Raw genomic sequence first — 42,242 nt, forward strand, 5'->3', positions numbered from 1 at the left:
CGGACGCCGCCGCCGGCCCGATCCGCGCAGCAGGATCGTCGTTCGCGCCGCACCGAAACCGCCACGAGGCTTGCGCAGGCCGAAGCGCCGGCCCGCAACGCGCCGGCGCCAGGCCAGCCCGTTCCCACCTCCACCATTCCACAGACCCAGACCCAGACGCCGCCTCCGCCGCAGCGCGCGCCGCAAGCTGCCGCCTCCGCCGCCGCTCCCGCCACCTCCAATGTGCAGGGCCCGCCGGCGCCCGGCTTCGAATCCGTCCCGGCGCAAGGCCCGGCGCCCGCCAGCCCGCCGCCGAGCCAGCTCAACGCGATCACGCTGGCGCAGGCATCGGCGCCCCCCCCGTCCAGCCCGCCACAGGGCGGGGTGGACGCGCCGTCGGCTCAGCCGGCCGCTCCGCCACCAACCGCAACGCCTGCGCCGCAGCAGCAGATCGATCCGGCCGTCACCCATTCGCTGGCGGACATCATCCACGCCATCGATGTGCCGGAATCCGAACGCCAGTCGAGCGTCGTCGCGGTCGACCTGTCGGAGGTCGCCCGGATCCAGGCCGCCCGCCGCGCCGAGCGGGAGGCATCCGCCGCCGCTGCCGCGGAAAAGGCGAAGAAGGCCGCCGCCGCCAAGGCGAAGGCCGAAGCGGATGCCAAGGCCAGGCAACTGGCCGAGGAAAAGAAGAAGGCGGCCGAGGAAAAGGCCCGCCTTGCCGCCAATCCCTCGCGCAACTGGCTTCAGGTCGGTACGGGTGCGAACAAGGGCGCACTGGCCTTCACCATGAAGGGATTGCGCAAGAAATATGACTCGCTCGAACCGCAGGACGCCTGGGTGGCGAGCTGGGGCCGCACCAATCGCCTGCTTGTCGGGCCGTTCAGCAGCTTCACGCGGGCCAGGGCGCTGGAGGACAAGCTGAAGGCGGCGGGCGCGGACGTGTTCGCCTGGAAAAGCGATGCCGGGGAAGTGGTTGAGCGGCTTCCGGCGAAATAGGGCGATTTCCCATCGGTCGGAACATCGAACGACTCGGCAATGGTCGAAAACGGCATTAAAGGGCGCGGCATGACGCTGCTTGCATCCTATGCCTCGCATCCCGGCCAGAGCCGGGGCCGCCTCCATGCCGAACCCGGCGGGGAGGTGCGGGGGCCCCGCGACATGTTCCAGCGGGACCGCGACCGCATCATCCACAGCATCGCCTTCCGCCGCCTGCGCCACAAGACGCAGGTGTTCGTGTCGCCCGACGGCGATCATTTCCGCGTCCGGCTGACCCACAGCCTGGAGGTGGCGCAGATCGGGCGCACGACGGCGCGGACACTGGGCCTCAACGAAGACCTTACCGAAGCGCTTTGCCTGGCGCACGACATCGGCCATCCGCCTTTCGGCCACGCGGGGGAGGATGCGCTGGAGGCGGCGCTCGACGCGCATGGCGGCTTCGACCATAATGCGCATACGCTGCGCACGCTGATGCTGCTGGAAAGTCCCTACCCGCTATTCCGCGGCCTCAATCTGAGCTGGGAGATGCTGGAGGGGCTGGCCAAGCATAATGGCCCGGTCACGCGGCCCGGCTGGGCCATGCGGGAGGTGGATGCGCTGTTTCCGCTCGACCTTGCCAGCCATGCCTCGCTGGAGGCGCAGCTCGCGGCGATCGCGGACGACATCGCCTATGACAATCACGACATCGACGACGGGCTGCGCGCGGGCCTGCTGACGCTGGACCAGCTTCTGGGCGTGCCGCTGGTGAAAGGCTGCTGGGACCGGGTTCGCGCGCGCTATCCCGATGTGCCGGAGGATCGCCTGCTGCGCGAACTGGTGCGGGAACAGATCGGCGTGATGGCGAACGACCTGATCGCCGCCACCCGCGCCAACATCCTTGCGGCGGGCGTGGAGACCGCCGACGACGTTCGCCGGGCCGGACGCTCGCTGGTCGGCTTCTCGCCCGAACTCGCAGCGCAGGAGCGCGATCTCAAGCGGTTCATGTATGCGACGCTCTATAACCACCCATCGCAATTGGCGGCCGCCGACCGGGCGCGCGTGATCGTGACCGATCTGTTTCGCGCCTATCAGGCCGACCCGAAACTGATGCCGCAGGAGTGGCGCGACGATTGCGCGACGCTGGAACCCCGGCGCAGCCGCCATATAGCGGACTTCATCGCGGGCATGACCGACCGCTATGCCGAAAAGCGGCATGCCGAGATTTTCGGTGAACTGGCGCTGGCCTGAGCCATTGTCCGGAGATTCGCGACGGTCCGGCATTCCCTTTGCCCTGAAACCGCTCTACGCATCGGGTCATGGCCCTTCATCCGCAGATCGCCGCGCTCGCGGCCCAGCTTGAGGATCTTGCCGACCTGCTGCGCGCGCAGGGCGACCGGCTCTGGTCGGGGCGGATCGACCTGGTGCGACATCTGGTCGCGGACTCCAATTTCGCCGGCGTCGAACGCTTCCTGCGCCTGTTCGAAGGGGAGGAGGGGCTTGGCGCCTTGGTCCTGAACGACGCATCGGCCAACCGGCGGCTGATCGAACGGCGGCAGGCCGCGCGCATATTGGCCGAACGGCTGGCAAAAGAGGAAGGCGCCGATTGAGCGATTGACGGCGCGACGCGTTTCACGCAATGCGGAACTGTCGCCGGTGCCGTGGATTCGGTCATCGGACTTGATGCGGGAGAGCATGGGAAGCCTTTCAGGCCACCCCGTCGCCGAAGGAGCAACCGCCCCGGAATCTCTCAGGCCAAAGGACCGCATCATGGGCAGGCACTCTGGAAAGCGGACGGTTCGCGCCGTCCCACCGAAGGGGTAAGCCATCCGGTCGCCTGACTGGTGGTCAAAGCTCTCAGGTTCCGTGACAGAGGGGGTGGCAAACGCGATGAGTCCGACTCCGGACGGGCGCGTCTGTCGCCAATGACCCTCGCACGGAAAGGCCGCCCCTCATGTCCGGCAATGACGACATCGCCCATCTCGAAGAAGAATTGCCGTTGCAGGACCTGCCGCTGGATGGCTGGCACCGCGCCAGGGGCGCGCGGATGGTCGGCTTCGCGGGCTATCACATGCCGATCCAATATGAAGGCATCATGGCCGAACATGCCTGGACCCGCGAACATGCCGGGCTGTTCGACGTCAGCCATATGGGCCAGATCGGCTTTTCCGGCGAAGGCGTGGACGACGCGCTGGAAATCCTGTTGCCGAGCGACATCAAGGGGCTGAAGCCCTTCCGCCAGCGCTATTCGATGCTGCTCGATGAAGAAGGCGGCATATTGGACGACCTGATGGTCTCTCGCCTGGGGGACGGCGCCTTCGACGGCGCGGACATCTATATGGTGGTCAACGGCGCGACCAAATATGACGACATCGGCTGGATGATCGAGCATCTGCCCGATGAAGTGGTGATGAATCACATGGACGAGCAGGCCCTGCTCGCCTTGCAGGGGCCGGAAGCGGGGGAGGCGATGGCCACGCTGGTCCCGGAAACCGGGGATCTGATCTTCATGCAGTCCGGCCTCTTCACCTGGCGCGGCGTTCCGCTGTGGATCAGCCGGTCGGGCTATACCGGCGAGGATGGTTTCGAGATCAGCGTGCCCGCCGCGGATGTGACGCTGCTGGCCGATGCGCTCTGCGCGTTGCCGCAGGTGAAGCCGATCGGCCTTGGAGCACGCGATTCCCTGCGCCTGGAGGCCGGGCTGCCGCTTTACGGCCATGACCTGACGCCTGCCGTCAGCACCATCGGCGCCGATCTGGGCTTCGCCATCCAGAAGCGCAGGCGGGAAGAAGGCGGCTTCATCGGCCATGCGCGGGTGATGAAGGAATTGGCCGACGGACCGGGTTCGAAGCGCGTGGGCCTGAGGATCGAGGGCCGCCTGCCGGCGCGGGAGGGCGCGACGATCCATGCCGGCGGCGCGCAGGTGGGCGAAGTCACGTCCGGCGGCTTCGCGCCTACGGTGGGCGCGCCGATCGCGATGGGCTGGGTCAGCCTGCCCCACAGCGCGATCGGCACGGCGCTCGAAATCGAAGTGCGCGGCAAGCGCATCGCGGCGGAGGTTGCGCCGATGCCGTTCGTTCCGCACCGTTATCGCCGCAAAGCCTGAGTCCTTTTCGGAAGGGGATTGATTTATGAGCCGTTATTTCACCGACGAACATGAATGGATCGATGTCGAGGGCGAAATCGCCACGGTCGGCATCACCGATTATGCGCAGGAGCAGTTGGGCGACATCGTCTTCGTCGAATTGCCTGCGGAGGGCACGACCTTCGAAAAGGGCGACGACGCGGCCGTGGTGGAGTCGGTCAAGGCCGCCTCGGACGTCTATGCGCCGATTTCCGGCGAGGTCGTGGAAACCAACAGCGCGCTGGAAGACGAGCCTGCGCTGGTGAACAGCGATGCTGAGGAGGATGGCTGGTTCTTCAAGCTGCGCGTCACGGATGCCAGCGAACTGGAAGGCCTGATGAACGAAGCCGCCTATAAGAAGTTCGTCGCGAGCCTTTGAGAAGCCAATAGCCCCTCCCTTTCGGGGGAGGGGTTGGGGACCGCCCCAGGCGCCGCGTCTGGAGGATGGTCCCCACCCCCGGCCCTTCCCCTGAAGGGGAGGGGAGAGGAGATATGTGAAATGCGCTACCTACCCCTTACCGACACCGACCGGCAGGCCATGCTGTCCGTCATCGGGGCGTCCTCCATTGACGACCTGTTCGTGGACGTTCCTGCCGAGGCTCGCCTTTCGGACAAGATCGCCGGCCTGCCCGACCATGCCAGCGAACTGGCGGTCGAGCGCCACATGGCGGCCCTTGCGCGGAAGAATCTGTCAGCGGGGGAAGCGCCCTTCTTCCTGGGCGCGGGCGCGTACAGGCATCATGTCCCCGCCAGCGTCGATCATCTGATCCAGCGCGGCGAGTTCCTGACGGCCTACACCCCCTATCAGCCGGAAATCGCGCAGGGCACCTTGCAGGTGCTGTTCGAATTCCAGACGCAGGTGGCGCGCCTGCTGGGCTGCGACGTCGCCAACGCCTCCATGTATGACGGGTCGACCGCCTGCTGGGAAGCGATCGGCATGGCCCGCCGCATCACCAAGCGCGGCAAGGCGATCCTGTCCTCCGGCCTGCACCCCCATTATGTCTCGGTCGCCAACACCATGGCGAAGTTCACCGGCGACGCGCTGGTGCATCAGGCGCCGACGCTGGACGCCGCCACCGACATCGACGCGCTGATCGCCGGGATCGACAAGGATACAAGCTGCGTCGTCGTCCAATATCCCGACATTCTCGGCCGCATCGCCGACCTGACGCCGCTCGCCGATGCCGCCCATGTGGCGGGCGCGCTGCTGGTCGCGGTCGTCACCGAGCCGGTCGCCCTGGGTGCGATCAGGGCGCCGGGCCATATGGATGCGGACATCGTCGTCGGGGAAGGGCAGTCCATCGGCGTCGGCCTGCAATTTGGCGGGCCTTATCTGGGCCTGTTCGCGTGCAAGCAGAAATATGTCCGCCAGATGCCGGGCCGCCTTTGCGGCGAGACGGTGGACGCGGCGGGCAAGCGCGGCTTCGTGCTGACGCTTTCGACGCGCGAGCAGCATATCCGCCGTGAAAAGGCGACGTCGAACATCTGCACCAATTCCGGCCTCTGCGCGCTGGCCTTCAGCATCCATATGACGCTGCTGGGCGAAAGGGGATTGCGGGAACTGGCGGCGCTCAACCATGGGCTGGCCGTTCAGGCGGCCGACCGGCTGGCCCAGGTGCCCGGCGTCACGCTGCTCAACGACAGTTTCTTCAACGAATTCACCCTGATCCTGTCGAAGGACGCCCGCGAAGTCGTCCGCAACCTGGCGGACAAGGGCGTGCTGGGCGGCGTCTCGCTCGGTCGCCTGTTCCCGGACGCGCCGGCAATCGGCAACGGACTGGTCGTCGCCGTCACCGAAACCGTGACGGTGGAGGATATCGAAATCTTCGCGAAGGCGCTGGAGGAGGAACTGGCATGACCATGCTCAAGGAAGGCCGGCCGACCGCGCCGCAGGCTCTGACTAAAGCCGACAGCGCGCCCGCGACCGCCACGGGCAACCGTGCGCTGATGCTGGAGGAAGCGCTGATCTTCGAAATCGGCTCGACCGAGACAACTGGCGTCGACTTTGCCGAAGCGCCAGAGGTCGCCAGCCGTCTCGGCGATCTGGCCCGCACCGACAGCATTGGCCTGCCCGGCCTGTCGGAGCAGGAAACGGTGCGCCATTACACCCGCCTCAGCCGCCAGAACTACGCCATCGACCTTGGCCTGTTCCCGCTCGGCTCCTGCACGATGAAGCATAATCCGCGCCTGAACGAGAAGGTGGCGCGGATGCCCGGTTTCGCGGACCTTCACCCGCTTGCACCTCAATCGACGGTGCAGGGCGCGCTGGCGGTGATCCATGAACTGGCCGCCTGGCTGGTGACCCTGACCGGCATGCATTCCGTCGCGATGAGCCCCAAGGCGGGCGCGCATGGCGAATTATGCGGCCTGCTTGCGATCCGCGCGGCGCTGGAAGCGCGGGGCGATGCGCGCAGCGTCATCCTGGTGCCGGAAAGCGCTCATGGCACCAACCCTGCGACCGCCGCCTTCTGCGGCTATAAGGTCGAGGATATTCCGGCGACACCGGACGGGCGGGTCGATCTGGAAGCGCTGAAGGGCCGCCTCGGCCCCGACGTCGCGGCGGTGATGATCACCAATCCCAATACCTGCGGCCTGTTCGAGCGGGACATGAAGACGATCTCCGACGCGGTGCACGCCGCCGGGGCCTTCGTCTATTGCGACGGCGCGAACTTCAACGCCATCGTCGGGCGGGTCCGCCCCGGCGATCTGGGCGTCGACGCGATGCACATCAACCTGCACAAGACCTTCTCCACGCCGCATGGCGGCGGCGGTCCCGGCTCCGGCCCGGTGGTGCTGTCCGAAGCGCTCGCCCCCTTCGCGCCGCTGCCCTTCGTCGAAAAGCAGGGCGACAAATTCGTGCTGGTCGAGGAAGAGACGGCGGAAGACCATCACGGCCAGACCTTTGGCCGCATGGTCGCCTTCCATGGCCAGATGGGCATGTTCACCCGCGCCCTGACCTACATCCTCAGCCATGGCGCGGACGGCCTGCGGCAGGTCGCCAGCGATGCGGTGCTGAACGCCAACTATATCCTGCGCAGCCTGGACGATGTGCTGGACGCGCCCTTCGGCGGCAGCGGCCCCTGCATGCATGAGGCGCTGTTCAGCGACAAGGGGCTGGCGGAAGGCTTCACCACGCTCGACATCGCGAAGGGGCTGATCGACGAGGGCTTCCACCCGATGACCATGTATTTCCCGCTGGTGGTGCATGGCGCGATGCTGGTCGAACCTACGGAGACGGAGAGCAAGGCCGCGCTCGACCAGTTCATCCTGGCGCTGCGCAGCCTGGCCGAACGCGCCAAAGCAGGTGACGAGGCGCTGAAAGGCGCGCCCTATTTCGCCCCGCGCCGCCGCCTGGACGAAACGCTGGCTGCGCGCAAGCCGGTCCTCACATGGACCGAGCCGGCGCTGGCGGAAGCGGCCGAATGACGGACGGGCCGGAGCCGTGGGAACCCGGTTCCGGCCACGCCGCCGCAGGCAAGCGCCACGCCCCCGCGACGGAGCGCAACCGCGACGCCATATTGGCGGTGCTTCGGGAGGAACTGCCATCCTCCGGCCTGGTGCTGGAAGTGGCGAGCGGCAGCGGCGAGCATGCGATGTACTTCGCCGCCGCCCTGCCCGCGCTCGATTGGCAACCGAGCGATTCCGATCCGGCTGCGCTGGCATCCATAGAAGCGTGGCGGCAGGAAGCGGGGCTCCCCAATGTGCGTCGGCCACTCAGGCTCGATGCCAGCGCCGGCTGGCCGGTGGAAAGGACGGACGCGATCCTGTGCATCAACATGGTGCACATCAGCCCCTGGGAAGCGACGCTCGGTTTGATGAAGGCGGCGGGGGCGGCGCTGCCGCCGGGTGGCCTGCTCTATCTCTATGGGCCCTATCTGCGGGAGGATGTCGAAACCGCGCCAGGCAATCTTGCCTTCGACGCATCGCTTCGGGCGCGCGATCCCGAGTGGGGCCTGCGTCGGGCCGAGGATGTCATTGCGATTGCGCAGGGCGAGGGGCTGGCATTTCAGCGATTGGTCGAAATGCCCGCGAACAATCTGTCCTTGATATTCCGGCGGCGGGATTGAAAGACTGCCGCGCTCCTGCGAAGGGGGGAGCCCAAGGACCGATGCCCCACACTCTCCTCTCCCTCGTCACCGCCGAACTGGCCACGCCCGCCGATCCGCGCGCGGCGGCGATGGCGGGCGCGTTGGCGGCCCAATATCCCGACGCTTCGCGGGCGGTGCTCTTCTACGGCTCCTGCCTGCGGGAGGAGAATCTCGACGGCTTGATGCTGGATTTCTACCTGATCGTATCCGACTATCGCGCCGCTTATGGAAAGCGCTGGCTCGCGACCGCCAACCGGCTGATCCCGCCCAATGTCTTTCCCTTCGAACATAATGGCCTGATCGCCAAATATGCGGTGCTTTCGGAGGCCGACTTCGCGCGCCTCAACAGCCCTGCCGCCGACAATGTGTCGGTCTGGGCGCGCTTTGCCCAGCCTGCGCGGCTGCTCTGGGCGGCGGACGACCTTGCCCGCCAGCGCGCCATCGCCGCCGTTGCCGGCGCCGCCCCGACGCTGCTTTCGCTCGCTCGCCCGATGGTGCGGGAACAGGACGCGCTGTCGCTGTGGAAGACCGGCTTCACCCTGACCTATGGCGCGGAACTGCGGGCCGAGCGCAAGGGCCGCTCCCTTTCCATCGTCGATGCCGATCCGGATCGTTACCGGCGCTTCGGGGAAGCCGCGCTGGCCCAGGGCCTGCCCCTGTCGCCGGAGCCGGATCAGGCGGCCGCCCTCTGGCGGCGGCTGCAAAGGCGCGGCAAGTGGCTGTCGGTCGTCCGCCTCGCCAAGGCGAGCTTCACCTATGCCGGCGGCATCGATTATCTGGCTTGGAAGATCAACCGCCACGCCGGCACCGCTATCCAGATCAAACCCTGGCAGCGCCGCTGGCCGCTGATCGGCGCGCTTACTCTGCTGCCGCGGCTGTTCCGGGGTGGTGCGATCCGCTGAGCGCATTCGACAGCGCCTGTGCCAGCCCTGTCAGCGTATAGGGTTTGCGCAACACCTCATGACCCCCGAAATCAGCGCTTTCAGCGGTATCGCCGGCATAGCCCGTGACGAACAGCACCGGCAGATGCGCATAGATGGGGGGCAGGGTGCGGATCATCTCCGGCCCGGTCATGTCGGGCATCAGCACGTCGCTGACGATCAGGCCGATGTCCCGATGGCTGGTGAGCAGCTTCGCCGCCTTCGACGGATGATCGCAGGCGACCGGCAGGTGGCCCAGTTCCGAGAGCGCCGCCATCGTCTGGTTGAGGACGCGCGGATCGTCCTCAACCACCAGGATGCGCATCGGCGGGTGAAGCACGGGTTCCCGGTCCGGCGTTGACGCATCCATCGCGTCTTCGCCTTCCGCACCGATATGACGGGGCAGATAGAGGTGGACGCTCGTGCCCTTGCCGGGTTCGGATTCGATGCGGATCTCTCCCTCGCTCTGGTGCACGAAGCCGAAAATCTGGCTGAGGCCAAGCCCCGTGCCCTTGCCGACCGGCTTGGTGGTGAAGAAGGGTTCGAACACGCGGGAGAGGATGTCGGGCGTCATGCCGCAGCCGTCGTCGCTGACGCTTAGGGTCACATATTCCCCGCCGGCGCATTCCCCGATCTCATGCTGCGCGAGTTCGGCCTGCCCTGTCCTTATGATCAGCCGACCCCGCCCGTCCATCGCATCGCGGGCGTTGACGCACAGGTTCAATATCGCATTTTCCATCTGATGCTGGTCGACGAAGATCCGCCAGCCCTTCGCCTCATTTTCGAAGGCCATGGTGATCTGGTCCCCGATGGACCGGTCGATCAGGTCGGACAGGCCGGCCACCAGCGCATCGGGATCGACCGGGCTGGGCAGCAGCGGTTCCGACCGGGCGAAGGCCAGCAGGCGGCGGGTCAGCGCGGCGGCGCGATTGGCGCCCTCCATCGCATTGTCGAGATGGCGGTTCGCCTCCTGCGGTTTCAGCCGCAGCTTGCGCTTGGCGAGTTCCAGACCGCCGACCACCACCGCCAGCATGTTGTTGAAGTCGTGGGCGATGCCGCCGGTCAACTGGCCAACGGCGTCCATCTTCTGCATCTGGCGCAGATTTTCCTCGGCGGCGGCGCGTTCGGCGGTCTCCTTCTTGAGCCGTTCATAGGCGTCCGACAATTCGGCGGTGCGGGTGGCGACTGCCTCCTCCAGCCGGTCGGCGCGTTCCGCCTCGTCATCCGCCTGCCTGCGGGCATTGCGCCGCTCGCTATAGGCGGCATTGGCGAACCAGAGCGCGAACAGCACGCAGACGAGCAGCACCAGCCCGAAAAGCTGCGATGTCTTGCCGAACCAGGCGTTGCGATCCCCGGCCAGCGACACGGCCTGGCTGCGCTCCTGCAAGCGGGCATTCTCCGCCTGGATGACGCGGTCCAGCAGCGCCGTGATGCGCATCAGGTCGCGGGACCTGCCCGCCTGATGGAATTGCGCGAGCGCCGCCATCTTCTGGTCGTAGGTGGTGCGCAGACCGATCTCGCTCAGCGTCTTGCCGCGCTGGTCGAACGCCGCCTGCAACGCCATGACGTTGCCGCGCTGCCAGTCGGAATGGCGGGTGGTGTAGTTCAGCGTCTTGAGCTGGCTTGCGGCGGTGCGCCACTGGTCCTGGAACAGGCGGCCGGTATCGGGGTCAAGGCTGATGACATAGCGGGCCAGCGTCACTTCGGCGCGGGCGGTCTTCGCCTCGAACGCGCGGGCGAGGGCAATGATCTCGAAACTGCGGCGCTGTTCCTTCAGCGCGCGCTCATGGTCGCGGGCCGCATGGCTGGCGCTGTAGAGCAGCGTGCCGAGAGAACCCACCAGCAGGACGACGAGCACCAGCGGCAGGAAGCGTGCAACGAACGCTCGCCACCCTGTCGCATGTTCATCCATGAAAAACCCGTCCGCCATCGACAGTTACACTAGATGAACAATATTAATGGAGAAATGCCGCAGGTGAAAGGTTCCGATTTCGCCGCAAATTCCGTCGCGTTAAATGCCCGTCCGGTCGCGGCGGCGATGGGAAGGCGCGATCAGCCGATCGCTCCCGTCGCCTTGCCCGCGGCCTCGAACATCGCGATGATCTGGCCGACCTGTTCATCGCTATGTTCCGCGCAAAGCGAGCAGCGCAGCAGAAAGGTTCCAGCGGGAGTTGCCGGGGGGCGCGCCATGTTGACGTAGAGCCCCAGTTCCAGCAGCGCCTGCCACATGGCCACCGCCTGCGTCTGGTCGGTCAGGATGACGGCGATGATCGCGGATTGCGGCGTTTCCGTGCCCAGCCTGAAGCCGAGGTCGGTCAGGCCCTTGTGCAGCCGCTGGCTATTCTTCCACAGATGGGCGCGCTTCTCGCCCGCATGCATCAGCTTGCGGATCGACGTCGCGGCGGTGGCGACGACGCTGGGCGGCAGGGACGCGGTGAAGACATAGGGACGGCAGACGAGGCGCAGCACCTCGAACTTCGGATGGTTGGAGACGCAGAAGCCGCCCACCGTGCCGACCGACTTGGAGAAGGTGCCGACGACGAAGTCCACGTCCTTCTCGACGCCCTGCTCTTCATAGACGCCGCGGCCGTTGGGGCCGAAAAAGCCCATGCCGTGGGCTTCGTCGACCAAGATCATGCAATTGGGATGCTTGCGGACCGCCGCCACCATGTCCGGCAGGGGGGCGACGTCGCCCAGCATCGAATAGACGCCCTCCAGCACCACCAGCTTCAGCGCGTCGGCGGGCAGGCGGCCCAGGCGCTTGTCCAGATCCTCGACGCTGTTGTGGCGGAAGCGGACGATCTCCGCATCGCCCAGGAAGCAGCCGTCGTAGATGGAGGCGTGGCTGTCGGCGTCCAGCACGACATAGTCGCCCTTGCCCGCGAGGGTGGAGATCATGCCGAGATTGGCCTGATAGCCGGTCGAGAAGACCATCGCGCCGCTGGTGCCGTAGAAGTCCCTGAGCGCTTCCTCGACGTGCCTGTGACCCTGATAGGTGCCGTTCAGCACGCGGCTGCCGGTGGTGCCCGCGCCGAAATCGTCCAGCGCCTTCTTGCCCGCGGCGACCACGTCCGGGTCGAAGGTCATGCCCATATAGTTATAGGTGCCGAGCAGGATCGTGTCCTTGCCCTTGATCACCGCCTGGGTCGGGGACTTCACCTCGTCCATCACGATGGCGAAGGGATCGCGCACGCCGGTCGCCAGCAGCGCCTCGCGCTCTGCGATCAGGGCATCGAATTTGGAGAAGAGGTCGCGGGCTTGCGTGGCGTCGGTCATTGTCTCAATCGTCCCAAAACCGTTCGGGCTGAGCGAAGTCGCAGCTTCTTGCCGAGCGGAGCCGCGGCTCCATGCTTCGCCTTGGCTCAGCAAAGGGCTTCGACTTCGCTCAGCCCGAACGGCGGTTAAAGTTTCAGGCGGATCAGCCCTTCAGCTTCGCCACGGCGTCCACGAGCTGGCCGATGGTCTCGATCTCGGCCTGCATGTTCATGGTGATGATGATGTCGAACTCATCTTCGATCGCGGCGACGAAATCCATCACCGTCAGGCTGTCCCATTCCAGATCGCCGGCGAAGGTGGTGGCTTCGGTCAGTTCGACGCCCTTTTTGTTGAAAGGCGCGATCTGGCTCAAAACGCTGTCGAAAATTGGCTGGCGATCCGTCATTATCCGTGGTGCTTTCCGTGAAAGAGCGGCTTTTGCCCTCAAGCGTCGCTCTTTGGCAAGGGAATAAGGCGGCAATCGGGCATGACTGTCGCGAAAAAAGGGGAAGGGGGGACTATGGCCGATGGGGCGAATGCGCCGGTGCCCAATGCGATCCACCTGCTGCGCACGGCGGTGCAGACCAATATGCAACTCAGCCAGATGGCCGACCAGAAGGCGAACATGCTGATCGGCGCGTCGATGGTGATCTTCACGCTTTGCGTCGCGCAGTTGCGCTCGGGCGCGCTGGTCTGGCCGGTGGCGGTGCTGGCGGTGGGCGTGTTCCTGGCCGCGACCTGCGCGATCCTGGCGGTGCTGCCGAGCGTGAGCCAGCCACGCGGCGGCGTGGGAGAGGGGGATAATCTCTTGTTCTTCGGTGTCTTCACCAGCCTCGGCGAAGCGGAGTTCAGCGATCGGATGATGCGGCTTGTCGCGGATGACGACGCGCTGTGCCGGGCGATGCTGCGCGACATGTACCAGAACGGGCAGGTGCTCCAGCGGCGGAAATATCGCTGGCTGGGCTATGCCTACCGGCTGTTTCTGGCAGGCGTGGTGGCGAGTTTCGCGGCGTTGATGGCGGATCTGGCGCTCAGGTGATGCTGAAGGCGCAGGCCTGTCCTGCCCGGCGGCTTAGCGGAAATTGTCCGCGTAAGCCTGAATCTTCAGCGTCTTCGGCGCGGTCGGAATGACCGTATAGGGAATCCCCTCCCGCTCTGCATAGGCGCGGGCGGCTTCCTCGGAGGAGAAGGTCAGCCTGATCTGCTGCTTCGTGTCGCCGGAACCCGCCCAGCCGGTCAGGGGATCGGGCTTCTTCGCTTCGGCCGCCACATATTCCAGCACCCATTTGCGGGTCAGCGCCTTGCCGGACTGCAGGGCGTTCTTCTGGATCTGATAGATGCGCGCGCTCATCGCGATAGAGACTCCTGAGGGAAGATCGGGTTGCGTTGCACCAGCGACTGGATCGAAGTCAAGGCTTCCCCTTGGCGTCGGCGCGTTTCGTGCGCAGCGTGGCGCTGGCGGCTGCCGGGTCGTCCGGCCAGGGATGTTTGGGATAGCGGCCGCGCATCTCCTTCGCCACGGCGCTCCAACTGCCCTTCCAGAAGCCCGGCAGGTCGCGCGTCGTCTGGATCGGCCGGCCGGCGGGCGAGGTGAGGGAGAGGACCAGCGGAATGCGCCCGCTGCCGACCACCGGATGCTCGTTGAGGCCGAACAGGGCCTGGACGCGCAGCTCGACGCGGGGGCCGCCCTCCGCCGCATAGTCGATCTCATGGCCGCTGCCGGCGGGGGAACGGAATTCGGGCGGGGCCAGCCGGTCGACCTGCTGCTTCCCGTCCCAGCCGATCAGCCCTTCCAGCACGCCCGAAAGCTGCGAGCGGTCGATGTCGGAAAGGCGGCGCCTGCCCTGCAGCAGCGGGGGCAGCCATTCGTCCAGCGTTTCCATCAGCGCGCTATCTGACAGCGCCTCCACCCCGGCAAAGGCGGCGCGCATCCTGAGCGACCGCGCGGCGTCGGACCAGGGAAGCAGGTCCAGCCCGCCCTGCCGCACGCCGTCGGTCAGGGCGGCGACCACGGCGGTCGGATCGGGCCGGTCGTCGGAACCGGAAGAGAGCCGCACCGCGCCCAGCCGCCTTTCGCGCAGCGCCTCTATCCCGCCATTGGCGGCCCGGAAGCGCACGGTGCGATGTTCCGCGACGCGAGCGCTGAACAGGGCGATCACCTCCGTCTCGCCGATCGGTGCGGCGGAAAGGATGCGGGCGCCCGCGGCGCTGCCCTGCACTTCGCCCACCGCCAGCCATTCCTCCCGCGCCAGGGGGCTGAGCGGGTCGAGCCGGAAGCCGCGTCCCCCGACGCTTGCCCAATCGGCTCCGTCCGCAGAGCGGCGCCTTGCAACCCGGTCCGGGAAAGCGAGGGCAAGGCAGAGGCCGGTTTCATGGCCTCCCGCCGCACTGACAGGGATTGCGCCGGATGAATCCGTCGGGGCCAGCTTCGCCCATCGCTTCGCCATCGCCCGCGCCGCATCGGCGCGCTTGCCGCTTTCCCGCCGCCAGCGCATCCGCCGCTGCGACAGGTCCGTGTCCTGTCCGCCGATTCCCCGCTCGCCCAGCAGCACGGCAACCTCCGCCGCGATCTCCGCCAGACCCATTTCGCCTGCCCGCACCAGCATATGGCCGATGCGCGGCTCCAGCGGCAGGGTGGCGAGCGTCTTGCCATGGGCGGTGATGCGTCCATCCTCGTCCAGCGCTTCCAGCACCGTCAGCCGCTTGCGCGCCTCCGCCACGGCGGCAGCGGGCGGCGGGTCCAGCCAACGCAGCTCGCCCGGATCGCTCACCCCCCAAAGCGCGCAGTCCAGCATCAGGCTCGACAGGTCGCTCTCCAATATTTCCGGCGGGTCGAAGGGCGGCATCCCGGCCGTCGCAGCCGCTTCCCATAGCCGATAGGCGACACCCGGCCGCTGCCGCGCGGCCCGCCCCGCCCGCTGGGTCGCCGCCGCCTGGCTCGCCCGCTCCGTCACCAGCCGCGTCACCCCCGCCGCCCGGTCGTAGCGTGGCCGCCGCGCCAGCCCGCTGTCGACCACGATCCGCACGCCGTCGATGGTCAGGCTGGTCTCCGCAATGGAGGTGGCGAGGATGACTTTCCGCCGTCCCTCCCGCGAGGGGCGGATCGCCGCGCGCTGCGCCGCCGGATCGAGCGACCCGTGGAGTTTGTGAACCTGCGCCCCGGCGTCCTCCAGCCGTTCCGCCGTCCGTTCGATTTCCGCCACGCCGGGCAGGAAGGCGAGCAGGTCGCCTTCCGCCTCTTCGTTGAGCGCCCGGCGGATGGTGGCCGCCATTGCATCCTCTATCCGCTTTTCGGCAGCGCGTCCGACATGGCGCAGTTCCAGCGGCTGGATGCGGCCTTCGCTCTCCACCACCGGCGCGTCCTTCCCGCCATGGGCGAGCAGCGCGGCAAAACGCGCCCCGTCCAGGGTGGCGGACATCGGCACGATCCGCAGGTCCGGCCGCAGCGCGCCCTGGGCGTCCAGCGCCAGCGCCAGTCCGAAATCGCTGTCCAGGCTGCGCTCATGCACTTCGTCGAAGAGGACCGCGGAAACGCCCGAAAGCTCCGGATCGTCCTGGATCCGCCGCACGAAAATGCCTTCGGTCAGGACCAGCAGGCGGGTCCGGGCCGACATCCGCGAATCCATCCGCGTCGCATAGCCTACCGTGCCGCCGGGCTGTTCGCCCATCAGTTCGGCAATCCGTTCCGCCGCCGCGCGGGCCGCAAGCCGGCGAGGGGAGAGCAGCAGCACCTGCCCGGTGCACCAGGGTTCGTTCAGCAGCGCCGGGGCCACTGCCGTCGTCTTGCCCGCGCCCGGCGGCGCCACCAGCACGGCGTTGCTGCCTTCGCGCAGGGCGGCAAGCAGGTCGGGCAGCACGGCATCGATGGGCAGGGCAGTCATGGCTGTCCCTCTCGCGCCATTCCCGGCCGAGTGCAAGGATCAGCCGAACAGCAGCGCGTGAATGGGGTTTTCAGGGTCGAGCAGCATCTTCGCCGTCAGCGCCAGCGACATGACGATCAGCAGCGGCCGGATCAGGCGGCTGCCGAAGCGCATGGCGAGGCGCGATCCGATCTGCCCGCCGGCGATGCTGCCCACCGCCATGGCGAGGCCGACGATCCAGATCACATGCCCGCCCGCGATCATGGTAAGCAGGCCGGCGAGGTTGCTGGCGAAATTGGCTGCCTTGGTCTGCGCGGTGGCGCGCACGAGGCCCAGGCCGCCCAGCGCAATGAAGATGCTGGTGTAGAAGGCGCCCGCACCCGGTCCGAAAAAGCCGTCGTAAAAGCCGATGACGCCGATCAGCAGGCTCAGCAGCACCATGCCGATGCGCTGGTGCCGGTCGATCTCGCTCATCTTGGGCGAAAAGGTGAAATAGGCCGCCAGCGCGATCAGCAGCGCAGGCATAAGCCCCGCGAGGATGGATGGATCGACCCGCTGCACCAGCCACGCCCCGCCGACCGATCCTGCGAAGGCGGCGAATATCGGCCAGCGATAGGCCTTCAGATCCATATGTCCCGCCCGCGCATAGGCGACGCAGGCGCCGAAGGTGCCGAGCGAGGATTGCAGCTTGTTGGTGGCGACCGCCGGAACGGGCGGGATTCCGGCGGCGAGCAAGGCAGGCAGGGCGATCAGCCCGCCGCCGCCCGCCATTGCGTCGATGCATCCCGCCATAAGCGCGGCGGCCATGAGGAAGGCGATGGTTTCAGGAGAAGGGATCATGATCGGCAGGAGGTCTTGGCGGAATGAAGCGCTAAGTGCACCTGTCTACGCAGGAACACGACGATGGAAACGAACCGGCCTGCCAGACCCTCAATAAGCCCGCGCGATGGCGAACCCGACCGCTTCGGTCAGCGCGGCCTTGGCCTTGCCATTGTCGAACATGCCCAGCGCATCGATGGCTCTCTGCCCATAATGCCGCGCCCGCGCCAGCGTATCCGCGATCGCGCCCGTCTTACGCAGCAGGCCCGTAGCATGCGCCAGATCCTCGTCGCTCACCCGGTTGCCTGCAATAGCCTGCTTCCAGAAGGCGCGGTCATCTTCCGAACCCCGGGCATAGGCGAGGATCACGGGCAACGTCACCTTGCCGTCGCGGAAATCGTCACCCGCATCCTTGCCCATGGTCGCGCCGTCCGATTCATAGTCGATGGCGTCGTCGATAAGCTGGAAGGCGATGCCGAGGTTGCGGCCATAGACGTCCAGAGCCTGCTCCTCGGCCTCCGTGCGGTCGGCGACCACGGCGGAAATGCGGCAGGCGGCGGCGAACAGGGCAGCGGTCTTCGCGCCGATGATGTCGAGATACTGCTCTTCGCTGGTGTCGATCTTGCGCTGGGCGGTGAGTTGGTTGACCTCCCCCTCCGCGATCACGGCGGACGCATTGGAGAGGATCTTCAGCACCTTCAGCGATTCCGCCTCCACCATCAGTTCGAAGGAGCGGGAAAAGAGGAAGTCGCCCACCAGCACGCTGGCGCTGTTGCCCCAGATGATGTTGGCGGTCTTGCGGCCCCGGCGCAGCCCCGATCCGTCGACCACATCGTCATGCAGCAGGGTCGCGGTGTGGATGAATTCGACCGCGGCGGCCAGCTTGTAATGGCGCGACCCGGCATAACCGACCAGATCGGCGCAGGCGAGCGTCAGCATCGGCCGCATCCGCTTGCCGCCGCCCGCGATCAGATGCCCGGCGAGTTCCGGGATCAGCGGAATGCGCGACTGCATCCGGTCCAGAATGACGGCGTTCACCTGATTCATGCCCTCGGCGACCAGCGCCATCATGGGGGCGAGCGAAGGCGCGCTGCTGGCGCGGCCGATGGGGTGGACATTGCCGGTGGCGGATGCTGTCATGACAAGCGCCATGTGGCGGCGCAAAATGCTAAAGGCAAGCGGGAATAGCTTGCGCGGGCGTCCGGAAGCGGCAAAAAGCGCGCGATATTTGATCGACGCATCGTCAGGGCGCAAAACCCGCGTCCATTTTCGCCGGCGATGCTCTGCGGAGGACCAAAGTGGACGAGACCCTGAAGCGCTATCGCGAGAGCATCGACAATATCGACGCGGCGCTCGTCTTCATGCTGGCGGAGCGGTTCAAGATCACCCAGGCCGTCGGAGAGCATAAGGCGACCCACGACCTGCCTCCCGCCGATCCCGGCCGGGAGGAACGCCAGATCGCCCGGCTGCGCCAGCTTGCTACCGATGCGAATCTGGACCCCGATTTCACCGAGAAATTCCTGCGCTTCATCATCGATGAGGTCATCCGCCACCATGAACGGCTGCGGGAAAGGCAGGGCTGAGTTCAGGCCGGTTCGGCGATGTCCTGATTGCGCGTCGGTTGCGTCGACCGGCCCAGCATCACTCCACCCAGCGCCAGCCCGAAGCCGATGAGCTGCACCGGACCCAGCCGTTCCCCGAACAGCAGCCATGCCTCGACCGCGGCAAGCGGCGGCACCAGCAGCAACAGCATCGACATGCGCGTCGGCCCCTGATGCCGCACCAGCCACACCAGCAGCGACAGTCCGCCCGCCGACAGCCCCAGCACCGACCAGGCAAGGCCGATCCACAGCACAGGCGTGCCGTCCCAGCGATATTCCCCGGCGAACAGCGTGGCCGCCATGGCGAGCAGCGCGCCGCCCCCATTCTGCACCGCCCCGGAAATCGCGATGCCGTCGCCTGCTATCGATCCGCGCTGGATCAGCGTGCCGCCAGCCATGCCGAGCACGGCGAGCACGCCGGCGAGAGCCGGTCCTGTCGCGATCGATCCGGCGCCCGACCGCTCGATCGCCGGCAATAGCACGCAACCGACCCCTCCGATCGCGATCGCCAGACCGACCCAGGCGCGGGCGGGCAGCCGGTCGCCCAGAAAGGCGACGCTCGCCACCGCCACCATCAGCGGTTGCAGCGAACCCAGCAGCGCCATGACGCCCGCCGGCATGCCGTTGTTCACCGCCCACCAGCTGAGCGTCAGGTAGAAGCCATGCAGCATCGCGCCAGCCGCCAGATGCAGCCCCAGCCGCCGTCCACGCGGCAGCGCCTGCCGCGCATAGAGCGCCGCCCCGGCGAGCAAGGTCGTCGTCAGCGCCAGCCGCACCGCCAGGACCAGCTCCGGCGCGGCATGCGGCACCATCGCCCGCGCGACGATGAAGCCGGTCGACCAGATCAGCACGAAGAGAAGGGAAGCCATGGCAGCGATCATGCGCTCGCCTTTGGCCTATCGATACTCGGCTGTCGAGGCGCGCTTTGGGTTGGAGCGCGGTTTGGGTGGCCAAATCGCCGCTGCCAGCACGCCAAGCCGCTGCCTTCGCAGGCGTGCGGGGCAGATCCTCCGCTCGCCACCCGTTCGGGTTCAATCCAGCATCGCGGCCAGGGCAGGCGTCATATATTCCTGCCCGCGATCAGCAACCCGCCGGATCAGGCATGCGGCAATGCCGTGCCGTGTGGCGAGGGCCATGCCACGTTCATGCCCCATTATCGTGATCGCGGTCGCCCAGGCGTCGGCCCGCATCGCGCTTTCGTGGAGCACCGTTACGGAAGCCACATCGTTGGTGATGGGCGCGCCAGTGGCGGGGTCCATGCTGTGGGAAAGGCGGACGCCGCCTTCCTGGCGGAAGCGGCGATAGTCTCCGGATGTCGCGACCGACAGGCCGCAAAGCGCTATCCGGAGCGTAGGGAGCGCAAGGCCCGGCGGAGCCTCCACGTCCACCCACCAGGGCTGGAGGTCGGGCTTGACCCCTTGCCCCTGCAATTCGCCGCCGATCTCGACCAGGAAATGCGCAGCGCCGAGGCCGCGCAGGGCAGCCGCCATCGCATCCACGGCAAAGCCCTTGGCGATGCCTGAAAAGTCCAGCGTCACGTCGGCCGTGCGCCGGGCGCGGTCGCCCTCAATCGCGATGGCGGTCCAGGGCGAGGGATGATGGGGGCCTTCGCAAAGGCCCGTCAGCCCGTCCGGACCGAAGCCCCATTTCGCCACCAGCCGGCCCACCGCCGGATCGAACGCGCCGCCCGACAGCCGGGCCATCTCCAGCCCGGCGCGCAGCACGGTCAGCATTTCGCCGGGCAGCGGCATCCATTGGCCGACCGGCGCGGCATTGAACCGGCTGATGGCGGAAGCCGCTTCCCAATTGCTCATCTGCGCGATGATGCGGCCCAGCACCGTTTCCATCGCCGCCGCGCTGCCGGGCGGGGCGTCGAAGATGCGGGCGGACCAGCTCGTGCCCATGGTCGGACCGCCAAAGTCGCTGATCCTGCCCGCCTGCTTGTCTGGCTCGAACAGGTCGGGCGAGAGGCAGGGCGGGATGGCGATGCGGATCAGGCGCGCGGTCAGCCCTGCACCTCCACCGTCATGGCATAGGTGGCGCGGTCCTGGGGCGGGCCCATGGGCGGACGGGGCCCGCCCTCACCCTGCGGCTGGCCCTGGGGCCCGGCTGCGCCCGGCGCACCGCCGGGGCCTTCGCCGCCCGGGCCGCGCCGCCCACCGGAACTGATGCTGACCCAATACATGCCCGCTTCCGGCCAGGTGAAGCTGACCTTCCCTTCGGCATCGGTCTTCGCATCCATCTGCTTGAGGTCCGACCGGTAGCGGATGCCGCCCGGGATGGCGACCACGTCCAGCCCTGCCGCGGGCTTGCCGTTCAACAGGAACTGGAAGGTGGCGGCTTCGCCCACGGCAAGGTCGTTGGGGTGGGTGACGGGCACCATCTCCAGCCCCTTGCCCGTGGTCGTGAAGACCTTTCGGTCCGGCTCGCCCGCCGTCACGAAGGTTTCGATCCGGGTGCGCGCCGTCGCCGTCTGCACGTCCGTCGCGCCCTGCGGCACGGCGGTCGCCAGCGTCGCGGCGGTGGTGCCGCGCGGCAGCATCCTGCGCTCGCCGTTCAGCATGTAATTGCCCATCAGCATCTCGTTGACGATGGCGATCTTGTACGTGCCCTTGGTCCTGATGCCGAGGTCGAAGGTCTGGCGCAGCTTGCCGATGGCGCGGTTTTCCACCTGCGCCGTGCTGCCGTCCGGTGCGGTCACGACCGGCTGCCAGTCCTGCCCCGGATGGTCGAAATAATAGAGATCGCTGGAAATGGCGGCGTCCACCGTCAGCCATTCATTGCCGGCGCCGGCGAACATGGTTTCGGACGGCAGCATCCAGGGCCGCGCCGCGCCCGCCATTTGCGGCAGAGCCATGGCGGCGGTGGCGGCGAGCAGCAACAGCGTCTTGCGGAACGTCATCATGGCCTCCCTCCTCAGCGCGACAGCACGGCGCTGACCGCGCCCAGTTCGAACTGGCCGCCGGCGCTGCCTCTGGCCCCGGCCGCCGTTACGTTGAGCGGCACGCGAACCACCTCGCGCCCGCCGGATTCACGCGCAGCCTCCACCACCAGCGTATATTTGCCGGGGGTCAGGACCGGCATGCCGCCCTTGCCGGCGGTGAAGCTCAGCTTATGGATGCCGGGGGCGCGGGTGGCGCCGGAAATGCCGTCGGCGGGCAGGGCGAGCGAGCGGCCGGAGGCGCGCCACCACATGCGAATGTCGCGCAGCCATTTGACGCCGCCATTGTTGCGCTTGTCGACATCGTAGAGAACCGAGAGGGTGCGGGCGGGCGCGCCCTCCTTCTCCAGCCAGATCGCGACATAGGGACGGTGATATTCCGCCACCGACAGGCGCGGCAGGGCAAGCGTGACGTCCAGGGTCTGGCCCGTGGCGGGCATGGCGACGGCGCTGGCGCCGATGGCCGCGCCGGTCAGGACGATCTTGTGGCTGATCTGCATGAGGTGAAGAACTCCCCCTTAATGGATGAAGATGATGGCCAGGACGGCCGGAATGGCGAGGCCCGCGGCGACCAGCGGCCAGGTGGTCGGGCGCTTCTTGGCATGGAGCCAGAGCAGGAGTAGGCCGGTGAGGGCGAAGAGGAAGCAGGCGACGGCGAAGATGTCGATGAACCACTTCCATATATTGCCGGCGTTGCGGCCCTTGTGCAGGTCGTTGAGATAGCTGATCCAGCCCCGGCTCGTCGCCTCGCTGGTGACTTCGCCGCTATGCCGGTCGATCGATACCCAGCCGTCGCCGCCGGGGCGGGGCAGGGCAAGATAGACCTCGTCCGCCGACCATTCCGCTTCGCCCGCACCGCTTTGGCCGATTTCCTGTTCCACCCATCGGGCGATCGGGGCGGGGAGGGGCCTCTTGGCGTCGGGCGCCTCGTCCGCCGCGACCTGCTTCAGCAAGGCGGGGGGCAGGGTGGCCGACCTGGTCACCGTCTGCGGCGAGCCCTCGACATCGGCGGCGTGGTTCAGCGTGATGCCGGTGAAGGCGAACAGCAGCAGGCCGATCAGGCTGATCGCGGAACTCACCCAATGCCAGGTATGAAGCTGCTTCAGCCAGAAGGCCTTCGGGCTCTTCTTCCTGTTGTTCGGCTGGGTGCGGGCGGGGGCGTGCATCGGAAGCGGGACGAGTCCTGTGGGAGATGAGGCAGGCTGCATAACGCGAACGACTCGCAATTGCAAACTATGGGCCTTGCAAAATTTGTATCAAAATATGCGAGGCAAAGCCGGATCGTTTCCATGGAGCGGCGGCCGGCGCAGGATGGCGGCGTCATGCTATTGACGGGTGACCCCATCGCAATTAGCCGCCTTAATGAAACGGGCGTGACATGAAAATGTCATCCGCTCCAAAGGGCCTGCCTGCAAGGAATGACGATATGCTGACGCCGGCCATAGCCGCTGGAATGCTGATGATGGGCGCGCAAGCGGGAACGGAGGGGGCGGCGGCGTCCGACCCTGCCGCCGTTGCCGCGCCAGCGCCCGATGCGCCTGCCGCTCCGCAGGCCGCCGCCGAAGGAACGCCGCAGGTGCTGGTCGTCCCGCCGCCGCCGGTAATGCCGAACCTGCCGGGCACGGACGCGCCTGCGGCTGCCGCGCCGCAGCCGGGCGAGATCGTCGTGACGGGCCATAGCCGCCCGCCGCCGGGCGATCCGCTGGAGCGGCTGAACGAGAAGAGTTTCCAGACGGTGCAGGCGGTCGACAAGGCCGTGTTGGAACCGGTCGCCAAGGCCTATAACAAGGGTCTGCCAAAGCCCGCGCGCAAGGGGCTGCGCAACTTCTTCTCCAACTTGCAGGAGCCGGTGGTCTTCCTGGCCTATATGCTCCAGTTCAAGCCGGGCAAGGCGATGGAGACGGTCGGACGCTTCACCATCAACACCACCCTGGGCGTGGCCGGCCTGTTCGACGTGGCGAAGCGCAAGCCCTTCTTCCTGCCCTATCGGCCCAACGGCCTTGCCAATGTGCTGGGCTATTATGGCGTGGGGCCGGGCCCCTATATGTATCTGCCGATCGTCGGGCCGACGACGCTGCGCGACATTGTGGGGGATACGGTGGACAAGCTGGTCGTGCCCTTCGCCGTCGGCAAGCCGTTCAACGAGCCGAAATATGTGATTCCCGCGACGATCCTGAACCAGCTGGGCGAACGCGCCGCCTTCGACGAGACGATCCAGCAGATCCGCAGCGAGGAAAATCCCTATGCCTATTATCGCGAGCTGTATCTGAAACAGCGCAAGGCGGAGATCGAGGCGCTGCACGGACGCACGGTGGAGGAACCGGTGACGCCGGTCTATGGGCCGGGGCTGGGGAAGGCGCCGCCGCCGGAAACGGTCCCTGCGCCGGAGCCGATTCCCACCCCCACCCCATAATCGTCATTCCCGCCTGCGCGGGAATGACGGGGGTTGGAGAGAGCATAAAGCCTCCTACCGCCCCAACAATCCCCGCGCCTGACCCGCGATCTCCGCCAGCATCGCGACATTGGGCGTCGCCGCCGTCTTGGCGCGCTGGACGAGGGCGCGGAACTGCTGGATGCGGGCGCCCCTTTCCTTCAGCCATGCCTCGACATGATGGGCGATGTCCTTGCCCGTCCCCTGCGCCAGGAAGTCGAGCCGCACCTGCTGCATGTCACGCGCCACGCCGGAGATCAGCAGCCGCTCCCACGGATCGGACGGCGCCATGCGCGCGGCGGTGGACTGCACCCAGTCGATGCCGACCGCTTCGCCCAGATGGGTGAAGGCGCGGGTCAGGGCGACTTCATCCACCGACAGGCGCCCGGCCAGCGCGGCGATGCCCACCGCGCCGTCCAGCTTGAACAGGCCGGCGGTCCGGCGGGTCAGCGCTTCCGGCGCGCCGAGCGACAGCAGCCGGTCCGTTGCGGCCGTGACCCGGCGCAGCGCCTCGCTGGTGAGCAGGTCGTCCACCTGCTTCGCCAGCATGCCCACGCCCTTGGCCAGCGCGCCATGGCCCGCCTGCGGCAGCGTGCCGGACGGCAGGCTGCGCAATATGTCCGCGATCTGCGCCCGCATGCCGTTGGCGATGTCCCCGAACAGGGCGAGCCGGGCGGCTTCGGACATCTCCGCCGCGTCGATGTCGTCCCATAGCCGGCGGATGTCGTAGAGCCTTTCCGCGATCAGGAAGGCGCTGGCGAGGTCGGCCAGCGAGCAGCCTTCCTCCTCCGCCAGTTCGAACGGATGGATCAGGCCGAGCCGGTTGACGATGCGGTTCGCGACCTTGGTGGCGATGATCTCCCTCTTCAGCGCATGGGCGGCGATGGCGTCGGCCTCTTTCTTCCGCATCGCGGGCGGGAAGGCCTGGGCGAGTTCGTCGTCCATGCTGGGGTCGGTGGCCAGGTCGCCATGCTCGATGGCGTCCTGCAAGGCGAGCTTGGCGGTCGACAGCAGCACCGCGAGTTCAGGCCGGGTGAGGCCCAGCCCCTCCTGACCGCGCCGCAGCAACTGGTCGTTGGCGGCAAGCCCTTCCACCTGCCGGTCGAGCCGGCCCGTCTCCTCGAAGGTTTCGATCAGCCGCACATAGCTCGCCAGTTCCGCCGCGCCGCCCGCCTCCGCGATGGAAAGGCCGAGCGCCTGGAGGCGATTGTCCTCCAGCACGATGTCGGCCACCGCGTCCGTCATGCCGACCAGCAGCTTGTTGCGGTCGTCGAAGGAGAGGCGGCCTTCCGCCATTTCCTTGTTGAGCGCGATCTTGATGTTGACCTCATTGTCCGAACAGTCGACGCCGGCCGAATTGTCGATGAAGTCGGTGTTGATCCGCCCGCCGCGCAGGGAGAAGGCGATGCGGCCCGCCTGGGTGACGCCCAGATTGGCGCCTTCGCCCACCACCTTCACGCGAAGCTGCTCGGCATTGACGCGCAGGCGGTCGTTGGCGGGGTCGCCCACATCGCCATGGCTCTGTGCGGCGGCCTTCACATAGGTGCCGATGCCGCCGAACCAGAGCAGGTCGTTGGGGCTTTTCAGGATCGCGGAGATCAGCGCGGTCGGCTCCATTTCGGCGTCGGTGACGCCCAATATCGCCTGCACCTCCGGGGTGAGGCGGATGCTCTTGAGGCTGCGCGGGAAGACGCCGCCGCCCCTGGAGATCAGCGTCTTGTCATAATCGTCCCAGCTTGAGCGCGGCAACTGGAACAGGCGGTTGCGTTCTTCCCAGCTTTTCGCCGGATCGGGATCGGGGTCGAGGAAGATGTGGCGGTGATCGAAGGCGGCGACCAGCTTGATCGCCTTCGACAGCAGCATGCCGTTGCCGAACACATCGCCCGACATATCGCCGCAGCCGACGACGCGCACCGGCTCGCTTTGCACGTCGACGCCCATTTCCGCGAAATGCCGCTTCACGCTGATCCACGCGCCCCTGGCGGTAATGCCCATCGCCTTGTGGTCATAGCCGTGGGAGCCGCCGCTGGCGAAGGCGTCGCCCAGCCAGAAGTCGCGTTCCAGTGCAAGGGCGTTGGCGACGTCGGAGAAGGTGGCCGTGCCCTTGTCGGCGGCGACGACGAAATAGGGATCGTCGCCGTCGTGGATGACGACCTGCCCCGGGTGCTTCACCTTGCCCTTGACGATATTGTCGGTGACCGAAAGCAGGGCGCGGATGAAGATGCGGTAGCTTTCCGTGCCTTCCGCGAACCAGGCGTCGCGGTCGACCTGCGGGTTGGGAAGCTGCTTGGGATAGAAGCCGCCCTTGGCGCCTGTCGGCACGATGACGGCATTCTTCACTCGCTGCGCCTTCATCAGGCCCAATATTTCGGTGCGGAAATCGTCCCGGCGGTCGGACCAGCGCAGCCCGCCGCGCGCCACGGGCCCCGCGCGCAGATGGATGCCCTCGACGCGTGGCGAATAGACCCAGATTTCCCGCCATGGCAGCGGCGCGGGCAGGCCGGGGACCTGCGCGCTGTCCAGCTTGAAGGCCAGCGCCTCCTGCGCGGCCGGGCTGTAGAAATTGGTGCGCAGCGTCGCGGTGATCACGGCGCGCAGCAGGCGCAGCACGCGATCCTCGTCTATGGCCGTGACCTTCTCCAGCCCCGCCTCGATCGCCTGTTGCGCGGCGGCGGCGCGCGCCGGTCCATCCTTGGCCTCCGGATCGTGCAGCGCCTGGAACAGCTCGATGAGCTGGCGGGCGATGCCCTGCTCACGCCGCAGCGTTTCGGCAAAGGTCGCCATGCCATAGGCCATGCCGGTCTGGCGCAGATAGCGGAACAGCGCGCGCAGCAGCACGACCGATCGCTGGTCCAGCCCGGCGGTGACGATCAACTCGTTGAACCGGTCATTTTCCGCCACGCCTTCGGTGACCTGCGCGATCGCTTCCGTCACGATGTTGGCGCGGGCAATCACGGTTTCGGCATCGCCTCCCGCCGGCAGTTCCAGGACGAAGCGCTGGACATGGCCCAGCGCGCCCGCCTGTCCCCTGGCTTCGACCGCCGTCAGCATCTCGTCGATCACGCGGAAACCGAAATTCTCGAAGGCGGGGACCACTTCGGACAGGGCGATGGCGTCATGGCTGTAGAGCTTCAGCCGCAGCCGTTCGGGCGTATCCTCTTCGTTGCGATAGATGCGGATCGACTTGTCGCCGGGGGCGGACAGGCTGTGCAGCAGGCGGATGTCGATCGCCGCCTCGGCCGGGCCGGCGCCGTTGCGATAGCCCATGGGAAAGCCGGGGGCGTAGCGCTGCGCCAGCGTCGCGGCCCGGCCGGCCTCCTCGCTTTCGGCCAGCGCCTCCTCGACAGCGGGCAGCCAGCCGCGCACCATTTGCTTCAACTGCCGGTCGAGCGGCTGTTCATCGGGCACCACGCCGCCATCGCGCAGGTCGAGCGTGATGCGCAGCAGCGCCAGGCCGCTTTCCTCCAGCGCGATCGACCAGCTCAGCACCGGGCCGTTGCAGGCCTGGCTCAGCATGTCCTGCACCGCCACGCGCCGCGCCGTGGTCAGCTCCTCGCGCGGCAGCCAGGCGAAGGCATAGAGATGGCGGGCCAGCGCGCTGGTGCCCAGCACCAGTTTCGGCCGCGGCCGGTCGGTCAGCGACATGAAGGTCAGCACCAGCCGCTCCAGCGTCTCGCGGTCGAAGCCGATGAGGATGTCATGGGGCAGGGCGGTCAGCGCATGGGTCAGCACCTTGCCCGCATGGCCGTGCGGATCGAAATCGAACTTGTCCATCAGCGCCGACAGCGCAGACCGCAGCAGCGGCACCCTGTCCGGCGTGGTCGCCAGCCCGGCGCTGGTCCACATGCCGGCGTGGATGGACAGCGCCGTCACCTGCTTGCCGTCCCGGACCGGCACGATGATCAGGTCCAGCAGGACGGGGCGGTGGACGCGAGAGAGGCGGTTGGACTTGATGATCAGCGGCGTGCGCTTGCCTTCCTCGAACCAGTTGAAGGCCGCCTCCAGCGTCGCGGGGGCCAGCAGGGGCTGGTCGCGCAGGCCGCAGATGCCGATGCCGGCGTCCGCCTTGCCGTCGCGGTGGCGAACCTCATGGCCGATCTGGGTGAAGTGGCGGGCCAGGAACCAGCGCAGCAGCGCCGCCCCTTCCTCGTCGGGTACGGCATCGGCATCGGCGGCCATCGCCTCCCGCATCTTCGGCCAGTCGGACACGGCGGCGCGGACGTCCGCCAGCGTTTCCTCCAGCGCCTTTTCCAGCGCCCGGCGGGCCTTGGCGTCGGCGCGGTCCGCCTCGATATAGATCATCGATTCCCGGCGCGCCCCGGCGGCTTCATTGTCGAGTATCGCCTTCAAATGGCCGTCGCCGTCGCGCTCGACCGACAGGACGGGATGAAGCAGGCGATGGATGATGATGTCGGCGGCGGCCAGCGCATTGGCGATGGAATCGACCAGAAAGGGCATGTCGTCATTGACGATGGCGATCCGCATGTAGCGCCCCGTCGCGCCTTCGCCCAGCGTTTCCATGGCGATGGCGACATGGCCGGGCCGGCGGGTCGCGGCGGTGCCGGCGATGAAGGCCGCCGCCGCCAGCATCGCCTTCTGGTCGAATCCTTCGCTTTCGCCGGGCAGGGCGCCCCGAGCCAGCGCCGCCTCCAGCGCTTCGCTTATGCTGTGGTCAACTTGCCTCGATTCAGCCAATGCCGTCATGCGCCTGCCTCTTGCCCGCGGGTTCAGCCCCGCTTCTGTGAACGGAGAAGGCGCCGGAGAACCGCCACGCGACTTCTCAAACCGATGCCGTCCACTATGCGCCACTGCGTCTTGAGGCTCAACCCAAGATGGGAAATAAAGTTACGTAAAATTGAAATAATATGATGCAGCGCAGCATGGGACGAATGCCCTGGAGAGTAAGCCACGAAATCGGCCCATGATCCCGTTCTGTCAATCCGGCGCGGCCGTTTCTGCCGATGGGAGGGGCCTGGGCCGCGATTAAGGATGCGCCCCGGTTGAATGCACCCTGCTCCCGCGCGGGAGCAGGCCGGGCGACAACGCCTAATTCGCAGCGGCGACGATCGCCCTCTGGCCGATTTCCGACCCTTCCGGCAGCGCGCCGACAATGGCGAGCGATCCGTCCTTCTCCCGCCGGGCGATGACCACCGCCAGCCCGTCGCCATCGGTGGCGACAGTGAAGGGATCGAGCGCGGCGGCCGCCTTCATCGCGGCGCGGGCGGTCTGCTGGCGATCGGGCTTGGCCGGGCCGTCGGTGCGGCGCTGGGCGCGTTCGTCGCGGACCAGCGCTTTCAGCCCGCCGTCATAATTGGCGAGATAGTCGCCGAAGCTGCCCAGGGCGATGCCGTTGGCGCGGGCATGATCCAGCGCGGTGGCATATTCGGTGATGCGCGTCTTGTCGTAGCTGGAGCCGAAGACCAGCTTCACCACGGCGGTCATCGGCGCTCGGGCCTGGACCTTGAGGCCGCTATTCTCCAGCAGTTCGGCATATTCCTCCGGCCGGGCGAGCGTAACCAGCGCGAAGTCGTAGCTGAGCCCGATGGCGCGATAGAGCGCCGCATGGCTGCGCGCCTCGCTGGTGCGCGCCTGCTCCGCGCTGTCGCGGGCGAGGGCCAGCCAATCGGCCAGCGGAGCGTCCTCGTCAGGGCTTTCCATGCCGCCAAGGTCGAGCGTGTCGAAATCCTCGACCGTCGGACCGTCCGCCCAGATCGGCGCGACCGGCGGCGCGGCGGGGCTGGAGAGCAGGGCGGCTTCCACCTCCCGGTCGATCTCCGCCGTGACGGCCTGGCTCGCCGCTTCTTTCCAGTTGATGACGCCGAAGACGAAGTCGATCGTCTCGTCATCGGAGGAGAAGGGCATCAAAATGCCGCGATAGAGGATTTCCGCGTCGCGCTGGTTGACGAAGCCCGCCTCGAACCCGATCGGCGCGGCGTTGGCGATGATCTGGAGATAATGGTCGGTCAGCCGCGACAGCAGGGAGCGGGCGGGGACGTCGTTGATATACTGGATGGGCCCGTCGATCTCGCACTCTTCGCGCAGCGCGGTGCCGAGATAGACGATGGCGGGATTCTCCAGCCCGGTGCTGAAGTCGAGCAGGACGCTGAAGGGGCCGAAATCTTCCAGATCCTGGGGCGCCAGATCCTCAATGGACGGCAGGCTGCGGTCGCCCAGCAGGGATGCCCAATAATTATAGGCACGCACCTGCATCCGGCGCTCATCGGCGCCGACAAGCGGCGGCGTCTCGATCGCTGCATCGTCGGCCGGACCGAAATCGTCCTCGTCATCGGCGATTTCATGCCCCCGCAGAGTGTCCATCCCATCGGTCCTTGGTTCAGGTAAAAGCTTTTCCTTGAGAATCGACAGTGCCATTGGATGGTAAAGATGGCGTAAAGGCGGGGTGAAATGATGATCCGAAGCGGTTTGACGCTGGATGGGCATGGCAAATCGCATTTGCCCGCTTGTCCTTCCCGCCAAGCGCTGTTATCTGCCCGCCCCAACGCCGCTTTAGCTCAGTCGGTAGAGCATCGCATTCGTAATGCGAGGGTCACGTGTTCGAGTCACGTAAGCGGCACCAGGAACGCCCCTCCAAAGGGGCCTAAACCCTCCAAAATCAGCCAAAAATTTGCTATGCTTGGGCATCGGCTTTCCGGTGAGGCCCCCACGCGTCCACCTGCATCCAGGTGATTTGGGGGCCCCAAATCCGGGGGCCTAAATGACATGCTTGAGTCGAGGCCCCCAGATGCTGACTGCAGTTCAGATCAAGACCCTGAAGCCCAGGGAAAAAGCCTATAAGGTCGCCGACGGCGCCGGGCTCTATCTCCTGGTCAACCCCAATGGCTCGCTGCTATGGCGGGTGAAGTTCCGCTTTCACGGCATCGAGAAGAAGATGGCGCTGGGGCGCTATCCCGACATGAGCCTGAGAGAGGCGCGCGAGAAGCGCGACGAAGCCCGGGAATATCTTGAGCAGGGCGTCGACCCTGTTGCGCACAGGAAGCAGGAAAGGCTGAAGGCCGAGGCTGCGGCCCGCACGACCTTCCGGGTCGTGGCGGACGAATTCATCGCGAAGATGGAGATCGAGGGCAAGGCTCCCGCCACGCTCAAGAAGATGCGGTGGTTTCGCGACGTGCTGGACCCCAAGATCGGCAATCGGCCCATCAAGGACATCACGGCCCATGAGTTGCTCAGGGCGCTCAAGCGGTTCGAGCAGAAAGAGCATTATGAATCTGCCACCCGCGCCCGTGCATTCTCCGGCCGCGTATTCCGTTATGCGGTGGCAACCTTACGCGCGCAGCACAACCCGGCCGACATTCTGCGTGGTGCGCTGGTCAGCCCGAAGGTAAAGCATCATGCCGCCATCCTGAAGCCGGAGAAGGTTGGCGAACTGCTGCGTGCGATCGATGGCTATGGCGGCAGGATTGAAACGCGCTTTGCTCTGCAGTTGGCCCCGCATGTCTATCTCCGTCCAGGCGAACTGCGGAAGGCAAAGTGGGACGAGATTGATTTCGAGGCGGCGATTTGGCGCGTGCCTGCCGAGCGCACGAAGATGCGCAAGCCTCATGTTTTTCCCTTGTCGAAGCAAACGCTTGATTTGCTGCGGGATCTCCGAGCGTTGGGGAATCGCGGTGACTATCTGTTTCCTGCAAACAGTACATGGCTCAAGCCCATTTGCGAAAATACGCTGAACATCGCGATCCGGCGAATGGGCTTTACGGGCGAGGAGATGACCTCGCACGGATTTCGATCCACTGCGAGCACGCTTCTGAATGAAAGCGGCTTGTGGCATCCCGATGCAATCGAACGGTCGTTGGCGCATCGCGAGCGTGACAGCGTCCGGGCTGCTTATCATCGCGGGGCGCATTGGGACGAGCGGGTTCGCATGGCGCAGTGGTGGTCGAATTATCTCTGTCGGTTGCGGGATGGCGCGGAGGTGATCCACCCCATGTTTGGCACCTGACACTTATTGACTCCTGACTGTCTAAATATTGCCAAATGGCATTATATGAATTACATCATGCCAGATGGAGGTATGTATGGCGATGTTGCAGCCGATTGACACTGTTCCGGCCCCTTTCCGGCCAGAGCCGATTTCGCAGGAAGAAGGTGGTGCGCTGTTCCGTGCGGCGCTCAACCTTTTTGCGCGATGGGGTGTCACGGATGAGCAGGCTGCTGTGCTGACCGACATGCCGGTGCGGACCTACCGCAGGTGGAAGGCAGAGGGGCCGGGACGTATCTCGCGCGACGGGCTCGCCCGGCTTTCCAACCTGATGGGCATCCACAAGGCTTTGCGGATCATCTTTCAGGAGCCGCAGCGCGGATATGACTGGATCAAGGCCCCCAATGCCGCTTTTAGCGGCGCCAGCGCCTTGCAGGTGATGATCGGGGGAGAACTGACCGACATCATGCGGGTCCGGCGCTATCTAGACGCGGAGCGTGGTGGCTGGTGACGACGCCAGACGAACCGCCGGTCAGCAAGGTCGAATGGGAGGGGGCGGTCAGGATCATCCGCAGCATCTATCCTCCCATCGATTTGTTCGAGGATATTGCCGATCCTGCCGATTGGCCCCTTCTGCTTTCAGCCGAGCAGAAGACTAACCCGCGCATCATGGCATCCGTCGGCAACATCGATCTCGTGCCGCCGGGGCGCCGGGTTGGAGGCGCCGGTTCCTCATATCTGATGGCATCGTTCACGCATGTCAGTATCGATCGACCGAGCCGCTTCTCGGGCGGAGAATTTGGCGTCCTATACGTGGCGCGCTCCTATGAAACCGCGCTGTTCGAGACGATCCATCATCATGCAGCCTTCATGGCGAGGACCAGCGAGGTTGCGGGCTGGACGTCTCAGTTCCGTGAGATCGTGATGAAGGTCGATGCCGAGCTTCACGATCTTCGTGGCGATATGCACGAATTTCGGGCTTGTCTTGACGCGGATAGCTATCGAGCGGCGCAGCAACTCGCGGCGCGCTTGCGCGCGGATGGGTCGAACGGCATTGCTTATCCAAGCGTTCGGGACGCTGGTGGGGAATGTGTCGCTCTCTTCTACCCTGATTGCGCGTCCGGTCCTGTTCAGGGCCGGCATCTGGATTATCACTGGGATGGAAGGCGGGTCGATCTCGTGCGTGATGCTGGAAGCGGCGCCGTCTTCAGGGTCGTCGAGGCAGCATGAACGCGGTCCATGATCGCCATGCGCATGCGGCCGAATTGTTGGGCGCACATCCTGACTTCCGTGTACAGCGACGCCTCATGCCGGTATCGGCCTTCCATGAGGCGGTCCCATCCGTCCCGAGCCGGATTGGCGTCGCGATCGACGTCGAGACGACCGGGCTGAACCACGATGCGGATCGCATCATCGAACTGGCTGTCCAGCGCTTCCGGTTCGACGCACGAGAGCGCATCATTCAGGTCGGCATGCCCCGCGTCTGGCGTGAGGATCCGGCCATGCCGCTGGACCCCAGGATCACGATGCTGACTGGCCTGACGGAGGAAGACGTTGCAGGCCAAGCAATCGACGATGCTGCGGCCGTGGACATACTCGCCTCCGCTGACATCATCGTTGCCCATAATGCCGCATTCGACCGGCCGTTCGTCGATCGTCGTCTGCCAGCCATTGCCGGCAAGCCATGGGCCTGTTCCATGGCCGAGCTCGACTGGCTCGAGCTTGGTTTCGAGGGGCGCGCGCTTGCGCATCTCGTTTCGCAATGTGGGTGGTTCTACGAGGGGCACCGGGCCGAAAACGACATCCTTGCTCTTCTCTATCTGCTTTCACACGGATTGCCGGACGGCGAGACAATCCTTGCAAAACTGATCGCCTGTTCGGATCAGCCAACCTGGCGCGTCAATGCCGTCGATGCGCCGTTCGATTCCAAGGATCGTCTGAAAGCGAGGAGGTATCGCTGGGATGCCGCCTTGCGCTTCTGGTGGAAGAGCATCGGCCACGGGGATGCGGACGCCGAGCGCACCTGGCTGCTCAGTGACGTTTACGGAGGATATGGCGAACCTGCGTTCATACCCGTCACGGCCTGCGAGCGGCATCGGTAATCCGTAGTTGGATCGCAGGCATGCCATTGACGGCGGCTGTTCCTGACCTCGCATTCTGGCGCGGAGCGCTCGCCGGCCTCATGCCGCCCAGCGATCAAGGTCCGGAAAAAGCGGCAAAGCCGGCGGATTGGCGGGCTCCACCACGCGGGCGTCGAATGCCGCGATAGTCAGCCATTCGATGCGCCACTCGACACGGGCAGCATTGCCTTCGAAATGAACGAATCCCGCACCATCGCGAGCGACTTCCCAGCGACAGCGCATGTCCTTGTCTAAGAAGCCCATCAGCAATGTGCCATCGCTCAGGCCAACCAGAAAGCGGTCATCATTTTCATAAGGCACTGCCAGCACCGTTTCCACGTCGCCGGTAACCCGCAGGCGAACACTATCCGAAATCGGGGTGATCAGAACGCACATCGCAGAATCCCTCTTTCCTACATGAGAACAAATAGCGAACATATCGGGCGGAAAAGGAGTCGGCAATGATGATTATCGACGGATCGTTTCTTCTTGGAGTGGCAGCGGTGCTGACCAGCCTCGCGACCCTGTGGCGGGCCGTGAAGGGGCAAAGGTAAGAAGTTACGGGCTGATGGCTAGGAGGCTCGGTTTGGTAATATGCATGCTGCTTAAATCGATGCAGGATTTTGTAAGCATTTCAGAACCGATTTCTTCGTTTCTGAATTTCCAGTTTTGGCCGGTTGCGGACTGGCAGGTATCAGCTGGACAGTGGGTGATAGCTGTCGGTCCTCTTTCGGGACTGGCGATAAGTCGCGGACGGAAAAAGCTGCCGGTCGGCCGTCGACCAGTCCCGGCCGTTCAGCGGCCAATTTTTGATTGCCAGGTGCGGAAGGGCCGCTTTCGATCTTGGGTGCCCGGGATTGGCCGATAGACAAATGTCAGTTTCGGGGCAGTATGTGGAATAGCTGCCGTTCGCACAGCATCGCTCACGACTAAAGTTGAGTATTCACGGACACCGCCATGACCGTCCGGCTTAGATGGAAGCTCCCGATAATCGCCAAATGCCGCAGACAAATGACCCGACCAGAAACTGGCCGGGTCAAGGTCAGGAAACCTTCAAGGCTTCCTTGGGTCGCGCTTCGGGTCATGAGCGACGACACTCGTTTTCTCCATCCGGGTTTTTCCCGGTGTTCAGCAGGTGCCGTTATTTCGGACCTCGTTTTGGCTAACGTAGCTAGCGCCTTGATCTCACGACAGTCCGCCTTTGGCAGCTTACGCGCGATGCGCCGACCTGTCCCTTTTCTGATTAGAGGCAAAAAGGGGGAAGAGTCTACCGACCCTTCCCCAAGTTGGACGTCTGTTCTGACAGGGCTTAAGTGTCAGAACCGGACGTTGATGCCTCCGCGGGCTTCGGCACCCTTTTGCGACCCGCCGAAGTTCACACCGCCCTGAACGAACAGTCCGATGCGATCATGGAAGAGCGCATTGATGCCCGCGTCGAGCGACCCGTAGCCCTTGGGATCAACCCCCTTCAGAATGAAGGGCGTGCCACCCGCAGCATAGGTGAAGGCACGGCTGGAGCCGATGTCACCCTGGAAGGTGTAGCTGAGCTTACCGAACGGACGGACGGCCATCGCTTCCGTCGCCGCCAGCGTGGTGGCGAGACGGACGCCGACTTCAGGCACGAACACCGTCTTGGAGTCGCGGCCCGAGCTGACGCCGACACCTGCGCCGCCTTCCTCGGTGAAGCCACCCAGCGACCAGTGACGCAGCGCCACCTTGGCATAGGGCATGACGGAGGCGTTGCTGCCTTCGGTCACGTCATAGCCGAGTTCGGCATTGGCGTTCCACTCGCGGCCCTTGAAGGACGCATTCATCGTGCGGTCAAGCAGGGTCAGTTCACGCGTAACGTCGAAGTCGGAGAAGCCATAGACGAACTGTGCACCGGCATGGAGCGGACCGAAGCTGTGCTTCCAGTCCAGCCCCAGCGAGTAGGTCCGCGCCTTGGCCGATTCCGGCGTACCGCGAGCGGCGATGTCATGCTCGGCATAGGCGAAACCGATGCCCAGCGTGCCTTCATCCGAGTAGCCCAGGTTGAAGCCCAAGGCCCCGCCATAGCTGTTGTCGCGGATCTTAGACGCGCCCGAGGAGGTGCCGCCATAACGGGCGAAACGACCGACCGGGTTGATCCAGAAGCCGAAACCGGACTTGCCGGTGGCACCCACGACCGCTGCGCTCTCGAAGCTCTCGGTCAGGGCCGAGTTCTGTTCGATCGCTGCCAGCGAGCCGTAGAATTCGGCCGAGGACAGTTCGTTGAACACCTGTTGCGCGCCGGCCAGCGTCAGACGCCAGTCGAGACCCGAGATGATGTTCGCCGCATCCTGCACCAGACCCATTTCGTTCACCGAGGTGAACACCGCGCCACCATTGGCGTCCTGCGCGATCTTCGTGGTGATGACCGGGATCAGCGCGTCGAGGGCGCCCGCAGCCGAAGCAGCATTGGGGTTGGTCGCCGCCGAGGCGTAGCTGGTGCGCTTGGCCGCGATGCTGACGGTCTTGGTAGCCGTGTCGTTCTTCAGCTCGAAGCTGACGAAGGGCGAGCTGATCGACTGCGACACGGTGGCGCCGACTGCGCTGGCCGCATCGGTATAGGAGAACAGCGTGTAGCCGTCGCCATTCGAGTAGATCGCATCCCGCGTCACGTCGACCACCAGCTTGCCGGCCAGGTTCAACTTGCCGGTCACGTCGATGCGCGACGGACTGGACTGGACCGAGGAGCCGTTGGCCGCGGTGGTGAAGTAGGGCACATTTGCACCGGCCTGGATCGGGCCGAGCACTTCGGTGCCACCATTGCTGGTGCCCACCGAAACCGCACCGGCGCGGACCAGCGACGGGCTGACGCCGACAACCGTGGTGCCGGTGGCGGTCTGGGTATAGTCGCCGGTCAGTGCGACCTTGACGCCCGTGATCGTCTCCGTGCCCTCGGTGGTCAGGCTGTTGCCGATCGTGTCCGCACCGATCAGGGTGCGGCGACCGACGACCAGCGTGCCGCCGTCGACATTGATGTTGCCCTTGATGCCGATGAAATCGCCATCCGCATCGGTCGGATCATAGGCCGGACCGGTGAGCTGGATTTCACCCGCCTTGACGTTAATCGCGCCGACATCCGCGCTCCAACCCGGCTGGAGACCCGGAGCATCCGGAACGATATAGGGCGCGAGGTCGAGCACGAAGGTGCCCGCATCGGCCTTGTTCACAGCTTCGACGCCCAGGATACGGACCGAACCGGTCGAACCGGTGCCGAAGCCCAGATCCTGCGCTTCCTTCGGCAGCACCGCTTCGGGCGAGTAAACGGCCGAGGTCGGGGTCTTCAGGTTCAGCTTGTCCGCACCCAGATAGCCCGAACCGTTGAGGTTGAGCGTGGTGTTGGTCAGGCGGTTGCCGTCTTCGTCCTGCTGCGCAGCAATGCTGCCCAGCGTGACGGAACCATTGTTGAGGTTGACCGTCGCCGAGACGTTGCTGGTCTTGACGTCGGGCTCATCGGCCCGGCCGAACGGATCGCTGACCGTCGCGCCACTCACATAGACGCCACCGCCCAGGAAGTTGTTCTGGTTGATGGTGTAGTTCTGCGCCGTCAGTGCCGCCGCCGGCGTCACGGTCTGGACCGTGTCGGTGACGGTGTCGGTCTGAGTCGTCGTGTAGTTGGCGACTTCATCACCGGCATAGATGCTGCCCGCGATGCCGCCGCTGTTGGTGACGGTGCCGGTGCCGGCCGCGATGGTGACGTCGCCGCCGATGGTCGCGCCCGATGCGTTGGTGACCGAAGCCGTGCCGCCGACGCCAGTCAGCGTCTGGACCGAAACATCCTGACGCAGCGCTGCATTGTCGAGGTTGGTCGAGGCCAGGCTGCCGCTGCCGACGGAATTGAGCGACAGGGCGTAAACGCTGCCCTCGATCGCGCCAGCGTTGCTGACCGATGCCGACTTGTTGCCGCTGGCATAGGCTTCGCCACCGACTTCGCTCTTGGCACCCACGCTGACCGAGGCGTCGCCGCCTGCCAGAGTGGAGATGCCGACGATGGTTTCGTCAGTCTGGACGCCGCTGTCATTGTAGAGGCGGGTCTGCGTGTAGCTGTAGTTGGTGTAGTTCGATTCAGCCGACAGATCGCCGCCGACCTTTGAACCGGCCGCGATGGTGACCGAAGCCGCCGTCACGCCTTCCGCATCGACATCGTCCGCAACGCCAAGAGCGCCAAGGTTCTTGAGTGCCGCATCGGTGTTGACGACCACCGACGCGGTGCCGCCGACCTGCGTCGAGCTTTCGGTATAGACCTGCTTGACGATAGCGGGGCTGGTGCTGCTGTCTGCAATCTCACCGGCATAGTCGGTCGTCGTGCTGGTGGCATAGTTGTTGCCGGAGGCATAGGCCCGCGCATCGTCGCCGACGGTGCCGGTAACCGTGGTGGTGGCATTGCCGCGGCTCGACGAAGCTTCGGCGTCGCCGCTGACTGTTCCGGCAATGGCGACGGTGGCGTCGCCCACGCCATCGCTGACGGTATAGCTGTAGCCGCTGGTCGAAGTGGTGGTGCCGGTTTGCGCCGCCGGATCGCGCGTGAACGTGCTTTCCGAAGTCGACAGATAGTCGGTGCCGCTGGCGCTGGCATAGACGCTGGCGAAATTGTTGGTGCCGCCGACGCTGGCGTCCTTGGCCACCGTGACAGAAGCGCCGGTGCGGCCATAGGCCGCAACGTCACCGCCATTGATGGCAGCCTTGCCCGAACCGGTCAGGTCGACGCTGGCCGAACCGCCAACAGCCATCTGCTCGTTCGAGCTGCTCTGGACGATGCTGTCCGTGCGATAGACGCCGCCCGTGACCGTTTCAGAAGAAGCATAGCTGCTCTGATAGTGGTAGTCGGTTGCCGAGGCGTTGGACTCCACATCGCCGGCAACGCTGCCGGAAATGGTGACGGCGCTGTTGCCGGTCGCGCTCGAGTAGAGCGATGGCGTGCCGCCGACGCTGCCTTCGACCAGCTTGCCGCTTACAGTGACGGTGCTGTCGCCGCCGGCGTTGGTCGTGGTGGTTTCGTCGTCGCTGCTGGTGATCGTCCGCGTACCGTCGCCGGCCGTGTCGAGAACCGTGACCGTCTTGTCTTGGCTAAGCTCGGTGGAATTGGACGAACCCGCATAAGAATTCAGGCTGCCATAGACGGTGCCGGTGACAGTCGCCTTGCTGGCCTTGTCAGCTTCCTGCGTGATCGAACCATCACCCGAAACGAAGTTCAGCGTGCCGTTAGAGCCGGAATAAGTGCCGGTAACGTTACCGCCCGTTGCCGTTTCGGCGTAATCGTAGACGGTTTCGTTGGTCGAGGTCGTGACGTTCAGCGCCGGCGGCGTGGCGATCGCGGTCGAGCTGCTGTTGTTGTAGGTATATTTATAGTCGCTGTCCGAACCGGTGCTGCGCGCATCGGTGCTGCCGAACACGGCGCCCTTGTTGTCGACGGTGACATCGCCCAGAGCGTTGATGGACACATCGCCCTGCACCTGACCGGTCGCCGCATTGGCGAAGCTCGCTGCGCCGCCTGCCTGCTTGTAATGATATTCGTCGATTTCCTGGTTGCTGCTTTCGACCAGCGTCGGGCTGCTCGACGAGGACGAGCTGTAGGTTTCGCTGTAGCTCGTCGGCAGCGAACGGTTCGAGTTGCCGATGACATCGCCCTCGATCTTGCCGGCGTTCGACAGCGTCACGCCGCCATCGGCGCTGGCGATCAGGTCGCCGCCGATCGATCCGGTCGCACCGACCGAGCCGGTCGCTGCGCCGCCAGCTGCGCTATAATCATAGCTATAGCCGCTCGTGCCGGCCGCATAATCGCTGTTGCCCTGATAATCGTAATTGGTCGCTTGCGACGTCAGTTCGACATCGCCGTCGACTGCACCGTTGATGGTACCGGTCGCACCGCCATTGCCGGAGGCAATCGCATCGCCAGCGACTTCGCCAGACTGACCGACCGTAACCGATGCGGTCTTGCCCGCGGCGGTCTGGGTATAGTGATAGCTGTCGCTGACGGGCGTTGCGCCATCGTCGACTGAAACGGAGGTGTTCGTGCTCGAATAGCCGTCCGCATAAGCCTGTGCGCTGCCATCGACCGAACCGTCGACCGAAACGGAGGCTCCGCCCACGCTCGACGCATAGGCCGAGTTCACATCACCCGTCTGCGTGATCGCAACCGATGCGGCGCCACCGCCGAGAATGTTGTCCGAACGCGAGGTGGTCGTGACCACGGTGCCTGCGGTGGCGGAGCTGGTGCCCGATACCGTCTGCACGGTGCCGCCTGCATAGGCAGCCGCTTCGTCCGCCTTGCCGCCGACGGTCACCGATGCGCCGTTCAGCGCCTCTGCCGTCACATCGCCGCGCGCCGTGTCGGTCTGGTTGGCAACGTCGCCCTGCTGGTCGACCGTAGCCGTGCCGCTGGCATAATCCGTGGTGGTGATGCCGCCGACCGTGGCCGAGGTCGCTGTGGTGATGCTGTCCGCGGACACGTCGCCCGAACGGACCAGGCCGGCCGCCGTGCTTGCCACCGACACGTCGCCATAGCTCGAGGCAGCTACGCCGTTATACACGGTGCCCGAATTGGTGATGCCGACATTGCCGCCGAAGCCGAATGCGTTCAGGCCACCGGAAACCAGACCGCCATTGGTGGCGCTGAAGGTGTTTGCCGCAGCCGCATTGCCCACGCCGTAGAAGGTCGCACCAGCGGTGTCCGTCACCGCGCCAGCGGTGTCGACCGCGCCAAGTGCGCCATTGTTCACGAAGGAGATCGCACCGTCGCCCTGGCTCGCGCTGGGGGTGAGGCCGATGGAGCCGCCGGTGATCGAGCCCGTCGCAGCGACGGTCAGGTTCAGATCAGAATCGGGAACTGCGATCGCAGTGTTGATGGCCGTCTGGACATCGGCTGCCGTCTGCGCGGTCGATACGGTGACATCACCGGCGTGCGCCGTCGCGGAGAAGCCCGCTGACAAGGCTGTAGAGAGCAATAGCGCTCTCTGCAAATTGATCCTTTTCTTCATTCTTGAACCTTTCTTATGGGTCGCTTTTTGGAGGTTGCAGGTCGCCATTCCATGAACCGAAGTTCACAGATGGCGACAGAAACCTGTTCTCAGAAATTACTTCACGCTAATTTGGTAGGTATTTGACAGACGATCGGCCCCATCCAATCATTTCTTTTGCCATAATTCGCTCGTTTCTAAGCATCGGAGAACGAATTCCTTATCTGGATTGTGTTAAGGAAATCTCCGAATGATGCCTCGTCTATCCAGATGTTTGTCACAAACCGAGCATTTAAATGTATACTTTTTATATATATTTCATGGTTGATCTCGGTCAGTTTGTGGGTCAGTAGAAACCCGGGACCGATCGGGTGTTGATTGACGGGCGTTACGCGCCCCCACATCGGTTCTGCATCCTTGGGTCGCACCAAAAATTAGTTTGTTGGTGACAAGTCCTGGGGATTGCCTGTGCGTGATGGTTTGAAAATCAGCGAAATTCTTCAGATGGAACAATGCTTCAAGAAGAATTTTGGCTTCAATCTGATGAAACCAGAGGCAAAAATCATTTTGATTCTCAAGCAAAAAAGGTCGCTTTCCATCAAGGAGGCGATGACATTTCTCGATTTGTCATATCGAGGTTTCTATATCCTCGTGAGAAAGCTCGAAAATAGTGGCGTTATCTATTTGAAAGATGATCCGCATGACAAAAGAGTAAAGCGGATATTTCTGAGCAACGGCGACCTACCTGTCTTGCATTTTTCCTGAATTAGCCAATTTTATTACTGTATAGTAATAGATGAACGAAATCTGTAATTTTCAAGAAGAAAATCATCAAATCCGCAAGATATGATCCAAAATGGCGGATTTTTATAAGTTCAAGGTTGCACAGGATCGAACTCGTTATGATCTCATCCATATTCTACGGACAAATTCGTCGGGAAGATATCGCCTTCCTGACGGTGATGATCAATGGCTGGATCGATCGACACGGTATCTGACAAATGCGTTCGGCAACCCGACGGACCGTGGCATTTCAAGCCGCTCCTCAGTCTGAGGAGATCGATGTCGACGCTATCCGGAAAATTCCCTGATATTAGGGCGTGAACTCATAATTTGAGTTGAGCTCTCCGCCTTCGCATGATTCAGGCGCTCTTTGAGAATGGAGGGCGTATGGCGCGGCGGCGGTATGAACTAACGGACAAGGAATGGCTGA

Annotated in this window: 33 protein-coding genes, 1 tRNA gene and 1 riboswitch; of the genes, 18 read left to right on the plus strand and 16 right to left on the minus strand. The window is 65.2% G+C overall.

The features are described 5' to 3' along the window. The 9 genes from A8G00_RS17625 to A8G00_RS17665 all read left to right on the plus strand — a co-directional run. The coding region (locus A8G00_RS17625; protein ID WP_146032614.1) for an SPOR domain-containing protein at window positions 1–978 on the plus strand (978 nt) is incomplete at its 5' end. A gap of 69 nt (window positions 979–1,047) precedes the next feature. Then, entirely contained in the window at window positions 1,048–2,205 is a 1,158-nt protein-coding gene (locus A8G00_RS17630) for a deoxyguanosinetriphosphate triphosphohydrolase (RefSeq protein ID WP_103001292.1), read from the plus strand. 68 nt (window positions 2,206–2,273) lie between these two features. After that, complete coding sequence (locus A8G00_RS17635; RefSeq protein ID WP_025549578.1) at window positions 2,274–2,564, plus strand: hypothetical protein; 291 nt, start codon at window positions 2,274–2,276, stop codon at window positions 2,562–2,564. Window positions 2,565–2,630: 66 nt separating this feature from the next. After that, a riboswitch (glycine riboswitch) is annotated at window positions 2,631–2,730 on the plus strand. 178 nt (window positions 2,731–2,908) lie between these two features. Next, window positions 2,909–4,060, plus strand: coding sequence for a glycine cleavage system aminomethyltransferase GcvT (gcvT, locus tag A8G00_RS17640; protein ID WP_103001293.1), 1,152 nt, complete (start codon window positions 2,909–2,911; stop codon window positions 4,058–4,060). Window positions 4,061–4,085: 25 nt separating this feature from the next. Next, complete coding sequence (gcvH, locus tag A8G00_RS17645) at window positions 4,086–4,457, plus strand: glycine cleavage system protein GcvH (protein ID WP_013040940.1); 372 nt, start codon at window positions 4,086–4,088, stop codon at window positions 4,455–4,457. A gap of 120 nt (window positions 4,458–4,577) precedes the next feature. Next, the gene (gene gcvPA / locus A8G00_RS17650; RefSeq protein ID WP_103001294.1) at window positions 4,578–5,936 is read left to right on the plus strand and encodes an aminomethyl-transferring glycine dehydrogenase subunit GcvPA; all 1,359 of its coding nucleotides are present in this window, start codon (window positions 4,578–4,580) and stop codon (window positions 5,934–5,936) included. Further along, window positions 5,933–7,504 carry an aminomethyl-transferring glycine dehydrogenase subunit GcvPB gene (gene gcvPB / locus A8G00_RS17655; protein WP_103001295.1) on the plus strand — a complete coding sequence of 524 codons (1,572 nt, stop codon included), beginning with the start codon at window positions 5,933–5,935 and terminating at the stop codon, window positions 7,502–7,504. The genes gcvPA and gcvPB overlap by 4 nt, the downstream gene beginning before the upstream one ends. Then, window positions 7,501–8,145, plus strand: coding sequence for a DUF938 domain-containing protein (locus tag A8G00_RS17660; RefSeq protein ID WP_103001296.1), 645 nt, complete (start codon window positions 7,501–7,503; stop codon window positions 8,143–8,145). Before gcvPB ends, A8G00_RS17660 begins: the two co-directional genes overlap by 4 nt. Window positions 8,146–8,186: 41 nt before the next feature. Then, complete coding sequence (locus A8G00_RS17665) at window positions 8,187–9,068, plus strand: hypothetical protein (protein ID WP_103001297.1); 882 nt, start codon at window positions 8,187–8,189, stop codon at window positions 9,066–9,068. On the opposite strand, the gene A8G00_RS17670 is transcribed toward A8G00_RS17665, so the two are convergent. The 3 genes from A8G00_RS17670 to A8G00_RS17680 all read right to left on the minus strand — a co-directional run bounded on the left by A8G00_RS17670 (window position 9,025) and on the right by A8G00_RS17680 (window position 12,747). Continuing rightward, window positions 9,025–11,016 carry an ATP-binding protein gene (locus tag A8G00_RS17670; protein WP_172451903.1) on the minus strand — a complete coding sequence of 664 codons (1,992 nt, stop codon included), beginning with the start codon at window positions 11,014–11,016 and terminating at the stop codon, window positions 9,025–9,027. The genes A8G00_RS17665 and A8G00_RS17670 overlap by 44 nt on opposite strands. A gap of 122 nt (window positions 11,017–11,138) precedes the next feature. Next, window positions 11,139–12,362 carry an aminotransferase class I/II-fold pyridoxal phosphate-dependent enzyme gene (locus A8G00_RS17675; RefSeq protein ID WP_103001299.1) on the minus strand — a complete coding sequence of 408 codons (1,224 nt, stop codon included), beginning with the start codon at window positions 12,360–12,362 and terminating at the stop codon, window positions 11,139–11,141. A gap of 142 nt (window positions 12,363–12,504) precedes the next feature. Beyond that, window positions 12,505–12,747, minus strand: a complete 243-nt coding sequence (locus tag A8G00_RS17680; protein ID WP_044660120.1) for an acyl carrier protein — start codon at window positions 12,745–12,747, stop codon at window positions 12,505–12,507. 114 nt (window positions 12,748–12,861) lie between these two features. Between A8G00_RS17680 and A8G00_RS17685 the strand changes: the two genes are divergently transcribed. Further along, window positions 12,862–13,380: a Pycsar system effector family protein gene (locus tag A8G00_RS17685; RefSeq protein WP_239659643.1), complete on the plus strand. Its 519-nt coding sequence runs from the start codon at window positions 12,862–12,864 to the stop codon at window positions 13,378–13,380. A 33-nt stretch (window positions 13,381–13,413) separates the two neighbouring features. Here A8G00_RS17685 and A8G00_RS17690 read toward each other — a convergent pair whose 3' ends face one another. The 4 genes from A8G00_RS17690 to A8G00_RS17705 form a co-directional block, all read right to left on the minus strand. Beyond that, on the minus strand, window positions 13,414–13,692 hold the full coding sequence (locus A8G00_RS17690) for an ETC complex I subunit (RefSeq protein ID WP_025549586.1): 279 nt from the start codon (window positions 13,690–13,692) through the stop codon (window positions 13,414–13,416). 58 nt (window positions 13,693–13,750) lie between these two features. Next, on the minus strand, window positions 13,751–16,222 hold the full coding sequence (hrpB, locus tag A8G00_RS17695; RefSeq protein WP_103001300.1) for an ATP-dependent helicase HrpB: 2,472 nt from the start codon (window positions 16,220–16,222) through the stop codon (window positions 13,751–13,753). 39 nt (window positions 16,223–16,261) lie between these two features. Beyond that, on the minus strand, window positions 16,262–17,041 hold the full coding sequence (locus A8G00_RS17700; RefSeq protein ID WP_044660117.1) for a TSUP family transporter: 780 nt from the start codon (window positions 17,039–17,041) through the stop codon (window positions 16,262–16,264). Window positions 17,042–17,131: 90 nt separating this feature from the next. Then, window positions 17,132–18,160: a polyprenyl synthetase family protein gene (locus A8G00_RS17705; protein WP_025549588.1), complete on the minus strand. Its 1,029-nt coding sequence runs from the start codon at window positions 18,158–18,160 to the stop codon at window positions 17,132–17,134. A gap of 158 nt (window positions 18,161–18,318) precedes the next feature. On the opposite strand from A8G00_RS17705, the gene A8G00_RS17710 reads away from it, so the two are divergent. Further along, window positions 18,319–18,603 carry a chorismate mutase gene (locus A8G00_RS17710; RefSeq protein ID WP_025549589.1) on the plus strand — a complete coding sequence of 95 codons (285 nt, stop codon included), beginning with the start codon at window positions 18,319–18,321 and terminating at the stop codon, window positions 18,601–18,603. A 2-nt stretch (window positions 18,604–18,605) separates the two neighbouring features. Here A8G00_RS17710 and A8G00_RS17715 read toward each other — a convergent pair whose 3' ends face one another. The 5 genes from A8G00_RS17715 to A8G00_RS17735 all read right to left on the minus strand — a co-directional run bounded on the left by A8G00_RS17715 (window position 18,606) and on the right by A8G00_RS17735 (window position 22,728). Further along, entirely contained in the window at window positions 18,606–19,502 is an 897-nt protein-coding gene (locus A8G00_RS17715) for a DMT family transporter (protein WP_048575421.1), read from the minus strand. 150 nt (window positions 19,503–19,652) lie between these two features. After that, complete coding sequence (locus tag A8G00_RS17720; RefSeq protein WP_103001301.1) at window positions 19,653–20,525, minus strand: FAD:protein FMN transferase; 873 nt, start codon at window positions 20,523–20,525, stop codon at window positions 19,653–19,655. 101 nt (window positions 20,526–20,626) lie between these two features. Then, window positions 20,627–21,526 carry a DUF4198 domain-containing protein gene (locus tag A8G00_RS17725; protein ID WP_103001302.1) on the minus strand — a complete coding sequence of 300 codons (900 nt, stop codon included), beginning with the start codon at window positions 21,524–21,526 and terminating at the stop codon, window positions 20,627–20,629. Window positions 21,527–21,537: 11 nt separating this feature from the next. After that, window positions 21,538–22,062 (minus strand): DUF2271 domain-containing protein, encoded by a 525-nt coding sequence (locus A8G00_RS17730; RefSeq protein WP_103001303.1) that lies wholly within the window; start codon window positions 22,060–22,062, stop codon window positions 21,538–21,540. An 18-nt stretch (window positions 22,063–22,080) separates the two neighbouring features. Then, a complete protein-coding gene (locus tag A8G00_RS17735; RefSeq protein ID WP_044660112.1) occupies window positions 22,081–22,728 on the minus strand; it encodes a PepSY-associated TM helix domain-containing protein in 648 nt (215 codons plus the stop codon). 260 nt (window positions 22,729–22,988) lie between these two features. Here A8G00_RS17735 and A8G00_RS17740 point away from each other — a divergent pair, with 260 nt between their 5' ends. Further along, window positions 22,989–23,975 (plus strand): VacJ family lipoprotein, encoded by a 987-nt coding sequence (locus A8G00_RS17740; RefSeq protein ID WP_103001304.1) that lies wholly within the window; start codon window positions 22,989–22,991, stop codon window positions 23,973–23,975. A 54-nt stretch (window positions 23,976–24,029) separates the two neighbouring features. Here A8G00_RS17740 and A8G00_RS17745 read toward each other — a convergent pair whose 3' ends face one another. Together A8G00_RS17745 and A8G00_RS17750 are read right to left on the minus strand one after the other, a co-directional pair. After that, window positions 24,030–28,697, minus strand: a complete 4,668-nt coding sequence (locus tag A8G00_RS17745) for an NAD-glutamate dehydrogenase domain-containing protein (protein ID WP_103001305.1) — start codon at window positions 28,695–28,697, stop codon at window positions 24,030–24,032. Window positions 28,698–29,039: 342 nt separating this feature from the next. Further along, window positions 29,040–30,311: a hypothetical protein gene (locus tag A8G00_RS17750; protein WP_103001306.1), complete on the minus strand. Its 1,272-nt coding sequence runs from the start codon at window positions 30,309–30,311 to the stop codon at window positions 29,040–29,042. Window positions 30,312–30,494: 183 nt separating this feature from the next. Between A8G00_RS17750 and A8G00_RS17755 the strand changes: the two genes are divergently transcribed. From A8G00_RS17755 to A8G00_RS17775, 5 genes are all read left to right on the plus strand, one after another. Continuing rightward, window positions 30,495–30,570: transfer RNA gene (locus A8G00_RS17755), tRNA-Thr, on the plus strand. Between the two features lie 165 nt (window positions 30,571–30,735). Next, window positions 30,736–31,950, plus strand: coding sequence for an integrase arm-type DNA-binding domain-containing protein (locus A8G00_RS17760; protein WP_103001307.1), 1,215 nt, complete (start codon window positions 30,736–30,738; stop codon window positions 31,948–31,950). A gap of 76 nt (window positions 31,951–32,026) precedes the next feature. Next, window positions 32,027–32,440 (plus strand): MbcA/ParS/Xre antitoxin family protein, encoded by a 414-nt coding sequence (locus A8G00_RS17765; protein WP_103001313.1) that lies wholly within the window; start codon window positions 32,027–32,029, stop codon window positions 32,438–32,440. Next, entirely contained in the window at window positions 32,434–33,159 is a 726-nt protein-coding gene (locus A8G00_RS17770; protein ID WP_216365636.1) for an RES family NAD+ phosphorylase, read from the plus strand. Before A8G00_RS17765 ends, A8G00_RS17770 begins: the two co-directional genes overlap by 7 nt. Beyond that, window positions 33,156–34,031: a 3'-5' exonuclease gene (locus A8G00_RS17775; RefSeq protein WP_103001309.1), complete on the plus strand. Its 876-nt coding sequence runs from the start codon at window positions 33,156–33,158 to the stop codon at window positions 34,029–34,031. The genes A8G00_RS17770 and A8G00_RS17775 overlap by 4 nt, the downstream gene beginning before the upstream one ends. A 78-nt stretch (window positions 34,032–34,109) precedes the next feature. Here A8G00_RS17775 and A8G00_RS17780 read toward each other — a convergent pair whose 3' ends face one another. Both A8G00_RS17780 and A8G00_RS17785 read right to left on the minus strand, forming a co-directional pair. Then, window positions 34,110–34,445, minus strand: a complete 336-nt coding sequence (locus A8G00_RS17780; protein ID WP_103001310.1) for a hypothetical protein — start codon at window positions 34,443–34,445, stop codon at window positions 34,110–34,112. A gap of 920 nt (window positions 34,446–35,365) precedes the next feature. Further along, entirely contained in the window at window positions 35,366–41,002 is a 5,637-nt protein-coding gene (locus A8G00_RS17785; protein WP_103001311.1) for an autotransporter outer membrane beta-barrel domain-containing protein, read from the minus strand. A gap of 495 nt (window positions 41,003–41,497) precedes the next feature. Between A8G00_RS17785 and A8G00_RS17790 the strand changes: the two genes are divergently transcribed. Next, the gene (locus tag A8G00_RS17790; protein WP_146032616.1) at window positions 41,498–41,794 is read left to right on the plus strand and encodes a MarR family winged helix-turn-helix transcriptional regulator; all 297 of its coding nucleotides are present in this window, start codon (window positions 41,498–41,500) and stop codon (window positions 41,792–41,794) included. Window positions 41,795–42,242 lie beyond the last annotated feature (448 nt).

The organism is Sphingobium sp. SA916 (genome assembly GCF_002894065.1).
Taxonomy (GTDB): domain Bacteria; phylum Pseudomonadota; class Alphaproteobacteria; order Sphingomonadales; family Sphingomonadaceae; genus Sphingobium; species Sphingobium fuliginis.

Coding starts and splice junctions, on each gene's coding strand:
- A8G00_RS17630 (WP_103001292.1), top strand. CDS start 1,048: ATGACGCTGCTTGCATCCTATGCCTCGCATCCCGGCCAGAGCCGGGGC.
- A8G00_RS17635 (WP_025549578.1), top strand. CDS start 2,274: ATGGCCCTTCATCCGCAGATCGCCGCGCTCGCGGCCCAGCTTGAGGAT.
- gcvT (WP_103001293.1), top strand. CDS start 2,909: ATGTCCGGCAATGACGACATCGCCCATCTCGAAGAAGAATTGCCGTTG.
- gcvH (WP_013040940.1), top strand. CDS start 4,086: ATGAGCCGTTATTTCACCGACGAACATGAATGGATCGATGTCGAGGGC.
- gcvPA (WP_103001294.1), top strand. CDS start 4,578: ATGCGCTACCTACCCCTTACCGACACCGACCGGCAGGCCATGCTGTCC.
- gcvPB (WP_103001295.1), top strand. CDS start 5,933: ATGACCATGCTCAAGGAAGGCCGGCCGACCGCGCCGCAGGCTCTGACT.
- A8G00_RS17660 (WP_103001296.1), top strand. CDS start 7,501: ATGACGGACGGGCCGGAGCCGTGGGAACCCGGTTCCGGCCACGCCGCC.
- A8G00_RS17665 (WP_103001297.1), top strand. CDS start 8,187: ATGCCCCACACTCTCCTCTCCCTCGTCACCGCCGAACTGGCCACGCCC.
- A8G00_RS17670 (WP_172451903.1), bottom strand. CDS start 11,016: ATGGCGGACGGGTTTTTCATGGATGAACATGCGACAGGGTGGCGAGCG.
- A8G00_RS17675 (WP_103001299.1), bottom strand. CDS start 12,362: ATGACCGACGCCACGCAAGCCCGCGACCTCTTCTCCAAATTCGATGCC.
- A8G00_RS17680 (WP_044660120.1), bottom strand. CDS start 12,747: ATGACGGATCGCCAGCCAATTTTCGACAGCGTTTTGAGCCAGATCGCG.
- A8G00_RS17685 (WP_239659643.1), top strand. CDS start 12,862: ATGGCCGATGGGGCGAATGCGCCGGTGCCCAATGCGATCCACCTGCTG.
- A8G00_RS17690 (WP_025549586.1), bottom strand. CDS start 13,692: ATGAGCGCGCGCATCTATCAGATCCAGAAGAACGCCCTGCAGTCCGGC.
- hrpB (WP_103001300.1), bottom strand. CDS start 16,222: ATGACTGCCCTGCCCATCGATGCCGTGCTGCCCGACCTGCTTGCCGCC.
- A8G00_RS17700 (WP_044660117.1), bottom strand. CDS start 17,041: ATGATCCCTTCTCCTGAAACCATCGCCTTCCTCATGGCCGCCGCGCTT.
- A8G00_RS17705 (WP_025549588.1), bottom strand. CDS start 18,160: ATGACAGCATCCGCCACCGGCAATGTCCACCCCATCGGCCGCGCCAGC.
- A8G00_RS17715 (WP_048575421.1), bottom strand. CDS start 19,502: ATGATCGCTGCCATGGCTTCCCTTCTCTTCGTGCTGATCTGGTCGACC.
- A8G00_RS17720 (WP_103001301.1), bottom strand. CDS start 20,525: ATGGGCACGAGCTGGTCCGCCCGCATCTTCGACGCCCCGCCCGGCAGC.
- A8G00_RS17725 (WP_103001302.1), bottom strand. CDS start 21,526: ATGATGACGTTCCGCAAGACGCTGTTGCTGCTCGCCGCCACCGCCGCC.
- A8G00_RS17730 (WP_103001303.1), bottom strand. CDS start 22,062: ATGCAGATCAGCCACAAGATCGTCCTGACCGGCGCGGCCATCGGCGCC.
- A8G00_RS17735 (WP_044660112.1), bottom strand. CDS start 22,728: ATGCACGCCCCCGCCCGCACCCAGCCGAACAACAGGAAGAAGAGCCCG.
- A8G00_RS17740 (WP_103001304.1), top strand. CDS start 22,989: ATGCTGACGCCGGCCATAGCCGCTGGAATGCTGATGATGGGCGCGCAA.
- A8G00_RS17745 (WP_103001305.1), bottom strand. CDS start 28,697: ATGACGGCATTGGCTGAATCGAGGCAAGTTGACCACAGCATAAGCGAA.
- A8G00_RS17750 (WP_103001306.1), bottom strand. CDS start 30,311: ATGGACACTCTGCGGGGGCATGAAATCGCCGATGACGAGGACGATTTC.
- A8G00_RS17760 (WP_103001307.1), top strand. CDS start 30,736: ATGCTGACTGCAGTTCAGATCAAGACCCTGAAGCCCAGGGAAAAAGCC.
- A8G00_RS17765 (WP_103001313.1), top strand. CDS start 32,027: ATGGCGATGTTGCAGCCGATTGACACTGTTCCGGCCCCTTTCCGGCCA.
- A8G00_RS17775 (WP_103001309.1), top strand. CDS start 33,156: ATGAACGCGGTCCATGATCGCCATGCGCATGCGGCCGAATTGTTGGGC.
- A8G00_RS17780 (WP_103001310.1), bottom strand. CDS start 34,445: ATGTGCGTTCTGATCACCCCGATTTCGGATAGTGTTCGCCTGCGGGTT.